At 42.5% G+C, this 47,163-nt stretch carries 33 protein-coding genes and 1 pseudogene; 21 read left to right on the top strand and 13 right to left on the bottom strand.

Annotation, left to right across the window (positions count from 1 at the left end; all coding sequences use genetic code 11):
* The 3 genes from QZ735_RS11845 to QZ735_RS11835 all read right to left on the bottom strand — a co-directional run.
* A partial coding sequence (locus tag QZ735_RS11845) for an esterase (protein WP_294248591.1) occupies positions 1-681 on the bottom strand: 681 nt, incomplete at its 3' end.
* A 242-nt stretch (positions 682-923) separates the two neighbouring features.
* Complete coding sequence (locus QZ735_RS11840; protein WP_294248588.1) at positions 924-3,215, bottom strand: glycoside hydrolase family 3 N-terminal domain-containing protein; 2,292 nt, start codon at positions 3,213-3,215, stop codon at positions 924-926.
* Between the two features lie 11 nt (positions 3,216-3,226).
* Complete coding sequence (locus QZ735_RS11835) at positions 3,227-5,494, bottom strand: TonB-dependent receptor (RefSeq protein WP_294248587.1); 2,268 nt, start codon at positions 5,492-5,494, stop codon at positions 3,227-3,229.
* Between the two features lie 580 nt (positions 5,495-6,074).
* Here QZ735_RS11835 and QZ735_RS11830 point away from each other — a divergent pair.
* Entirely contained in the window at positions 6,075-6,827 is a 753-nt protein-coding gene (locus QZ735_RS11830; RefSeq protein WP_294248585.1) for an NUDIX domain-containing protein, read from the top strand.
* Positions 6,828-6,993: 166 nt separating this feature from the next.
* A complete protein-coding gene (nhaA, locus tag QZ735_RS11825; protein ID WP_294248582.1) occupies positions 6,994-8,319 on the top strand; it encodes a Na+/H+ antiporter NhaA in 1,326 nt (441 codons plus the stop codon).
* A 68-nt stretch (positions 8,320-8,387) separates the two neighbouring features.
* Here the strand turns inward: nhaA and QZ735_RS11820 are convergent, their stop codons facing one another.
* Together QZ735_RS11820 and QZ735_RS11815 are read right to left on the bottom strand one after the other, a co-directional pair.
* Entirely contained in the window at positions 8,388-9,548 is a 1,161-nt protein-coding gene (locus tag QZ735_RS11820) for an NAD(P)/FAD-dependent oxidoreductase (RefSeq protein WP_294248580.1), read from the bottom strand.
* 26 nt (positions 9,549-9,574) lie between these two features.
* Positions 9,575-10,333 (bottom strand): AraC family transcriptional regulator, encoded by a 759-nt coding sequence (locus QZ735_RS11815; protein WP_294248578.1) that lies wholly within the window; start codon positions 10,331-10,333, stop codon positions 9,575-9,577.
* A gap of 423 nt (positions 10,334-10,756) precedes the next feature.
* Between QZ735_RS11815 and QZ735_RS11810 the strand changes: the two genes are divergently transcribed.
* Positions 10,757-11,071, top strand: coding sequence for a hypothetical protein (locus QZ735_RS11810; protein ID WP_294248577.1), 315 nt, complete (start codon positions 10,757-10,759; stop codon positions 11,069-11,071).
* Between the two features lie 199 nt (positions 11,072-11,270).
* Positions 11,271-11,720, top strand: a complete 450-nt coding sequence (locus QZ735_RS11805; protein WP_294248574.1) for a DUF305 domain-containing protein — start codon at positions 11,271-11,273, stop codon at positions 11,718-11,720.
* A gap of 35 nt (positions 11,721-11,755) precedes the next feature.
* On the opposite strand, the gene QZ735_RS11800 is transcribed toward QZ735_RS11805, so the two are convergent.
* A complete protein-coding gene (locus tag QZ735_RS11800) occupies positions 11,756-12,808 on the bottom strand; it encodes a hypothetical protein (protein ID WP_294248571.1) in 1,053 nt (350 codons plus the stop codon).
* A gap of 57 nt (positions 12,809-12,865) precedes the next feature.
* Entirely contained in the window at positions 12,866-14,869 is a 2,004-nt protein-coding gene (locus QZ735_RS11795; protein ID WP_294248569.1) for a BCCT family transporter, read from the bottom strand.
* Between the two features lie 902 nt (positions 14,870-15,771).
* On the opposite strand from QZ735_RS11795, the gene QZ735_RS11790 reads away from it, so the two are divergent.
* The gene (locus tag QZ735_RS11790) at positions 15,772-16,257 is read left to right on the top strand and encodes a hypothetical protein (protein ID WP_294248566.1); all 486 of its coding nucleotides are present in this window, start codon (positions 15,772-15,774) and stop codon (positions 16,255-16,257) included.
* Between the two features lie 154 nt (positions 16,258-16,411).
* On the opposite strand, the gene QZ735_RS11785 is transcribed toward QZ735_RS11790, so the two are convergent.
* Entirely contained in the window at positions 16,412-16,951 is a 540-nt protein-coding gene (locus QZ735_RS11785; RefSeq protein ID WP_294248565.1) for a hypothetical protein, read from the bottom strand.
* Between the two features lie 399 nt (positions 16,952-17,350).
* Between QZ735_RS11785 and QZ735_RS11780 the strand changes: the two genes are divergently transcribed.
* From QZ735_RS11780 to QZ735_RS11755, 6 genes are all read left to right on the top strand, one after another.
* Entirely contained in the window at positions 17,351-17,638 is a 288-nt protein-coding gene (locus tag QZ735_RS11780) for a helix-turn-helix transcriptional regulator (protein ID WP_294248562.1), read from the top strand.
* A gap of 66 nt (positions 17,639-17,704) precedes the next feature.
* Positions 17,705-19,438, top strand: coding sequence for a DNA phosphorothioation-dependent restriction protein DptF (dptF, locus tag QZ735_RS11775; RefSeq protein WP_294248559.1), 1,734 nt, complete (start codon positions 17,705-17,707; stop codon positions 19,436-19,438).
* Entirely contained in the window at positions 19,435-20,895 is a 1,461-nt protein-coding gene (dptG, locus tag QZ735_RS11770) for a DNA phosphorothioation-dependent restriction protein DptG (protein ID WP_294248557.1), read from the top strand. The genes dptF and dptG overlap by 4 nt, the downstream gene beginning before the upstream one ends.
* A complete protein-coding gene (gene dptH / locus QZ735_RS11765) occupies positions 20,867-26,038 on the top strand; it encodes a DNA phosphorothioation-dependent restriction protein DptH (RefSeq protein WP_294248554.1) in 5,172 nt (1,723 codons plus the stop codon). The genes dptG and dptH overlap by 29 nt, the downstream gene beginning before the upstream one ends.
* 6 nt (positions 26,039-26,044) lie before the next feature.
* Positions 26,045-26,470, top strand: a complete 426-nt coding sequence (locus QZ735_RS11760; protein ID WP_294248551.1) for a hypothetical protein — start codon at positions 26,045-26,047, stop codon at positions 26,468-26,470.
* A 10-nt stretch (positions 26,471-26,480) separates the two neighbouring features.
* A complete protein-coding gene (locus QZ735_RS11755; protein ID WP_294248548.1) occupies positions 26,481-27,683 on the top strand; it encodes a DGQHR domain-containing protein in 1,203 nt (400 codons plus the stop codon).
* A gap of 374 nt (positions 27,684-28,057) precedes the next feature.
* Here the strand turns inward: QZ735_RS11755 and QZ735_RS11750 are convergent, their stop codons facing one another.
* Genes QZ735_RS11750 through dndC form a run of 3 tightly spaced genes read right to left on the bottom strand, consistent with a single transcriptional unit; the run spans position 28,058 to position 31,930 of the window.
* Positions 28,058-28,447 carry a DndE family protein gene (locus QZ735_RS11750; RefSeq protein WP_294248545.1) on the bottom strand — a complete coding sequence of 130 codons (390 nt, stop codon included), beginning with the start codon at positions 28,445-28,447 and terminating at the stop codon, positions 28,058-28,060.
* Positions 28,431-30,524 (bottom strand): AAA family ATPase, encoded by a 2,094-nt coding sequence (locus QZ735_RS11745; protein WP_294248543.1) that lies wholly within the window; start codon positions 30,522-30,524, stop codon positions 28,431-28,433. Before QZ735_RS11745 ends, QZ735_RS11750 begins: the two co-directional genes overlap by 17 nt.
* Positions 30,524-31,930 (bottom strand): DNA phosphorothioation system sulfurtransferase DndC, encoded by a 1,407-nt coding sequence (gene dndC, locus QZ735_RS11740; protein ID WP_294248540.1) that lies wholly within the window; start codon positions 31,928-31,930, stop codon positions 30,524-30,526. The genes QZ735_RS11745 and dndC overlap by 1 nt, the downstream gene beginning before the upstream one ends.
* 205 nt (positions 31,931-32,135) lie before the next feature.
* Here dndC and QZ735_RS11735 point away from each other — a divergent pair, with 205 nt between their 5' ends.
* From QZ735_RS11735 to QZ735_RS11720, 4 genes are all read left to right on the top strand, one after another.
* A complete protein-coding gene (locus QZ735_RS11735) occupies positions 32,136-33,107 on the top strand; it encodes an aldo/keto reductase (protein ID WP_294248538.1) in 972 nt (323 codons plus the stop codon).
* Between the two features lie 45 nt (positions 33,108-33,152).
* The gene (locus QZ735_RS11730; RefSeq protein ID WP_294248536.1) at positions 33,153-33,971 is read left to right on the top strand and encodes an AraC family transcriptional regulator; all 819 of its coding nucleotides are present in this window, start codon (positions 33,153-33,155) and stop codon (positions 33,969-33,971) included.
* A 2,140-nt stretch (positions 33,972-36,111) separates the two neighbouring features.
* Positions 36,112-36,285 carry a hypothetical protein gene (locus QZ735_RS11725; protein ID WP_294248533.1) on the top strand — a complete coding sequence of 58 codons (174 nt, stop codon included), beginning with the start codon at positions 36,112-36,114 and terminating at the stop codon, positions 36,283-36,285.
* Positions 36,286-36,354: 69 nt separating this feature from the next.
* Complete coding sequence (locus QZ735_RS11720) at positions 36,355-36,579, top strand: hypothetical protein (protein ID WP_294248529.1); 225 nt, start codon at positions 36,355-36,357, stop codon at positions 36,577-36,579.
* Here QZ735_RS11720 and QZ735_RS11715 read toward each other — a convergent pair.
* Positions 36,538-39,576 carry a hypothetical protein gene (locus tag QZ735_RS11715; RefSeq protein WP_294248526.1) on the bottom strand — a complete coding sequence of 1,013 codons (3,039 nt, stop codon included), beginning with the start codon at positions 39,574-39,576 and terminating at the stop codon, positions 36,538-36,540. The genes QZ735_RS11720 and QZ735_RS11715 overlap by 42 nt on opposite strands.
* A 708-nt stretch (positions 39,577-40,284) precedes the next feature.
* Here QZ735_RS11715 and QZ735_RS11710 point away from each other — a divergent pair.
* The 6 genes from QZ735_RS11710 to QZ735_RS11685 all read left to right on the top strand — a co-directional run bounded on the left by QZ735_RS11710 (position 40,285) and on the right by QZ735_RS11685 (position 46,572).
* Positions 40,285-40,662 (top strand): DUF202 domain-containing protein, encoded by a 378-nt coding sequence (locus QZ735_RS11710; protein ID WP_294248525.1) that lies wholly within the window; start codon positions 40,285-40,287, stop codon positions 40,660-40,662.
* Positions 40,663-40,759: 97 nt separating this feature from the next.
* Entirely contained in the window at positions 40,760-41,653 is an 894-nt protein-coding gene (locus QZ735_RS11705) for a cation diffusion facilitator family transporter (protein WP_294248522.1), read from the top strand.
* 84 nt (positions 41,654-41,737) lie between these two features.
* The gene (locus tag QZ735_RS11700; RefSeq protein WP_294248520.1) at positions 41,738-42,991 is read left to right on the top strand and encodes a hypothetical protein; all 1,254 of its coding nucleotides are present in this window, start codon (positions 41,738-41,740) and stop codon (positions 42,989-42,991) included.
* 252 nt (positions 42,992-43,243) lie between these two features.
* Positions 43,244-44,110: a hypothetical protein gene (locus QZ735_RS11695; RefSeq protein ID WP_294248516.1), complete on the top strand. Its 867-nt coding sequence runs from the start codon at positions 43,244-43,246 to the stop codon at positions 44,108-44,110.
* Positions 44,111-44,176: 66 nt separating this feature from the next.
* Complete coding sequence (locus QZ735_RS11690) at positions 44,177-45,166, top strand: ferritin-like domain-containing protein (RefSeq protein WP_294248513.1); 990 nt, start codon at positions 44,177-44,179, stop codon at positions 45,164-45,166.
* A gap of 1,046 nt (positions 45,167-46,212) precedes the next feature.
* Complete coding sequence (locus QZ735_RS11685) at positions 46,213-46,572, top strand: prevent-host-death protein (RefSeq protein WP_294248510.1); 360 nt, start codon at positions 46,213-46,215, stop codon at positions 46,570-46,572.
* Positions 46,573-46,918: 346 nt separating this feature from the next.
* Here the strand turns inward: QZ735_RS11685 and QZ735_RS11680 are convergent.
* Positions 46,919-47,163: pseudogene (locus tag QZ735_RS11680) on the bottom strand (hypothetical protein); the annotation flags it as partial.

Here is a 47,163-nt window from a genome sequence, read left to right as displayed (position 1 = left end):
TTCACCGGGCGCGGCGGCATTGCTGGTGTGGCCGTTCGGCATTACGACAATCATCGGTCTGGCTTTTCCCTGAGCAATCAGGTTGTCCAGAATCTGCGATGCCCGTCCCAGGGTCACCCATGCCTCTTCGTCACCGCCCATTCCGTGCAGCAGGTACAGGACAGGATATTTTTCCTTTGAATTCTCGTATCCCGGAGGTGTATACACCGTCAGTCTCCGGTCTTCTTTCATGCCGTCCGAGTGATACCAGCGCCTGGAAACGGTTCCGTGCGGAACGTTCCGGACTTTGTAGTTTTCAGATTCTTTCCCGTCAATGAAAATCATGCCCATCACCGAGGAAACGTCACGGACCTGGTAAGGATTGTTCGGGTCGTTGGCCTTCACGCCGTCAACCACAAAAGAATAGGTGTAGATATCGGGAGTAAAATCACTTTTTGTAAACGACCAGATGCCGTCTTTATCTTTCTGCAGATCGACGGAGCCCGGCTCCATTCCCTTTGAAGGCAGCCAGTTTCCCTGCAGCTGTACCTTGTTCGCATCAGGGGCAAGCAGGCGGAACGTTGCATTCCTGCCGCTGACTTCCGGGGAAACCAGCCTTTTCTTCCCGCTGAAATCGAGGTTTTCCTGGGCAGACAACAAGGAGCCCAGCAGTAATGAATAGAGGGTGTATCTGATTTTCATATGATATTCCATTTTATATTTTTGCCGCAAACCGAAGGTTTGACGAAGTCAAAAGCGGTCTCAGCACATCCTGATCCGCCTTAAGACCGTCTACCGACCGCAAGGTGGTTTCTCCGATCTGTAGCCTGATTGATTTGATTTAATTTGACTTGATTTGATTTGATCAATTGACTTAAAGGTAGGAAAAACCGGGCCGTAAATGCCCGGTTTCAGACATCAATTATAATCAAAAGGATCGTAACTTATTTTTTGTATTTCTCCGTCCTTGCGTCTTTAATGACACCGGACCAGTTCATTCCGTATCCGAAATCGTAACGGTGACCTTCGGAATCCAGGTGGGTTTCCATATCGTAAGGAACATCTTCCTTCTGCTTTTCCACCGTTGCCATGTCCGCCGGCATCTGTAGCGGCAGCAGGCCTGACGGCTCGTACTTTCCGGTGATGATGTCCACGACGGCCTGGTTGGATACGTTAAAGTTCATGATAATCGCGTCGGCATGCCTTTCAAACTCACTGAACACCATCGGTTTTGAAGCGGTTACCGAGACAATCACCGGTTTTCCGTTCATCGCTTTATAGGTATTTTCAATAGTCAGCAAATCTGTAAAATTGGCTGCCGTTGAAGTCTTATTCTTATAGGTCCTGTCATGCACCTGCGGTGCCACCACCGGATCTCCTGCTGCAATGCTTTTTTCCCGGGCCTCCGCAGCAGTATAGGTTTTGTACTGAAGAGAAATCGGGAGGTATCCGTTTCCGCCTTCTGCCGCATCGGTGTCGCTGTAACCGCCTTCCTCACTGTGCGGGCTTTTTACGAAAACCAACGCAAAATCTGCCTTTGAAGGATCTTCGGTTACATGATAATGCTTTTTGATTTTCTCAATATCCACAGGATAGTCCAGAGACGGGGCGGTATAGATTCCCCACCAGTTGAACGTGGCCGGAGCATATCGTTTCGGGATGTAAACCGTTTTTCTTTCCGTAACAGGAAGAACATGGGCCTTGTTTTTGAGCATGACGATGGATTTCACCTGAGCTTCGTAACCCGCTTTCATAAATTCCGGGTTGCCCACGATTTTCCGGGTTTTCTCAACATTGACATAAGGATTTTCAAAAAGCCCTGTCCTGAAGAAGTTCCTGAGCAGACGGACGGCAGACTGCTCGAATTTGGCGCGGTAGGCTTTTTCGCCGTGTTCTTTCACCCCCATGCGGTAGGCTTCCAGAACGGGTCCTTTATCGTTGTTTCCACCGAACTGGTCGACACCTGCTTCCAGCACTTTGTAGTGGCGTTCCGCTACCGATAATTTTTCGGCCCCCCAGGGTTTTCCGGCAAAGCCGCCCGGTGTTTTGGGTTCATCTGCCGTAATCAGCCAGTCGGTGCAGACTACGCCGTCATATTTGTAGGTCCCGCGGAGCAGATCGGTGATTAAATATTTGCTGTAACCGTTCCCTACATTTTCGCCGTTTTTCGTGTCCTGATTGAAACTGATGGTATAATAAGGCATCACAGCAGAAGCTTCTTTGGTTCCTCCATTGAGCTTAAAGGCTCCTTCGGTAAAAGGCTTCACATGGTTCCGGAAATTATTGCCCGGATATACCGCGAATTTCCCCATCGCCCAGTGACCGTCCCGGCCGCCTTCTTCGGGCCCGCCTCCCGGCCAGTGTTTTACCATGGCGTTTACGCTTTTGTTTCCCCAGCCGTTTTTGCTTCCGGGAGTGGTCTGGAAACCGTCAATGTACCCTCTTCCCAGATCAGCCGTCAACTCAGGACTTTCGGAGAAAACATAGGCGATCCTGTACCAGCGGGGTTCCGTTCCCAGGTCGATCTGCGGAGATAAAGCGGTTGAAATCCCCAACGCCCTGTATTCCTGCGCTGCGATATTCCCGAATTTTTTCACCAGCTCCGGATCGAAGGTAGCCCCCATTGCCAGGCCGTCCGGCCAGAGGGAGATCTGTCCGCCCGCTCCTTCATTGAACTCTGCGGTTACCGTGGCAGAGTGCCGCGGATCGGTACTGTTGTTGGCAGGAATTCCCAATCCCAACCCTTCGATATAAGCCTGGATGTTGTTGCTCCATTGGGCGGCAATAGCCGGGGATTCAACGGTGGTCACCAAAACATGGCGCAGGTTGTCCTCTTTCAGGAACTTCTTCTGCTGATCCGTGAGATCAGAAGCTTTTGCGCCGCTTTCCTTATAGAATTTACCGTTGTATTTCCCTGCCCGTATGCCGTCTGCCGGCGCCGGAACCGACTGATGGCCGCTGTACAGCATCAGGCCTGCAATCTGCTCGATGCTCATTTTTGAAGCCAGGTCTCTGGCTCTCTTATCCACCGGAAGCCTCCAGTCTTCATAAGGATCGAGTTTCCCGTTTCTGTTGAGATCTTTGAATTTATGGCCGCCGGCTGTCAGGATTGTAACGCCCGAATCTGCGGAATACCCTAACACAGGGCCTTTGGAATTGGTAACTGTCTGTATATTCTGTGAAAATGCTGTTATTCCCAAACACAAGGCAGCCACATTTAAAACCGTTCTTTTCATTGTTTTACATTTTAGAAATTAAAGCTTACTGATAATTGTCCCGTTAAAGGCATGATATAGGTTCCGGTGAGCAGTTTTCCGTAATACGGGCTTGCATCGGTAATCAGTTCGGCACCGTTGATGGTTCCGCTGGCTCCTCTCTGGTTGAGGAAGTTAATTACGGTAGCGCCGATGTTGATGTTCTTGTTGACCGTATAGCTTACCCCGCCGAAAGTTTCCCATCTCGGTGCAAAGTAGAGCGCGTTGGTCAGGTTGGCATACTGCTTTGAGAAATACCTGAAGCTGGCCCAGAACCTCCATTTGTCCACGGTATAGCTCGGGTCTATTTCCATCAGTACTTTGGCAACGCCTAACACGTTGTTGTCATTATAATCATAATCTTTGCCGAAAGCATTGAAATTGAATTTCTTATAAACAGGGTTCTGGAAGGTCACCAGGTAATGCAGGCTGAATCCTTTGAAAGGTTTTACCACAAAATCGGTGGTCCAGCCCAGGGTCTGGATATCGTAATATACCGTGGTCGTCTGTGCTTCCGCGCTGTTGGCAGGGTTTACCAGGTTATACCGGTTCAGGTTGTTGTTTTTCTTGAGATAAGTCGCCTGAGAAATCAGCTGGATCCAGTCTGTATTCCAGAAAACCCCGATAGCTCCCAGCGGGCTTTTGATTTTATTGGTGTTGGGTTCGAAAGCCTGGGAATAACTTTCCAGTCTCCTGTTTTCTTCCGTGTACAGGAAATTGGCCAGCACCCCGAAATTTTTGGTCACATTGTAAGTGGCGTTCAGGCTTCCTGCAATCTGGAAGAAATTCTGGCTGATCGGGGTAAACTGCCCCGGATTTGTAAAGCTGAAGCCGATGGTCCTGGGCGTAAGAGAATATTCGCCGTCCAGGATATGGTTCCTCAGGTGCAGGCCGTAGCTTACATTGAAGTTATCGGTCACTTTCCATTCATCGGTTCCGTAGACGGAAAGCTTGTTTTCGGTTCCGCTATGGTATTCTCCGCCGGCGTTGTAGTTGTAGAATCCGTCCGCATCGGTATTGGGTCCGATCAGCCGTTGCGGCTGCGGTTCAATGGTCTGGAAGAAGAAAGACCGGTTGGAGGTGAACTGATCGATGTGGTAGAACTGTTCCAGGACGCCGAACGTTACATTATGGTTTCCGATCTGCCGGTTCAGCGAGAAACGGCCGGCGATATTTGTAACCGGCGTTTCCGGCGTATGCATTGCCAGGATGGTCCCTACCGGTCCGGCATAAGCCTGCCCGTTGGAGGCCAGCGTATATCCTGCAGACGGATTGGCGCTGAAGATACTCAAAGGAATCATATTGGCCATTTTCACTTTGGCAAAATGCCCTCTTGCGGAGAACCTGAAGTTCCAGCCGCTGTCCAGCAGGTAATTCCCGACCACATCAATGTTGTGGGATACCGACCTGTTGTCTTCGCCGCTCATCGAGGCCCTGTAGAACTGTCCCGTCAGGATGTCTTTGATCTTCATCTGCCCGTCCCTTGCCACATAAGAATCCCGGCCGATTTTGAAATTGTCTAGCTCGGTGACCTTGCCTTCAGGCCCGTACTGGAATACGGCATAATTGGTGATGCTGTAAGAATCCGCATATTTGTACAGGACCGAGATTTTCCCTTTGTCATTTGCAAAATACTTGGTGATGCCGGCACGGAAGATCTTTGTTTCATCCGCATTTCTGGCAAAGCCTAATTTGTAGGTGCTCGGATCGAAATTGGCGAAAGCACCCACGGTGTAGGTCCAGCCGTTTTTGGAAACCGGCCCTGACGCATTCACATCGCCCTGCAGCCAGCCGAAAGTACTGGTGGTGAGTTTTCCTTTCAGTTTAAAATCTTTGGTTCCGGTCTGGGAATAGGAATTCACGGCAAAGCCGAGGTCGCCCATCGTGTTGGCCAGCTGGTCCATTTTCAGCAGGCCGGTTTTCTCCAGGCCTACGCTCTGTCTCCAGGTCTTGTTGGGCAGTTCCGGCCAGAAGAAGTAAACGGCAGGCAGATCGTTTTCAAGGATGGTAATCCCGCCCACGGTAGACGGCAGGCCGATGTTCACGTCTCTCGGGCTTGTGTTGTTGGCGGCATTCAGCATCACGTTCCGGTTGTTATCTTCCTTTGAGGAAGTGGCTACGGTTTTTACGCCTTCTTCGTTTTTGGCAGCAGCATGCACGGCGCTTTTTACGGCGAGGCTGTCTGTTTTTTCCTGGCCCGAAGCGGTGGCAAAGGAAATCATCATTCCCAATGCTGAAATGTGTAAAGTTAGTTTTCTCATCGTACAGTCAGTATAGTTTCTTCTTTATTTATGAGGTATAGTCTGTCAGTTTTCTATTGTATCCATCATGGTGAAAAAGACAAAGCACATCCTGCATCCCCCGAAAACAGGGATGAAACTTTGTTTCATTGCCGGAATGAGTGGTTACAGCCGGCTTACCATCAGCATTATATTGTATCGTTGCTGCCGGGAGGGATATCTCCGTTCCGTGCTGTCCGATAGTCCGGCGGAAGATCCTTTTTTCCCCAACCGTTTGCGGTTCTTAGAAAAGAACCTTTTTTCAGAAATAATTTTAATCAGAAGTGCTTCCGATTTCATTGCTTCAATACGAAGCATTACAATACTACATTCTTTCTCTTGAATTACCAAGAAATACGTTAATAAAATGTGAAATTGATGATAATTAATTGTTAATCAATGCCATATTTTTCAATTTACCACCTGAAACTCATTGATTCTTATTGAAACAATGATAAAAATCAGTTCTCAGCTTCCCCAAAAAGTCAGCCGGGAAACCTTTTTTTGGCGTCTTTGAGAATTTATCGTTAAATTTGCAGACATAAGATTTTCTCTTTCTGCAATGGATTCAAAACAACAGTTACTTAACAAATCGGCTGAAGCAAAAGAAGTTTTCCTGCCCCACCTTTCTGCAGATCCCGTTATCTTCGGTTTTGACCAGAATGAGCTGAAGGTTCTTCTGGTTAAGATGAACTACCGGAAGATGTGGTTCCTGCCGGGAGGCTATGTGAGAAAGGACGAAGATCTCGATGAAGCGGTCATCAGGATCCTGAAAGACCGTGCGGGCGTTATTGCCGACGTCTACCTGCAGGAGTTCGGGGTTTTCGGTAAAAAGAACCGGAGCGAATTCTATTTTGAGGATTTCGATGAAACGCTTTTCCACAAACAGCGATTTGTCTCCGTAGGCTATTATGCCCTGTACAATCCCGAGCGTTTCCATCTCGTGACCGACGAATTCAGTGAGGCCTGCGAATGGATTTATCTGAGCCAACTGCCGGATATTGAACTGGCGATGGACCACCGGGACATGATTGAGAAAGCATTGCAGACCCTTCGGGAAACCCTTTCCTACAAACCCATCGGCTATAACCTGCTGCCGGAAAAGTTCACTTTATCAGAACTGCAGAAACTCTATGAGGCCATCCTCGGAAAAGAACTTAACCGGGGGAATTTTTACCGCAGGATAAAAAACCTCGGCATCCTTGAAAAACTGGATGAACAGAGACGCGGAGGCGCCCATAAGTCGCCGGATCTGTACCGTTTTAATGAGGAAAATTACAACAAAGCCCTGGAAAACGGCCTGAGCAGCTGGTAAAAGCAGGCGGTTTCATCTGGTAACTTTTACTATGGAACAGAGCAGAATATATTTCGCCAAAACAAAAAAATATATCTTTTATCCCTTACAACAGAAAGCATAATGCAATGCATGGTAGGAACATTTTCGGGTATTTCGTATATTTGGTATTTACGAAAAGGATATCATGACAAACAACTACCCCCCGAAACCCATTGATAAAATTGTACAGCCTGTCCAGCGGTTCATCCGGCAGGAAAAATCGGGAGGGTTGCTTCTTGGGATCAGTGTACTGATTGCGTTGGTCCTGGCCAACACTTCATTGTCGCACGGCTATCATCATTTCCTGGAACAGACCTTCGGGTTCAGCTGGAATAATGAAACCTATTTTACCTATTCCGTCCATCACTGGATCAATGACGGCCTGATGTCCGTTTTCTTCTTCGTTGTCGGACTGGAACTGAAGCGTGAGATTGTCGGCGGTGAGCTTTCGCAGCCCCGGAAAGCATTGCTTCCTATTGTAGCCGCAGTCGGGGGAATGCTAATGCCGGCGGTCATTTACCTCATCTTCAATCCGTCCGGGGAAGCGCACAAAGGCTGGGGCATTCCCATGGCTACCGATATTGCCTTTGCCTTGGGCGTGCTCTTCTTATTGGGAAAGAAAATCCCGATGGCCCTGAAGGTATTCCTTACGGCGCTGGCCATTGTAGACGACCTGGGTGCCGTGCTGGTGATTGCCTTCTTTTACACCTCACAGATCGAGGTAGCCTATCTGCTGGCCGGCCTGTCGCTGCTCGCCGTTATGTATGCCGGCAACAGGCTGGGCATAAGATCCATCCTGTTTTATGCCATACTGGGAATAGCCGGTGTGTGGACTTCTTTTCTCCTGTCGGGCGTGCATGCAACGATTGCCGCTGTACTGGCAGCGTTTACGATTCCAGCCGATGTGGTCATCAAGGAGAATGTCTTTATCTCTAAAATAAATACATACCTTCAGACTTTCAGAAACATAGACCCTTCGGAAAATACGCCGACCCTGACCAATGAACAGCTCCACGTCCTTGAACAGATGAATGAAGCTACGCTAGCCGCCACCCCGCCATTACAGAGGCTGGAACATGCCCTGCATCCGGCCGTTTCTTTTCTCATCATTCCCGTTTTTGCCATTGCCAACGCCGGTGTTTCCCTGGATATCGACTTCAATACGCTCTTCAACAACAATATTGCGGTGGGCACAGCACTCGGGCTTCTGGCCGGAAAAGTAACCGGAGTCGTAGGGTTCAGCTATCTTTTCATCAGGCTGAAAATCGTGCAGGTTCCGGAAGGCATGACGCTGAAAAGCCTGTTCGGCCTCGGCTTCCTGGCAGCAATAGGTTTCACCATGTCGCTGTTCATCACTTCCCTCGCCTTTTCGCATGAAGAATACCAGACGCAGGCAAAAATCGGAATTTTTGCGGCTTCCATCATCGGCGGAATTGTCGGGTATACCATTCTTACTAAAAACAGCAGATAAACCCCGTTTGCATTTCTGATCACTTGGCTGATTCCTGAATTTCATAGCTGCCTGGCCCCGGAAACGATTCAGAAGGAGCTGAACATCTGCACCATCGTCTGCAAAGCATTCCCGGCATGCATCTTCTCCCCGTTTTCCAGCGACTCTGCGGCGATTACCGATGCCCGTTTCCGCATGGATTCCTCATAACATCTGATGGCCCGATGCAGATCCGTATGATCATCCGGCAGCAGCACCCGGCTCAGTTCCAGCGCGTCCAGCATGGCCATATTCACTCCTTCTCCTGCGAACGGCGGCATCAGATGGGCGGCATCCCCCAGCATCGTAAGGTTGGGCTGTGCTTCCCAGTGCTGATCCAGCGGCATACAATACACCGGCCTGGGGATAAGCGGTAAGTCAGCTGACGTAAAAAGTTCTTCCCAAATGCTGCTCCAGCCGGGGTAAGCGGTTCTGAACCACTCCAATACATGCGCAGGATCAGGATGGGTCATTCCGGTTGCGGTTTTCCAGTCTTCAGGTGCACGGAAGCTTGCATAAAACCCGATTTCGCCGTTTCCTTTCTGGCCGATCAGGATATTCCGGTTGTCGCCGAAAGCCATGATTTTCCCGCCGCCCAGCAGTTCACTGATCTGCGGAGCCGATTGTGCCGCATCAGGGATATTGCCTTCCAGCATGGTGATTCCCGTATAAAAAGGGCGGATATCCGTCAGGTGCGGACGGATTTTGCTGTTGGCACCGTCGGCACCGATCACCAGGTCGGCATAAACCGGCGGACGGTTTTTGAAATGCAGCAGCCAGCCGGTTTCCTGAGATTCCATCGACAGGAAATGGCTGTTCCAGACCACGGTGTCCGGTTCCAGGGACGCCAGCAGGATCTTCCGCAGCACCCCGCGGTCGATTTCCGGACGGAAATGTTCATGGCTGAAATTCTCCTCTTCTTTGGAATGATGGTCACTGAACAGGACTTCGGCCTTTTCATTCATGATCTTTTCACGGTCGGCCCCCGGCATGAAGCTCTTTTTGAATTCCTCCATCAGTCCGGCCTCCTTCAGCGCAGCCAGGCCGGAATCCTGGTGCAGGTCGAGGGGCGAACCCTGGACGCGGGCATGCTGATCCGCATCACGCTCATAGACTTGTACATGAATCTTCTTCTGTTGCAGCAGCCTGGCTAAGGTCAGTCCGCCCGGGCCTCCGCCCACAATGGCTACGGTTTTATTCTCTGGCAGCATAATCGGTTGTTTTTGATGAGGCAAAGCTATTCCTTTCCGTAGACGAGAAATTGTAAAAATCGGCTGTTTTCGTTTTTACTGAGCTCTTTCGGGGAGACACCAGACAGCTTCTTCACTTCTTTGATGAAATGCGACTGGTCGGTATAATTCAGCTGCGGATACAGTTTTCCCTGCCTGATATGCTGCAGCGAAGCCTGGAAACGTAAAATGGTGCAGTACGACTTCAGGGAAACCCCCAGCTGCCGGCTGAAGTACTGGTTGATCTGCCGGGCGCTCCAGCCGATCTTCTCCGAAAGTTCACCCACCTTCACATCGCCGTCTGCCGCTAGGATCTTACGGAACAGCTCCTGTTTGCGCGGATCCACCTTTTCCGGAATCAGGCTGAGGATCCGGCCGGTCGCTTTTTGGATAAATGCCGTAAAATCATTCATGTCCCCGGCGCCGAACCCCCAGAAACCGCCGGGCAGGATCCGGCCGCTGTTCAGGAAGCCGGCTACCGGCATCCTCAGGATGTATTCCACGGCCAAAGGCTGGAAGCTGATGGAAAAGAACCTGATGATATCCAGTTCGGGTGCCGTTTTCGGTTGCGTTTCCAGCCCCAGCAGGCTGATGTTGAAGGCACCGTTCTCATGCAGTGAAAAAACCAGATCGATTTTCCCGTTGGGAATAATGATGCCGCCGCCGATGGAGGACGGGTGATCAAAAGCGGAGAAACAATAGACGAAATCAGAAATACCCTGATCCGGTTCCGCCAGCCGGAACTGTAAGGTTGTAGGGTCTGCCATCAGCAAGCGTTTTATGGATCTGCTAATATAGCAACAATTGTCCCGATACCGGGTACCGGCGGAAGGACAAAGCAAAAAACAGGAAAATAAAATGATCTGATGAAGCGCATGATTACTTTATGCAAAGAATCTCACGCAGATCATGGTGATCATGCAGATAACAATGCAAAAAAGAATCTGCTGATCTGCGATAGAATGTATAAAGGTTGAACGGCAAAATAACACGTCCGCTTCGCGCAGCAGATTTTATCTGCCTTTGCTTCCTTGAAATAAAGCATTCAGCAACTTCATCTTTGCGTTTATTATTTTATGACTTTTAAACAAATGCTGATCATACAATACATGCAATTTTTTTAACGCAAAGTTTTTATGTATCCGGATGAATAGATAAAGGAAGCAAAGAAGGATCAGCAGGCTGATCTGATGAAGCGCATGATTACTTTATGCAAAGATAATCTCCCTCAGATTGGGGTGATCACGCAGATAAAAGCACAAAAAAAATCTGCTCAATCTGCCGATCTGCGAGAACCTGCCCAAAAGTTGGTTGGCAAAATAAAACGTCAGCTTCGCGCAGCAGATTTTATCTGCCTTTGCTTTCTTGAAATAAAGCATTCAGCAACTTCATCTTTGCGTTTATTATTTTATGACTTTTTAAAAGAACTAATGAGTAAGAGGGACCGCAATTTTTTTCGGAAAATTTCATTAACCCTGATCAACGATGGTTATCTCAGGAGTTAGTCCTTTTGAAATGATAATCACTCACTTTCCTGCTGACACCAGTTTGCCTCCTTACCAGCGGCCTTTTATCCACACCAATTGATTAATTATCACGGATCATCCAGTGGTTTCCGGAAACGGGTGTAAAAAAGATCAGGCAGCAGGATCCTGTGGAAGCATTTTTGCACGGCTGTAATCATACCAAAATACCCTTTCCGTTATGAGCTATAAAAAATTTTTCCTGATGATGCTTATCTCATGGATCATCATGTACCTGATGATGTTCATCAATATGGACAGCATTTCCCATTACCACACCAGTCTAACCAGAATTTACATGGCTCTGCTGATGATCATGCCCATGGCCGTGCTGATGATCGCCATGATGGGGAAAATGTATCCCAGCCAAAAAATAAACCGGACGATTGTTGCTGCAAGCATCATTTTATTTTCGGTGGTACTGATGGCTTTACAGAAACAGGAACCGGTGACTGATGTACAGTATATGAAAGCCATGATTCCGCACCATTCCTCAGCCATCATGACGAGTAAAAATGCACACCTTAAAGATCCTGAGGTCAGAAGACTGGCAGACAGCATCATTGCCGCCCAGAAACGTGAGATCAGGCAGATGGAAGAAATGATCTCCCGGCTTGAGCAGAGCCGGTAATCTTCATAGCACTAAGTTGCGTTTATGTCCTCTTTTTATGTTGGCATAAAAAACAGACCGGCAATGCTCAGCAGGTAAACCGATAAAACGATCAGCGAATCCAGTCCCATCCCGAGGTATTGTTTCCGGGACCTGAAAATCAGGCCGGTGCAGTAGATCAGTGTCAGGACAGTGGCGATGCCCGTCAGGTAAATATCCGCACCTTTTGCTTCAGGAAGTGCCGGTTTGCCGGCAATGGCGGAGGCCAGCAGGAACAAGATCGGAAGAAACGCATTGCCGCCCAGGATATCGCTCATGGCCAGCTTATAATCGCCGAGTCTGATGGCTGCCATTCCGGTTGAAATTTCGGGTAATGAGGTCGCCAGTGCGAGGACCGTCGCACCGAAGATCAGCCCGTTCATATTGAAATGTTCCGCAAGGGCATCTCCGCTGCCTTCCAGGACGACACCGGCTGCCAGCGTCAGGAAAGCACAGAGGATGAAGATACCGATTATCCTGGCGGTACTTTTCTGCGGAGCCTTTTTCCGGGAAGATCCCGTTTTCTTTTCAGGTACGGTTTCCGGCGGATCCTGCTTTTTCCAGGGCAGTCCCTTGCCTGCTTTATCCACCAGCAGAAGACTCACGATCCATACCCCAAGAATGGCATAGGCGGCCGGAGAGATATGAAATAGCGACAACGATGCCGGCAGTTGATGCCCGATGACCACCAGGCTGAGGATCATCACCAGTACGATAGATTCCAGAATAAGGGGCATGGAAGATGCCAGGGAAGTCAGGCTTCCTTTTTTACCCAATCCGAAAACATCCAGCACCACCAGCACCACCGTCTGCAGGGCAATTCCGCCCAGGATGTTGCCGACCGCCAGTTCAAGGTTCCCCTTCAGGGCGGCGCTCACGGTAATGGCAATTTCCGGCAGGTTGGTGACGACCGCCAGCAATATGACACCGCCCAGGGCCTGCCCCAGGTGAAACCTCCCGGATAAAGCATCTACTGATTTTGAAAGATGGATGCCGGCTACCCAGATTACGGCAGCTGCTGCGGTGAAGGCTGCAAAAAGCAGGGATAAAGGCAGGGTACTGAATTCCATAGTTGTTTTTTAAAGACCTGATAAAATAATAAACTGTTCAAAAGATCAATACAAAGGCTATCTGAAACGGTGATTGGCATCGCTGCTGACAAACATTCCGTTTTTATCTTCGGAAATAATGCCGATGAAGCGTTCATAGTGTTTCAGCACATCGGAAATAAGCTCGTTCCGGGTAAACAGCTTTACGTCATACCCCGGCCTGCCGTCGCCGAAATAGGATTTTGGGAAATACACCATTTCCTTTTCCGATCCGGGCAGGTTTTCCTCACTCAGCAGGTATTCTGCTACGGGTTTGGATTCACAGGTAACTCCATAGATAAAGTTATTGATCCGGTCATACCTGATTTCGATTTCCAGGCTGTGGCTTTCTTTCCCTTCCTTGATTCCGGCATTGATCTCATTGGCTGAAAACTCCTTCACCAGTTCCTCAAACGCTTCTTTTACAGTGGTACCGATATAAGCTTCGGTCGAGGCCCTGTCATTGAAGGAAGCCATCCGTTTCAGCCGTTCTTTCCAGTGCTCGCCGGACCATGGGATGGTGGTGGAAGAAAAGTCCTTTTCATAATAATCCCGGTCAATCATCAGGGCTTTTGTGAGGCTGACCAGGAACAGGAGCATGATGACAGAGAATGGGAGCGCCGTGATCAGGGTCATGCTCTGTAAGGCCGCCAGCCCGCCGGCATTCAGCAACAGCAGGGCAAGAACGGCCAGCAAGACTCCCCAGCCGATGGTCTGCCATTTGGGAGAGACCTTCGCATTTTTGGTGGCAATGCTGTTCATGACAAAGATACCGCTGTCTGCAGAGGTGACAAAGAAAATAAGGATGATGGCCACCACGAAAAAGCTGATGAACTCCGTCAGGGGAAGGTATCCCAGGAACTCGAACATCAGCCCGTCCGGATCATTTGCCATTTTGCTCAGGTAACCCCGGGCTTCATGCATATCGAACCAGATGGCACTGTTGCCGAATACAGACATCCAGATAAAATTGAAAAGCGTAGGCAAAACGAGTACGGCGGCTACAAATTCCCTGATGGTGCGCCCCTTTGAGATCCGGGCAATAAACAGCCCCACGTACGGCGACCAGGAGATCCACCACGCCCAGTACAGGATGGTCCAGTCATAAAACCAGCTCTGGGCATTCTCCTCATAGACATGTGTATTGAAAGTCAGCGTAAAAAAGCTGTTGATGTAAGTCCCGATGCCTTCCGTAAAACTGCCGATGAGGTAAACCGTAGGCCCCGCAAATAAGACAAACAGCAGCAGTATAACAACCGCAATGATATTAACATTGCTCAGCACCCTCACACCTTTATCCAGCCCTGAAACGGCAGAAAGGATAGCCAGCGAAACCAGTACCCCTACGATGATTACCTGGTACAGGAAGCTGCTTTCCGGCAGGACATGCAGCATGACCAGCCCCGAAGTAATCTGCACCACCCCGAAACCCAAGGTCGTGGTAATGCCGAAAAAGGTACTGCACAACGCAAAAATATCGATCACATCACCCCACTTTCCTTTGATTTTATCTTTCAGCAGCGGGTAAAAACAGCTCCTGAGCGACAGCGGCAGCCGGTAGCGGTAGGAAAAATAAGCCAACGCCAGCCCTACGACTCCGTAAATGGCCCAGGCATGGATACCCCAATGAAAGAAAGTGTACAGTTGGGCACTCTGGGCCCGGCCAACCGGCGACTTGCCCGCAAAAATACCGCCGGAATAATGCTGCATGGGCTCTGCCACACTGAAATACATCAGCCCGATTCCCATTCCTGCTGCAAACAGCATGGAAAGCCATGAAAAAAATGAGTATTCCGGCCTGCTGTCATTGCTGCCCAGCCGGATATTGCCGTATTTGCCCGCCATGATGTACACCAGGAAGATCACGAAAATCGTTACCGACCATACATAAACCCAGTTCAGGTTGACAAAAATAAAATTCTTCACCGTATTCAGCGTGTCATTGGCCAGCTGCGGAAATACGGCCGACAGCAGGCAGACCCCGATGATAAATAGCAGGCTGGGAACCGTGATTCCCTTTTTTAAAGTAGTGCGGACTTTCATAAGCGATGTAAAACGGATTGCATAGAATGGATTCTGACTAGATGTAACAGAAAACATACCACAAACCGGCCTGTTGATATTATTAATTATATCCGATGTTTTTTTTGCCTTACTTATCAGGGAAAAAGATAAGTTCAGGGCAGCATACCATAAGAAGAGAATAACTGAGCAGGTCAAATTCCCACATCGCCGAAAACCACCGCATTTCAGCGGTTCAACATTTTATCTCTGATAAAATCCCCGCGCCTTATACCCCATGAAGCATGCAAAAACTTTCGCGCCCTTGCGTTTTTCCAATACCGCATCATCATACTTACGTTGCATCTGAAAATGACTGTTGGAAATCGCAAAGTCGCGAAGATAAATCCCTCATAGCGTGGTATAAGGCGCAAAGAATTTGACAAAGTCAAATTTTAAGAACGCTGAAAACCACCGCATTTCAGCGGTTCAATATTTTATCTCTGATAAAATCCCCGCGCCTTATACCCTATGAAGCATGCAAAAACTTTCGCGCCCTTGCGTTTTTCCAATACCGCATCATCATACTTACGTTGCATCTGAAAACAAGACTGTTGGAAATCGCAAAGTCGCAAAGATAAATCCTTCATAGTGTGGTATAAGGCGCAAAGAATTTGACAAAGTCAAATTTTCAGAACGCTGAAACCCACTGCATTTTAGCGGTTCAACATTTTATCTCTGATAAAATCCCCGCGCCTTATACCCCATGAAGCATGCAAAAACTTTCGCGCCCTTGCGTGTTTCCAATACCCCTGCATTTTTCCAATATCCAATCAACCCATAAGGTCAAATATCCCTGCAGATTAAAGATTAGTCAAAAACAGAGCTTAACGAGCACTTTACAACTCCATTTTTTTACCTATTTTTACCCTTTACAATCATCTATGAAACTTATTTTGTGGGCGGGACTTGCCCTTTTCGGAAACTTGGTAACGGCCCGGGCCCAGTGTACCACCGTGAACGCCATCAGTGAAAATTTCGATACCTGGAAAGACATCGACAAATGCTGGACCGCCCGCCAGGGAAAGGCCATGCTGTATGCCAATGACAAGAAGATCACCTTCTACTCCATGACGAGCCCCGGGGAGCCGATGGTGCTGGTGACCCCGAAAATCAAGGCCGGCACCTACACCCTGACGCTGGATTCCTCGGACAACGGCGGCGATACCACGCTGGAACTGTTCTCCGTCAATACGCCTTCCGATCCGAAGACCTATACGTCGATGGCCAGGCCTTCGGAGATCACCGGCGATAAAAAGACGTTTACCGTGGCCCTGAAAAAAGACGCCCACCTCGGATTGAAAGTGATGCTGAACGGCATCCACCAGGCGGTTTACCTCGATAACCTTTCCCTGAAACCGAAAAAATAACCTTCAGGAAACGACTGCCGGTTCCGGCCGGATTTCCCGGATGTCAGCCACCACTGATCTTCAGGAAACACCGGAACCGGCGGTCATGATATCCTATTCTGAATGCGGAACGGTGAGGCAAAACATCAGCGGGCAGGGAATGACTTCCCGGTTTTTACGTCCGGGCGTTCTGTTTCGTCAGTCCCCTTTCGGTAAGGAGGCTGGCGGCATCGAGCATTTTTGTGAGCTGGATGTAAGGAACGGTGATCTTTTCCTCCCTGCACCGGACTTTCCCGAGCGAGAAATACGTCACGGTGGCCAGGAAGTCCTCCAGCTCTTCCCTGCTGCAGGCTTTGAAAACGCTCCGGAATACCGGTACCGGGTTCCGGTACTCTTCCTCCGACAGCGAGGTCATGAGGTACTTTGAAGCACCGGCCTCCGGCGGCGGCGAAGCGGTCCATTTCGCGGAGGCCTTCCCGATCACATGGCCGGCCCGCACCAGCGACCACAGCGACTGGTACAGGTGGAAGACTTCGGCAGGATGATCCGTGATCCGGGCTTTCTTCCGGACCGAACACTGCACCATGGTGCTCAGGGCTTCCTTTACCATGGCCAGGTCGTTGAACTGGAAGAACGTCTCCAGCAGCTCCGGTACGGAATGTTTCTTGGTGCCGGACCAGAATTGGGCGTCGAAATTTCTTTTTTTCTTTTTCATACGAAAAGGGGTTTTGTGTTTTGTTTTTTATTTCATCAGGTCCCGTTGCCGGAACCGTTTTTTTCTATTGCCGGCCCTACCCTTCCTGCCACAGACCCGTTACCAGCCTCCGGCTCCGGAACAGCGCGGCCCGCCCCATTTTCATCATGGGTTCTTCTACAGCCTCTTTCTCCATTGTTTTATTGCCAGCATGGTGATGACAGGGCAAACGGGAGTTGATCTTCTTTATTTTTTGAGTAGCAGCTAAGAAAGGCAGCAGCATACCGGGCGGCGTAAATAAACGGTATGGAAATCTGCGTGATCCGATCTTGTTGACTTGTTTTGCAAAGATATAAATTTTTACAAATACAGGACTATAGTCCTTAGTTTTTTAATGTGAATTTGCATCAATTTGTATTTATGCATGATTCCTTAGACCAGATCGAACAGTATATTATCAAAAGAATTAAAGATATCAGAGAAGAAAAAGGCATCAGCCAAACTTCTTTATCACTGGCCATTGGAAAAAGCACCAGTTATATTTCAGACATAGAAGCACAATCAAAAACTGCCAAATACAATATCAAAAGCCTAAATTTAATCGCCATCGCACTTGGTTGTTCTATCAAGGATTTTTTTCCTAATGACCCTATCCGTGAAAACAAATATGATTTTATAAAAGAGATTGAGGGAAAGAAAAAATTTTAATAAAGTGACTGAATCCAGAAAGTTAGACACTTCAAAAAACTAAACTATGAACTATTTAAAGAAACTATGAGAAATCATATATTAATTACTGAATTACAAAAACTTAAGGAATCTTCTAGGTATGCTATCGCACAAGGTAATAGCTATGATATTGATGATTTTAAGAAATTTCTACATATTGAAAGAGAGGTTGAGAATAAATTAAGGCAGATCATTATTTCAAGCAGCAAGCTTAACACTTCACAGCTTGTACTCGTCTGCGGAAATGTGGGAGACGGAAAATCGCACATTTTATCTTACTTGCATAATGAAATTCCGGACGAGATCGGTAAATTCCATATCCATAATGACGCTACAGAATCACATAATCCAAATGAATCTTCAAACGATACCTTACTCCGAACTCTAGATAGTTTTACAGATAAAAATATTAGTCAATCTGATGTAAAGCTGATTCTTGCCATTAATTTGGGAACTTTGAGCAAGTTTATGGAGGAATATGGTTCCAAATTTCAGAAATTAGGAACATTTATCCAGAAAGAATCTATTTTGGACAATACATTGGTAAGTTCTCAAGATTTTAATCCTGACAGCCATTTTCATCAAATAAATTTTACGGATTACCATTTATATTCGCTGACAGAAAATGGTCCTGTATCGAATATGATCAAAGAATTATTATATAAAATTATTACTCCTTCTGAAAGTAATATTATATACAAAGCATATAAAAAGGTTAAAGATGAGGCTGAGCTATCCAGATGCCCTGTTATGTATAATTATGAATTCCTGTTTCGTTCTGAAAACAGAGAATTGATTGAGCTTTTACTAATTCAATCGATTGCTCAAAATAAAGAGATCGTCTCATTGCGATCCTTACTCAATTTTATTTATGATTTAATTGTTCCTGTTCAATTGTCTTCGCTTGCTGATATAGATCAACTAAATGCTATTCGTAATTTGTCCGATTCTGAGCTTATAAATTGTCTAATTCCGAATTATATTTTTGAACATGCAGATTTATCGAATTTGTTTGTAAGACTCGCTGAATTGGATCCCTGCAATATGAGAAGTGATGAGACAGACGAAAAATTACTGAAATTACAAAGTATTGACAGCCCATCAGAATTATTTGCTACTGAACTTCAGCCAGATTTATATGGCGAAATGCTTAAAACTATTAAAATGGATGAGGTCGATAGAAATCTTGTTTCAAGATTTTTTATAAGGCTCAACTTCTTTCAATACGGAAAAGTTTCCGAGAATATTAACTTCAATGAATATATTACATGGCTCTATCACTTTAATAAAGGTAATCCAACGTATCTAAACAAAATCTACAGCTTAGTAGAAAATTCCGTTAAAAAATGGTATGGTGATCCAAAGAAAGGTGATAAAGTTGTTGTAAGACTAGGAAGAAGACAAACTAAATATCGGGTGTTTCAAGACTTCTCCTTAACTCCGAAACCTTACATTCCAAATAATTTCGAAAATAAAGTTTTACATCAGTTCTTACAAGAATTTACTGTATGTTATGCATCTCCAATTCCAAACGAACAGGATATTAAAATTGCAATAGACTACAGTTTATTTAAAACGCTGAAAATGATCAATAAGGGGTATCGTCCTAACAAGAAAGACAATAATAATTTTATATACTTTGTCTTTTTTATAAATGAAGTAATTCAAGGGAATCAATATAGCACTTTATATATTGATGAAGTAAATGTAGGAAAACCAATTGATTACAAACTGAGTAAAAATCCTTTTGGAGGTTATAAATTTGAATTGGTATCATGAGAAAAATAGAATTGTTAAAAGCTGGAAAATCTGGCTTAGAAGGAAGACTTTTAAAAGCAAATACGTTTCAGCACCATACCGGTTATCAGATCAACATATTTCCATTTAAAACACAGCCTGGAGGACATGTGTTTAAAAATGACTTTTTATCTTTTCAGGGAATTATGGGTGAAGTTATCCGCTTGTCCAATAATACCGAATTGAACAAATTTAAGGACACTGCGAACTATAAAACTGAATTAAAACAAACCATTCTCAAAAATGTTCTCGAAAAAGTTGAGACTAGCGAAAAAAAACAGCTGGAAGATATTATCAATAAAATGTATTTTGAACCTGATAATTCACTATTTAAGTATGACTTCCATGTAATCTCTTACAAAAATTTCATTAACAACAATAATGCGATAAAAGATGTTCCATTGTTTGTTTCTGATGTTTTTATTCAAAACAATGACCGGTTTAAATCTCTCTTTTCAGAAAACGAAAGTAAAAATATTTTACATCAGCTTATTTCGGAATGCTTACCAAATCACATTAACAAAAAAGATAGCAAACGCGACAAGCAGGTTTTCAGAAATATGATTCCTGCTGTTACTGAAATATTTCAAAAAGATTTTGATTTTTTAATGAGTGATAGAGATTATTTTTTGGAGAATTTTGAATTATTCTTCAAATATTACTATTTCTTTTATTTTACACAGTTAACATTTAAATTAGACAATTTTGGACAAAAGGATTATAATATAAAACCGATTTATTTTTCAATGGATTGGGAAAATTTATCCGAATCTAGATTACAGCTCCATAAAATTGGATGGAAAGAGATTTCTAAACATTACGAACGTGTTTTTGCACACGCTAACGCTTTAGAATTAATAAATTACATCCTAGTAGACGATAATCTGATTGGCGACTACGAGGAAATAACAAACTTATTTAACTCATTTGAAGAACCAGAAAGAGAAGAATTTAAAATTTGTTTACAACAATTGCTCGAATTTTACAAAAATGAAGTAAAGACACTAAATCCTCCAGCTAATTGGGAAGAATGTGAGAATAATCTTAATTTAAAGAGTTTTGATCAAGAGATCACATCACTGATCTATTCATTATGGTATACAATACGTTACCAATTTGAGAACGGAAAACGTAATAAGCCCTACAAGGATTACGCTTTGTGGCTAAGCAGTTTCAGTAAAGAAAACTTTACAAAATCAGGAGGACGTCTGGGAAGCAAATTAGTATTATCTCAAGAGATTTTACTGTTTCTAACCAAATTATGTGTGGGAAACAGAGAAAAAATTCGTTTAAAATTATTTTGGGAAAAACTTCAGGAACGAGGAATCACATTTGATGAAACTTCTAAATTGGAAGTTATTAAGTTATTTGAACGAATTAATCTAATCGAGAAAAAAAGCGACAGCGGTGATGCACAATACATTAAATCCTCTTTATAAATATATTTCACAATTAATCGTTGAATTTTTTGTTAATCAACAGATTAAACCTGGAGACAGATATAATTTATATCTTGAAGAAAAATCCTACGTACAACAATTGTTCGATGCTCTTAGGTCGACTAATGCTTTGAGTATAGAGCCATTCTCTTATAAACATCCATCAGGCAGTGTCCTTTTTGAATCATTTACCATTGAAATTAACAATACAAAAGTTTTAGTTGTTTCAAGTGAAAATGCTACCGAAGACTACTTCACAATGTTAAGAAACAATGTTTCTCAACAAGCTTCAGGTTTTGAAAACACTGCAATGTTAATCATTTACAGTCAAAAACTAGAAAGTATATCCGGCGGAAGCGAAAATTTGGAAAAAGATGGCCTGCCTCTACATTATCTAAGTTTTCGAAAACGAGTTAAGAAAGATATTAATGACAATAAAACTTTAAAATACCACGAAAAAGAAATTCTAAAAGCGGTTCTAAGTTACAAAACAAAAAATATATTAGAAGATAATAATTCAGTTTTCGACTATGAATCTGTTATAAAAGTTTTGCAAAAAGGAACAATTGACAAGGTTGATTTTCAAACTCTTGGTTTATTCCCTCACGAAGAATTAGCTACAAAAGGGACAAAGGTAGACGTTGATATTCAGGAAAATTATAAATTATTTGGAAGAATAGAGGCAATTTTTCAAGATGACGAACCGGAAATAGAGCTTAAGGAGATATTGCCTGAAAATACTTATACAAAGTTTATTAAAGAAGATTGGAAGACGACTGATTATGGAGAATTATCTAAGTGGCTGGAAGCTGAAAAAAATAAATCGATTCCAGAAATTGCATCTGTCTCTTGTGACTCAAAAGATATTACCCTTTGGAAACGTACAGATGGTCTCACGGCTTCGAAGAAAAGAAATTACAATCTGCTTGTATTCAATCAAAACCAGCAGGAAGATATTGTAGTAGAAATTAAATTTAATCAACGTACTAAAAAAGATGGCATAAACTACAAAGGAAGAGATTTAACAGTTCAAAGCAGTGGATACAATCTTTTGGTAACTTTACCTAAATGTGAGAACACTAATAATTTTCACCTCATCGAATACAGAGACCCTAATTCCGGAAAAAAATTTCTGTTTAAGTTGTTGCATGTTCCTTTCGAATCTAATTATTTAGTTCAATTCGAATCTAATTTCCTTATCAAAGTAGGATCTCTGGGAAATTATCTTTCTGTAAAAGATGACAACATCATCATTTTTAATGCAGGTGAACAGCATATAGTAGAGGGCGAACTCGAATATAGTAAGAATTACATTATTCCTGAATCTACATCTTTGAAATTGAACTGCGATTATGCAAATATAGATGCGGAAGAAATTTACTTTCAAATCACAATTAAAGAGACTCTGATTTCCATCCATATTAAACCCGATTTTGATCCTCCAAGATTAATAACCGGATTAGAAGTCTGGAAAGCAAAAAGAATCAATAAATCTGATTTTCGCTATAAGCAAGAGAACGAAATTATAAAAATTCAACTCAAAACAGAACAACAGGAAAGAACTGTAAGCGGTGAATTTAGAAAAAACCTTATACTTGAACAAAAATTAACAAATTCTGATGGATATAGTTGGGAGGATAGTGTTAATGAGGAGATTTCGGAGATTTCACTTGATTTGGATCAATCAATCAAGGATGCATTCGATCAGTTTCGTGCGGTTTTTAGAACTAAAAAACTGCAACCCAGCTTAGCTTACTTAGAAGATTCGGAAAAAGAAATTGCATCAAAATATGTAAAGGCAGTTTTAGATTATATTACAGCATTTTCAGACAACCAAATATTAACATTAAAGCAAAAAAATGTCTTCTTATTGGGCTTAATCAAAGAAAATTCAGGGACAAAAAAAATAAAACTGAGTCCTTATCATCCATTGAATGTTGCATACCAATTACAGATTAATCAAACTTTAGATGACGACACACAATCCTATAATGCCATTTTAAAACGATTAAACCCAAACAATCTATTACCGTATATAGAAGGAAAATTCAGGGAAATTTATATTCCAAGTGAATCCATTCATTCTCCTGAATGGATGTATTATTCGATGTACTCAGACACAAAGCAGGGAATTTCCAAAAGTTATGTATCTAATTTGATTTCTTCAAAATTAAAAGATTTCAAAAGCAATTACAGTATTTTATTTGATCAATCGAAGCAAGCTCCGATTAGAATGAATGTAATCAATCAAGGAGACTGTAAAGAAGTACTTCATGGACTCTTTGAGTTTTACAGGATAGATTTGAACACCCACAAAAATAAAAGGCTGAATGATCTGATTCCGATCGAAGTATTCATCTATGGATCTGAAAATCTTGTCAATAAATTTGAAGAATTAACTTTTTACTCTTCGATCAATGAAATTGAAGAGCAACTTGAAGTTAATTTGAAAACCAATGACTTTGATAAGGATGACTTGCTTAACACCTTTTTTGAAAAAGTGAAGTTCTATTCTCGCTCGTTTCCGAGAGAGAATGAACTCTATGAGTATGCACACATTACATTTTACCAATTTGATACCGAAACATCTGCGTTTTCTTTTAACGAAATGAAAGATGTTAAAACGGGCTTATCTTTGGACGGTTTACTTTCTGATGTATCCTTTGTACCACATCAAAATACCTATCGAACAGGTTTCGGAACACGCTTTTTACCAACAGAGAAATCTGATCTAATTGAATTGACTACTCGTTACAATGCACTAGCGAAAGTAGCATCTAATGATGACCCCTTTGACTCAAGCAAAGCTTTGTGTACAACTATTAATAACGCTATTCGTAGTCAATTAGAAAAATTATATGCAAGTTCACATTGGGTAACATACATTGATCCTAGGGTCGATTTAGATTTTTTCAAAGATCAGTCAGACTTAGTAATTGTGCATTATAGCGATCAATACACCAATTCAAGTGGCTACGATGCAATTACGGTAAGCAGAAAAACGGAGCAATATGCATTTGTTGTTCAGGAATTTCTTGAAAAGCACAAAGTTTCGTTTACCCCACAAACAGACACCATACCTATTATCAACTTTTTCAACGCAATTAATGGAGACTGGTTATTAGGGTTGGTACGCCAAAAAAGTCATTTTCCAAAAGAGAAATTGAGTTTATTATCAGGTGCTAAAACGGCATTAACCTTTTTACATAATCCATGTATAATCTGGGTTCCAATTTCATTGGAGGAGATTTTACGAGTTTCAGGAAATGCCGGTCTTACAAAAGAAGAAGGTCTTTTTTCTACAAAAAATTTAGGTGCAGGTGGATCATACAGTGATGATCTCCTGTTGATTGGTCTTGAGAAAAAACAGGAGAAATTAGAAATGTATTTTTATCCTGTTGAATTGAAAATCGGAGGTTTGAATATTGTTAATAAAGGAAGGATACAGGGAAAGAAAACGGCTGAACTAATTTACGATCATTTATCTAAAGACGGTTTTATTGCTGAATTTTACAAAAATTTCTTTGCTAAATTGGTGTTGGCCAGTGCTGAAAAAATGAAATTATTTCAAATATGGGAAAATCAAAAATGGGATGTTATTCTGAATGATTATAGAACAGAATTATTGAATAATCAATTCACCATTTCTAGGTCACTAAAGCCAATTATCGGAGATTTCGGCTTAATTTATTTTGGGAACGATACCATTACACGTAAATTGAATACTTCTGAAAACTGTATGGAAGTTAATCTTATGGAACAAGATGGTTACAATTTCCTTGTTAAATCAGTTGACGAGCTTATTGAATTATTTCATCATACAACCACTACTATTGATACTTCTAAATTATTGATTTCGAGATACATTTGTAATACTAATTTAGAAACATCAATAGAGTCAGATGAAATAGCACCCGAAATCGAAAACAATGAGCCGGATGAACATTTTGTTTCTGAGGAAATAATTTTGGAAAAACCAAAAGAAAGATTTTCAGGTACCGGAATGAAAATAGTTTTTGGAACCGATTTGAATACACAGCGACCTGTCATTTGGGAACCGAATAATTCTGACAAGGTTATGCATACCAATACAGGAATTATTGGAACCATGGGAACTGGTAAGACGCAATTTACAAAGTCATTAATTGCACAAATTTATCATAATACTGCTCAAAATCCTGGGGATGACAAACTGGGTATTCTGATTTTCGATTACAAAGGGGATTACATCAAAGATGATTTTGTGAAAGCGACCGATGCAAAAGTTTTTGAACCACATCAATTACCATACAATCCTTTAGCTCTTGACACTACACCCCAGTCCAAACCAATGCTACCATTGCATACGGCAAATGATATTAAAGAAACGATTGCTAATGCATTTAATCTCGGAACTATACAGAGACAAAAGTTGAGGGATATTATAGTCAATGCTTATGAAAACAAAGGTATAGAAAGAGGAAAAAGAGAAACATGGTCAAAAACTCCACCTACTTTAGGTGATGTATGTAATATTTATCTCGAGAATCCGGAAGCTTCCCAAGATAGTTTATATGCTGCTATTTCAAATTTGTCTGATTTTGAAATTTTCGAATCAGACCCTGCCAAAACACAATCGCTCTATTCTCTTATTGATGGTGTTGTTGTTATTAATCTATCTGGATATGATGAATCTATTCAAAACTTAATTGTAGCCATTACATTAGATGCCTTTTATACACAAATGCAACGGCACGGACACAGCGTAATTGATCAAAATCTACGACAATTACGCAAAATTATTTTAGTAGATGAAGCGGATAATTTTTTAAGTAAGAATTTTCAATCACTAAAAAAAATATTGAAAGAAGGACGTGAATTCGGAGTAGGTACGGTTCTCTCAACCCAATTCTTGAATCATTTTGCTACTGGAGAAAATGAATACTCTAATTACATATTAACCTGGGTGATTCACAGAGTAAATGAAATTAAGATTAAAGAAGTTGAATCACTATTTGCTTTAGACAATAAAGTAAAAAAAGAAAATTTAATCAATCTAATAAAAGGTCTTGAAAAACATCAAAGCATTGTAAATCTTGCCGGGTCTGATCCGATGGTGATAAGAGACAAAGCTTTTTGGGAGTTGTTAAACACAAAAAATTAAATTTTAATGAATAACACAATAAAAAATAAATATTTCTTCTGGGCAATAATTTTCTTCGGAATGTTAGGGATCTATATGCCGATAATTGTTAGAATATTTCAGAAAAGTAATAACATTCTCATTTTAGAGGAAACTGTATTTAATATTGTAACTTATTCGATTTCCATACTCATTACATCTATATACACAATAATAATACATTCATCTGACGGCTCTGAAAGTTTTAAAAGCAAACTATTTGACCATATCGGTTTCATAATTGGGTCAATAGTTTTTGTACTAGTTATAAATTATATAATAACACTTGAATCAAAATTTTGTAGCTATTGGCTTCCAATTTTTTTAAGTTGCATTGGATGTCTGATTTCATGGAGAATGTGGTTTATTGCAAACAAAGATGAAAACTTTGGTACTGGTTCATTAGGTAATTAAATTTGATAAAATGGAAAAAATAAGATTAAGAGCTTTAAAAATTTCTCAACCACTTGGAGATTTTTTTGTGATCAGTTTAAAAGCAAGTATTTTAAAGAAAATATCGTTCTCAGAACCTTTAACATATTTATCTGAAGATGGAACTTTAAAAGGCAATCAAAGACCAATAAATGAAAAGAGACTTAGTGAAATTGGAAAATATATTGATACTGCTGAGATGACTTTTCCAAACAGTATAATTCTCTCAGTTAACAATAATGAGGATGGTACTATAATTCAAGAAACTGATAATCGTTGGGAGTTAAAGAAGGATGATGATGAATATTTTGTAGAATTTCCTAAAAATATAAAATCTGCCTCAATTATTGATGGACAACATAGACTTAATGGATTTGACTATATTAAAAATAAGTCAAGATTAGATATGGAATTATTATGTTCAATATTTTTTGATTTACCAAATCCCTACCAGGCTTATCTTTTTGCAACTATAAATGGGAACCAAAAGAAAGTTGATAAAAGCTTAGCCTTAGAACAGTTTGGCTATTTTATTGAGAAAGAAGAAAAAGAATCCTGGACTCCGGAAAAACTTGCTGCCAATATAGCACGAAAATTAAATTTTGATATAACATCTCCTCTATATTCATTGATAAAATTAGCTCCAATTTATGACAATGAAGATTTTGTACAAATAAATAAATCAAATTGGCTAATTTCTACATCAGCTATGATTGAGGGAATATTAAGTTTATTTACTTCAAATTACAAACGAGATAGGATCGAAATGATGAATAAAAAAATTTTTTATGGAAGAGATAGAAAGATGCTTAAGAATTTAAAAGATACTAGTCCATTAAGAAATGAATTTTTAAATTATAAAGATGATTATATTGAAAAGGTTATCTCAAATTTCTTTAGAATTATTAGCGATAAAATTTGGCTGAAAACGAATAATAATTCTTATTTAAAAAAAACTATAGGAATCCAAGTATTATTCGATCTTTTGAGGGAATCTCTGAAACAAAATAAAGAGTTAAACGCAGATATTATTGATTCAATATCTGAAGTTGATTTTGCAAATAACTACTTTCAGGCTTCAGGTATAGGTAAAACTAGAATGCGAAATGTTATTTTCATTTTAACTAAACTAAAATCAATAGAGCAGATTGAAAATGAAAATGACAAAAGAGAAATTTTAAGATTAATAGAGTAATTTTTTAGTAAAATCAAGACGTAAATGAATTTAATAAAAAAAGTGTGATTCCCTTTTTTATTAAATTCATTTCTATTAAAAATATTATTAATTATCTTTCTTCATCAGACACATATTATTGTTAATTATCACACACACAGTTCTTTATTTTCAACTTTTAATTCCTCTTGATAGCTGTAAGAATTTTGTCTTCTTTCACTTTGTTACTAATAGCTTACATAAAAACATTGCATTTAATAAATCTTCCATCACAAATTTTACGTATGGAGAATATTTATCTTTATAACCTATTACAGCTCGACTCAACAAAAAAATTATGAAAGCCCTAAATAGATCGCTGAATTTGTTTCGTCAATCATATTTAAACAATAATATTAATTGCCAAGATTATAAGAAATTAATTCAACTAAAAAATCAAAACCATCAATATTATTTACTTTATGCAATTCCTCATTAATCAGTTGTAAGCCATCATCAATATGTAATTTAATATACCTACCCAAGTCCTTATCAGTCTTATAAATACTATAATGCGTACATAATAATCCAATATATATATCATCATAATCTCCGAACAGAACTGATCTAGAGTACTCTTTACCTCCAGAATCTAATTGATCGTTCAAATTCAATTTCCTATCTTGAGATATAGAATATGAAAAAGCCATACGTGCAATAATATTTTCAGTACCCAGATTCAATTTTCTAGTAAGCTGAGCTACAATTTCCTTATTTTCTCTGCTGGTTCTAATTTGATTGAACATGGCTTATATCTTTTTTGAATTCATTAAATAATTGATCTATCTTATAAGATTTCAATGATGAAGCTCCTTGAGAATTTCCTATCATGTACACTTTATTCAATGATGGCTTAAGATGTTCATATTCAATCTCAGACAATTCTTTTTCCAACAATGGGAAAAGCACAACTTGTTCTGAAATGGAAGGATAAAATTCTTTAATAATATTTTCTGAATGGAATTTGTCAAATTTCTGCAATGGACTATCAATAAAAACAGGAAATTGAATACCTGATTCATCAACTAAAGCCTTAAGAAGTGCAGTCGCATATAACTGCTGCTCTCCTTTGGAAAGAGATTCTTTATCAATTATATTGTTACTCATATCCAATAGATCAATATCCATAATATCATCATGAACATTTACCCTAACGTTTTTGATAAAGTTATTTTTATGCATCAGCTTCTGTAAACCTAAAAGCACTGATTTTTGTAAAGAATATTTTTTATCTTCTTTAATTTTTGTGATGATCTTATTTATTTTCTCTAATAAATTTTCAGTTACTTTGCTTTTTGCCAAATCAGTTTCAATCAGTCTGAAGTTTTTCTCAAGTTGTGAAAGCTGCTTACGGTTATTTGTTAGCCTTAACTCCAAATCATTCAATTCTTGTGTTAAAACTCCTTTCTCTTCAGAAAGAACCAGTATTCTCTGATCGATTTTTGCTTTTTCTTCTCGTAGCTTTTCAGCAACAGCATTATCTTTTCTAGCCTCGGACTGCTTAATTTTTTGTACTATTCTTGAGATTGAAAGACGATTCGTTTTCTCTTCTCTGACAATATTCTGAAATTGTAAATTAAAGCCGCCTCTAATATTATCAATAACAGCTTTTATTTCTCTAATTTGTTCCGGTAAAAAATCTAACAGAACTTTATGTTGATTATCAGAATAAGAAATATTAAAAGTATTAACTGTATTTTGAATGGTCTCTAAAATTTTTTTTCCCTTATCACTTTGTATACCTAGTTCTTCCAATCTTATTATAATTGATTGGTAAAGTTTTATATCTGATGTCAAATCTACCTGGGCCTTATTATTTATGGACTGTTCAAAATCAATTTGTCTATCTAATTCAATGAGCTTTTTTCCCGCAATTACGATAGGCACAATATCCAGCATTTTTTTTAATCGACCTTTTATTTCATCAGACTGTATTTTTAGAATTTTTTGCTCATCTTTTAGTGCGTTTAGTTCTTCAACAGTAATCCCATTACCTTCTCTCACTAACTTTTCCTGCAGACTCTCACTTTGTTGAATATTTGATAAAATATCTTTTTCTATCTGCAGTTTTTTATCCTCAGATATTTTTATAAGCTGTTCTAATTCAGATTCTATGTTTATATATTGCTGTAATTTTTCCTGCTCATTCGGATTGGCTCCGTTTCTACGGAGCTTTGCTAATAAAGTTTCTAAATTCTTTCTTAAGTCTTCATACTTCTTTATTCCCAGAACTTCTGAATATGCTTTACTCAAATTTTTTAGTTCTGATCTGGATTTAGCTTCAGCAAGTGTAACAATTTTTTCTGCATCAAAGAAAAAGAATTTAGCAATTTCTCTAGGTAATATAAAGTCATTAATAAAAACTTCATATCCAACCTCTTTTGTCAGTTCATTTTCAATACCATCAATCAATACTTTAATTTCTTCATTTTTATATTTGACATTAAATGACCGTTTGATTACAACGGATTCACAAGGCATTGAAGGAATTTTGAGATCTCTTAATTCGATCTCGACCGACATGAGTGGATTGATCTGCTGGTTTATTTCATAATCTACTTTTACATCTCGGTTAATTAAAGTCAATAGAAAATCTTCATATCCTCCCACTGTTCGTACATCCCTTTTATATTTTTCTTCGACCTCAACCATCATTTTACCGTAAAAACACCAAATTAATGATGTTAAAAAAGTAGTTTTTCCAAAACCATTTTTACCGGCAATAATATTAATGTTTTTTAAAGAATTAATAGATGAAAGATCAATTTCATTTTCACCCTTATATATTCTAAAATTATTAAACTTTATTCTACTAATTTTCATTATAAATTCTTTTCTAACACTGCAAATTTTTCAATTCTCCTTTCAATATCATTATGCAATCCATATTTTGATATTAATAAAGTTTTTGTTTCCTGTAATGAAATTAAATTATCTATCAGATCATAATACTTCATATCATCTTCACAAACTTCCCGAATAATTCTTTTTTCAGTATGATCTAGTGTTTTTATATTATTGGTACTAATTTCTCTACCATATATTTCCTTGTAGATATTCCCAACAGTATGATCAAAAAACAGATCTCTGTTCCAGATAACCTGAATGGCAATTAATTCTTGATTGTTAATAAGTGTGATATCAGGTCTTTCTTTTTGTATTTCTTTTTGTACTTTCAATAAATCTCTTAAGATTTCCTTTCGATACATGATGTTATAGGTCCCATTATTACCACCATCTTCATTTATTGCAATTTGCCCATTTCTTCTTGTATCCATTCTATTTTCAGAAAGATTACGGTTTTCTACTAACCTGTTTCTAAAATCTAATAATGGCTGCATCCAGTTTCTCCCATTATTTACCAAAGCATTCATGGATTTATCATTTTTAACAACAGTACAGGTCCAACATCCAAATCGACTTTGACCGCATGATGTATGCTGTTTATCTGTAACTACTGTAGGACATTCATAATCATCAGCACTTGCATCCGAATAAATTTGAAAAAGAATAGAATTATCAAATCCCCAAGGAGACGGAACAGTATTGATAACATACCAAACTTCTTCCATTCTCATCTCCTTGATAGGAGCATAAGTATAAGTATTGGGTGAAGTGGTATGTTTTGAAAGTCTTCTTCCTGTTACTTCATGCTTTCTGATTGACCTTTCTCTGGTCGCACTTTCATCGTAACGTGTTCCTAAAAGTACAATTGCCTCTCCCATTTCATCAACCTGATCCAACAGAAAACTGGAAGTAGGTCTGATCTTTAATTTATCAGTACACCATCTAAAAGAATTGTTTGGTACAGGATATCCCTTGCCAATTACATTAATCCAAAAAGTTTCTTCCAATTTTGGAGTTGTTCTTTTGACAAAAATAGGCAAATCTTGATTTCTTGCTTCTTCGTCTATTTTTTTAAGTACGTTTTGAACGTAATCTGCAAGTATAGGATTTTCAACCATAGTATCATTGCAAACTACATAAACCTTTCTTTTCAACTGAAAAGGATAAGGTAATTGTTCTCTAACCCTTTGTAAAGCAATCCATACTAACATTAATAAAACTGTTGAATCTTTTCCACCACTGAATCCAATTACCCATGGTCTTTCTGATCTGTCTGCATATGCATATTGATCAATAATCTGATCAATAATTCCTTCTATTTTTTTGCTTTTAATTTGCTGCATTTTCTTCAATTTGGCAATACTTTTCCAAGTAAATTTCATGTCAAATTTAGGGAAATATATCGAGAGAATCGACTTAAAATTCACTTATAAACACAATCTATTACAATTCAACGTACTATAAATTAACTTCTTGAAATACTTCTATATAAAGGTTTATAGTCTCATAAATACTATGGCCCACCCACCAAAAAAACCTGGGCCACTCACGAAACCAACTTTCTTCAAAACCCCTTACCTTTGGGGGATGAACAAGATCACAAAAATACAATTGGGACAGGAGGGTCCGTGGGTAGCGGGGCTTGGGCTGGGCTGCATGCGGATGTCTTCGATCTGGGGCGGACCGGTGCCGGATGAGGCGGAAGGTATAGCCACGATACAACAGGCACTAGACAACGGCATCCGTTTTCTGAACACCGGCGACTTTTACGGGGCCGGGCATAATGAGCTGCTGATCGGGAAAGCCATCAAGGGCAGAAGGGACGAAGCGTTTATCAGCGTGAAATTCGGAGCGGTCTTCCACAACGGGCAGCCGCTCGGGATGGACCTCCGGCCACTTTCCATTAAGAATTTCATCAATTATTCCCTCACCCGGCTCGGAACCGATACGATCGACCTTTACCAGCCGAGCCGGATGGACGGCAGTGTCCCCATCGAAGATATCATCGGTACCGTGGCCGATCTCGTACAGGAAGGAAAAGTAAAATACATCGGCGTTTCGGAAATTACCGCTGATCAGCTCCGTAAGGCCAATGACATCCACCCGATCAGCGCTTTGGAAATCGCCTATTCCCTGGCCGACCGCCAGATCGAGAAAGACCTGCTGCCTGTAGCGGAAGAACTGGGCATCGGTGTAGTCGCCTTCGCTAACACCGCCGAAGGACTGCTGACCGGCACCCTAAAGGCTCCGCTGCCGTCAGATGATTACCGCAACGCCTTTTCCCGGTTCCGGGGCGAGAACCTGGTCCACAACCTGGAAAAAGCGGAACTCCTGAAACAGCTGGCAGAACAGAAAGACTGCACCGCAGCACAGCTGGCCATTGCCTGGGTGAAAAACCAGAGTCCTAACATCATGCCGCTGGTGAGCATGAGCCGGCCGTCGAGGCTGCCGGAGAATATCGCAGCGGTTCAGATGACCTTCACCCCCGAGGAACTGGCACTGCTGGACCAGGCATTTGCCATCGGTGAGATCCGGGGCGACACCTATCTGCAACGGTAAATGACAGGACACGATATACTACCATATAATATAACATCACATGCTATGACGGACAGTCCGGAAGAGATATGGCCAGGCGTTATTTTCTATTCCTACCTTTCGGCGGTGCGGCGGGAGAAGGTTTCCCTGTGGAACCACCCTACCCTGATCTACCAGGTTTCAGGACAGTTCACGCTGGAAACTCCCGGCCAGACCATTACCATCAACGGCGGGCAGCTGCTGCTGATCGGGAAAAACCAGGTGGGCACCATGACCAAGGTTCCGCCGCCGGGCGCACCCTATGAAACCATCGTCATTTCCCTGCAGGAAGACCTGCTGCGCACCATCGCGCTGGAAGAAGGCCTGGAACCCGATGGTCCCTGTCCGGGTCCGCGCAACCGGGAAATCCCCGTCAATGATTACCTGAAAGGCTATTTCCGGTCGGTGGTTCCGTACGCCCGCCATGCCGGAACTGAAACCACCGATGCGCTGGGCCTTCTGAAAGTGAAAGAAGCGATCCTCCTGCTCCTCCGGGCCATGCCGGAACTTCGGAACTTCCTGTTCGACTTTTCAGCACCGCATAAAATCGACCTCGAAAAGTTTATGCTGAACCATTTCCAATTCAATATTCCCGTGGAACAGTTCGCACAGCTGACCGGCCGCAGCCTGTCGGCCTTCAAAAGGGATTTCCGGCAGGTCTTCGGCTCGGCACCCCGGCAGTGGCTGCAGGAAAAAAGGCTGGACCAGGCCCGCTACCTCATCAGTACCAAAAACCGGAAAGCCTCGGAGGTGTATCTTGAAGTGGGCTTCCGGAGCCTGTCGCATTTTTCGTATGCCTTTAAACAGAAATTCGGGTATCCGCCTTCGGGAAGGGGTGCTTCGTAACGGCAGAGGATTAACGCATGAGTCACATGAGATTGTAGAGGTTTGTGTTGCGTATATTTCAGAACACATCAGATTAAAAATCGAAGATTTTTCAGGTGGTTGGCTTAGCTCAACTGAGGGGGCTGAAATACCCGAAACACTGGCCTGCTGAGGATTAACACATGAGTCACATAAGATTGTAGAGGTTTGTGCTGCGTATATTTCAGAACACATCAGATTAAAAATCGAAGATTTTTCAGGTGGTTGGCTTAGCTCAACTGAGGGGGCTGAAATACCCGAAAAACTGGCCTGCTGAGGATTAACACATGAGTCACATAAGATTGTAGAGGTTTGTGCTGCGTATATCTTAGAACACATCAGATTAAAAATCGAAGATTTTTCAGGTGCTTGGCTTAGCTCAACTGAGGGCACTAAATACCCGAAACACTGGCCTGCTGAGGATTAACACATAAGTCACATAAGATTTTAGAGGTTTGTGTTGCGTTTATCTTAGAACACATCAGATTAAAAATCGAAGATTTTTATTGCTGAACTTACTCAATCCGGTGGCGGAGAGTAGCCGAAACCACAGCCACAACCTATTTAGTGTTAACCACAAAAGTCACAAAAGATATGCGTACTGCAGAAAAGCTTACTCGCTATGTGAAAAAGAGCACACAGAAGTTTTAAAAATCTAAGATTTTTTTTGCTCAGCTTAATCCAATCCGGTGACGGAGCGGAGCCGGAGTTACAACGTGCAGAAGAGTAACACATGAGTCACATGAGATTTCAGAGGTTTGTGGTGCGTATATTTCAGAACACATCAGATGAAAAATCAAAGATTTTTCAGGGTGTTGACTTAACTCAACTGAGGTGGCTGAGGCACTCGAAGCCCCGGCCTAATGAGGGTTAACCACAAAAGTCACAAAAGACATGTATACTGCAGAAAAAGCTTACTCGCTATATGAAAAAGAGCGCACAGAAGTTTTAAAAATCAAAGATTTTTACTGCTCAGCTTAATCCAATCCGGTGGCGGAGCGGAGCCGGAATTACAACGTGCAGAAGAGTAACACATGAGTAACATGAGATTTTAGAGGTTTGTGGTGCGTATATTTCAGAACACATCAGATGAAAAATCAAAGATTTTTCAGGTAGTTAGTTAGCTCAACTTAGGTGGCTGAGGCACTCGAAGCCTGGCCTTCTGAGGGTTAACCACAAAAGTCACAAAAGACATGCATATTGCAGAAAAAGCTTACTGGCTATGTGAAAAAGAGCGCACAGAAGTTTTAAAAATCTAAGATTTTTTTTTGCTTAACTTAATCCAATCCGGTGGCGGAGCGGAGCCGGAGTCACAAAGTGAAGAAGAGTAACACATGAGTCACATGAGATTGTAGAGGTTTGTGCTGCGTGTATTTCAGAACACATCAGATGAAAAATCAAAGATTTTTCAGGTGGTTGGCTTAACTCAACTGAGGTTAGCTGAAATATCCGAAGCCCCGGACTGCTGAGGATTAACACATAAGTCACATAAGATTGTAGAGGTTTGTGCTGCGTATATTTCAGAACACATCAGATTAAAAATCAAAGATTTTTATTGATGAACTTACTCAATCCGGTGGCGGAGAGTAGCCGAAACCACAGCCACAACCTACTTAGTGTTAACCACAAAAGTCACAAAAGATATGCATACTGCAGAAAAGCTTACTCGCTATGTGAAGAAGAGCGCACAGAAGTTTTAAAAATCTACGATTTTTTTTGCTCAGCTTAATCCAATCCGGTGGCGGAGCGGAGCCGGAGTTACAACGTGCAGAAGAGTAACACATGAGTCACATGAGATTTTAGAGGTTTGTGGTGCGTATATTTCAGAACACATCAGATGAAAAATCAAAGATTTTTCAGGTAGTTAGTTAGCTCAACTGAGGTGGCTGAGGCACTCGAAGCCCCGGCCTGCTGAAGGGTAACCACAAACCGGAGGTTCGACGCAGTCAAAAGTCACAAAAGACATGCATACTGCAGAAAAGCTTACTCGCTATGTGAAGAAGAGCATACAGAAGTTTTAAAAATCTACGATTTTTTTTGCTCAGCTTAATCCAATCCGGTGGCGGAGCGGAGCCGGAGTTACACTATAAATGATAAATGGACTGAAGTCCGTTTGTATTGAATGGGAATCAATAGGAACGGGTTTCAACCCGTTCCCACCGATGCAACAGAGAGACCGGCTTCAGCCGAAATGGATGCGGATTCCAAGAACTGTCACTCCTATATTGTAAACGCAAAGTTTATTTCTCCTGATGCCCAGCATAAGAAAGCAAGCTGGATCAGCAGGCTGATCTGATGAAGAGTCCTCATAAGCCGTGCGCATTATCACCGGCTCTGCCGCTTTGCTTCCTTAAAAACAGGCGCAATGACCATTCAACTTTGCATTAAAAAAATCATCGTATCAAAAACACCAGAGGGATCTGAATACCCTCAGGATGATGAAAACCAGCCTCATGAAAACACCCTCTCCAAAAATGCCAAGATGAAGGCCTTCCTCTTGAAAACCGAAAAGCTGTCTTTCCGGACAGCTTTTGGTTTTGGGGAATACTTATGGTTTAAGATCTTCCATTCTAAGAAACAGTCGGGATAACCTGAACAGCGGTTGCTTCGGACCGCCGTTTCGATATAGCGACAGGTCCATTATCAGGGTGGCATTTTCCTGATCCGGAATATGGGTCTGTAACCATGTATTGACAGATGCCGCCAGCGATACGGCAATTTCGGGATCTGCAGCATTCCGGTTGGCGGGATCAGTTAATACGGTATCAGGAACCAGCAATACCGGGAGCTGCAAAGGTATTCCGGTACCGGCCAGTGTATACTCATAGTTGACAGCCATGCTGAAATTCAGTTCCGCCTCCTTATTTTTCTGCAGGAGCCAGCTGAACAGGAAGCTCAGGTACTGCTGCAGCGGATAGGTACGGTGACCGGCAGGAGCAAAGGAGGTGATATCAACAGCGTCGTGATGCATAACCTCCATAAAAAAAGCAGGCAGGATATGTGTTGGACTCTTCATGACAAACCCCTGATTTACGGGTTTACCGGGAAGCAGTTCCTCATTTCTTTTGATGAACGCTGACACGGACACCGTATTCCTGTCTATGATATTCATTCCCTTTAATGCAATGGTCCGGGACCGGATCCCATTGTTTCCGGCTTCTGTAGAGGATAACGGCCGGCCGTTCCGGGTAAAATAATAAGCCTCGGTTTCCGGCAGGGTTTCCGGGTTGTTGAAACACCTGGTTTCATATCCCTCGATCTGTATTTCGGGACGTCCGTACAGGGCAGCTGCTTTATCTGACATTCCGATCAGCATGATCAGGGCATCATCCGTATGGTCTATCCGGGCCACATCCTCTTTAATCGTAAAGGAAAACAGGCCTTCCGGATCTTCATGCTTCCTGCCGTCCGGATGGCCTCCCTGCCATTCGTCAACGGAAATGCGGCTGATGAACCGGTCCGTCATTCCGGTATAGGTTTTCAGCAATGTTTGTGCCCCGGGAATGGCAGCAGGCGTACTGCCGGGCGTGGTGAGGGTAAGTTTTTGAAAGGCTTCCTGAAACTGAGGAAGAAGGTATAGTAACTGAGCCAGTTCATCAAAGGCACTGAAGTTCTGCTGCCCGGCCTCACTTTCAACGGATTCATGCTGATGGTCATAAACAGTGAAGTACACCTTGTCTTGCAGGTTCTGGTGATCATAAGAAAACCGGAAGTCCCATTGCAGGAGACCGGACGGGAAGTTGTCTCCGGGATCCGTCAGATTCCCTGCCGGTGAAAAAATTACCGGGGTTACCGGATTTTGATGTAAGGGAAGCGGTACCTGTGTGGGCGCACCGGTAAGTTTCCGCACCGAAAATAACGGATGGTCCCCTGTAAAGAATCCAAACGATACCGGCGGTGTTTCCGTAGTTCCCTGCCTGATCCTGCAGTCCTCCACCGAAACGGCCTGATAGGAAAGTTCCGGAGAAACCGGAAGCCGGAGGCTGTTTTCCGGTGTTTCCGCCGGGGCATACAGCATCATATACAGATTGGCAGATCCGCCCTTGTGCAGCGGAAGATCCGTAACAGCCGTTCTGATGGCAGGGATTCCGTTGCCTTCCCAGGAATCCGGAATAAGCTGACCCGAAAGATGCCCTGTGGCAAGATTGTTCGGATTGACTGCTGATTTAAGCGGTACAACTGATTTCAGCTCATAGAAAAGGGAAAGCTTTCCGGATACCCATTTGCTGAAATGCTCCTGAATTTCTCCGGCAGCGGCCGTTTCGCCCTCAGAAACCGTGACCAGCAGGGTTTTAAGAAGCCCTGCCAGCCTTAGCCGCTGACTTTCCAGCTTTTCCCCGAATGTCATTCCCTGATCCGTACCGTCCTCTTTCAGTTTCAGCCATTCCTCGTAGGCAGGATCCGCAAGGGAATCGAAATGTTTAAAGAATTCCCTGAACCACAGGTTCAGATCGACATCTTTATACACCATTGTGCGCCCGTCGCTGAAATCCAGCCCGGTGGCAGGATGAAAGACGGGAGCCGGAATATTCTCTTTGCTGAGCAGGCTCGTAAAGACCGGTCTGGGCGCAAACAGAACGGCCGTATCCTGATCTTCCATCCGGTAGGCAACGGCAGATGCGGAAGCTTCCTTTGCGGCAAGACGCACCGCCCAGGCAGGCACATTTTCAATATCCGGTTTTTCACCACTGCCCTTTTCAAAAGCCACCCTCACTTCCTCTTCAGGCGGAAATATGCTCTCGAGCTGTTCCACAAATTCGGTATAGCCGGGATCTCCCTCCGGAGAACCTGGTAAGAGCGGAATACCCATCGCTCTATCTGCTAAATCAGGCGTCCGCCCGCCTTCCGGATAAGGGATCAGGAAAAGCCCGGAAACCGCATCTTTGCATACGGCAGCGGGATCTACCGTAAAGCGGAGCTGATGCATCCCTACAGGCATATCTGCCACGGAATTCTCCTCTGATAAGGCTTCCAGAAAAGCGAAAATATTTTTAAGCCAAAGATCAAAATCTTTATCATTCAGCATAAAAGCAGTCTCCGGAAACAGCCCCGATTTTAGCATAAGCTTTGCCTTTTGCTCAGGATCAGTAATTTTTAAAACTTTTCCGTACAGATCCTTGCCGGCGGTTGCTTTAATGCTCATTGAAGAATCCCCTTTGTATTCCGCATTTGTGGAAAAGGCCGCCGAACCGGAATACCCTTCCTCTGTTCCGGGAAATTTCATTTCATTGACCGACAGGGTAACAGGGGCATTCTGCGGTATATTGCCAACCGCAATATCAACCGACCTGTTATCGTCATTCAGCGTAATGCCGAGGATGCTGATGTTTGCATCAAAAGAATAACAGGCTTTGTCGACCGCAGCATCAGGATCCGGTGGCAAGGTATAGACAGCGGTCAGTATCCTGTTTTCAAGGTCTTGCACCTTAACTTTCAGGAGGCCGAAGTACTCAACCGTGTTAAAAAGAAAACGGACTTCCAGGGTGGGCTTGCCATCCGGGAAGATGATGTGCCAGCCGGTTTTCATCGCGGGCCAGCTGTTAAGATCCGCAACGGGATCGGTAAAGTTGATTTCTGTTTCAGGCATAGGGTATGAATTGAGCAGGTTATTTTATTTTTATTAAAGACTTTTGCAGCGGGCTCACCATCTGCCGATCAGCCTTAAAACTCCTGTATGACAGCAATTCCGATACGGGAACTGTTGCCGGGATCCGTTGCGCTTCCGGAATACGGAACCCTGAAGTCCATGGCATGAAATTAAGCAAAGATATCTGCCTGCACAATACATTTTTACCGGCTCCCCCATGATCATGCGCTGCATTGGTTCAGGATGAGAAGGAAAAGACGGATCAACAGGCTGATCTGATGAAATGATAAAATGGGCTGAAGCCCATTTCTATTGAATGAAAGCCATTTCAAAATCGGACTATGAAAATTTTATCTATTTTATCTAGAATTTAGATTATTATATGTATCAATAGGAATGGATTGAAACCCATTCTCACCAATGCAATCCGGAAAACGGCTTTAGCCAAAATTTATCCGGATTTCCGATATTTTACTGATCCGCCGGAATCTTGCCTGCCTGTATTTTTTAATAGGTTCTGGCTGAAGCCAACCATGAAATATTATATAATGGAAGGAATGTAGACCATTTCTTTAAATGGGCATCAACAGGAACGGATTTTCTATTCCCATTGGTCTGAAAATAAAATTTGGGGTAGAGAATTACATTGTTGGATTGCAGTTTGCATTGCACCTGATCATCAACCGCTGAACAAATTAAAATCATGCAATGACGAATGAAAGTAACAAAACCAGCGACCATCTGGCTAACGAACGGACTTTCCTGGCCTGGCTAAGGACTTCCGTGGCCTTGATGGGTTTTGGGTTTATTCTGGTGAAATTTTCCCTTTTCCTGAAACAGATCGTTTTGCTGAACACGGAGCAGCCGCTGGTACATTACCGGAAAGAATATTCCGGCATAACAGGACTGGTGCTTGTGGCGGCCGGCGTCGTGATCCTACTCCTTTCCTACCTGAACTACAGGAAAACCCGGAAAAGGATTATGGAGAATACTTTTACGGGGAATAATTCACTGATCCTGATTGTCACGGTCCTGATTATGTCCATCAGTATTTTTCTGATCGGCTACCTGTTCAGCAGCCTTTGATCCTATTCGCTGCAATGGTTTATATCCCAGTGAATATGGATGATGAGAATACAATGTTTACCCTTTAACCTGAAGATTTCCTATTTTATCAATACCCATGGCCAATAACCGCAAATCCATTTACAGTGCCCTAGCTGCTAACCTGCTGATCGCCGTCACCAAGTTCATCGCAGGAACGTTCACGAACAGTTCTTCCATGATTTCGGAAGGGATCCACTCCACCGTTGATACGACCAACCAGCTCCTGCTGCTGTACGGAATCAGGAGGAGTAAAAAAGCCCCGGATGAATCGCATCCTTTCGGATATGGTAAAGAGCTGTATTTCTGGTCTTTCGTGGTTTCCATCCTGATCTTCGGTCTGGGCGGTGCCCTGTCCGTTTACCAGGGTATCCTGCATATAATGGAACCCGAGGCCATGAAAGATCCGTTCTGGAACTATATTGTCCTGATCCTTTCGCTGATTTTTGAAGGAACGTCTCTGATTATTTCCATTAAGGAATTCAACAAAACCCGCAATGGCATACGTTGGTGGGATGCGATTATCAAAAGTAAAGACCCGTCCAGCTTCCTGGTCGTTTTTGAAGACGGCGCAGCAGTGGCCGGCCTTACGGTCGTGATGATCCTGATGGGAATCAGCCATGCATACGGGATTCCGGAACTGGATGGCGTGGCGTCGATTATTGTGGGGATGATCCTTGTTTTTGTATCATTGATCCTCGCCAGGGAAAGCCGGAGCCTGCTGATGGGTGAAGGGATCGCGCCGGAAACCAGGAAAAAAATCAGCCTGCTGGCGGAAGAAGATGATGCGGTGGTGAAGACAAAAAACATCCTGTCCACATACCAGTCGCCGGAAGAGATCGTACTGGTGCTGATCATCGACTTCAGAGACCATCTGGATACGGAGGAAATCACAGAGGCGGTCCAGCGCATCCGCAATACGGTAAAGACCGCATTTCCACTGGTACGGTATGTCATTATCCAGCCGGAATAAAAATTACCTGATCCGGCTATACAGAGAGTGCAGGATACGCGGTTGAGATGTTCATGCTAATTTAGCCGTAAACCGAAATCCCGCATGTCCCTGAAATTACATTTGCTTTTATTATGGTCCCTGTTTTATGGCATCCCGGCCTTTGCACAACAAACGGCTTTTCCCGGCGCGGAAGGCTTCGGACGTTTTGCTTCCGGCGGACGCGGCGGTACCGTATACCATGTGACCCACCTGAACGACAGCGGCCCGGGATCATTGAGGGACGCGGTAAGCCAGCCCGGCAGGACGGTAGTCTTTGATGTGGCCGGCGTCATCAGGATCAGGGAAAAAATCGTGGCTGCACCCAAGATTACGATTGCAGGACAAACTGCGCCGGGAACCGGCATTACAGTGTACGGCAACAGCATATCATTCAGCAGCAATACCATTATCAGGTACATCAGGTTCAGGGGCAGCACCGGCATGCCCAGAGGAGGCTGTACCGTAATTGCAGATGACCTGCAGGATATCATTTTCGACCATGTATCCATCGAATGGGGCCGCTGGGATAATCTCCATATCAAAAACAGCAGGAGGATTACCCTTCAGTACTGCCTTATCGGTGAGGGAATAGACCCGCAGCGGTTTGGGGCGCTGCTGGAAAACCCGGTGGATATCACCGTGCATCACTGTTTATGGACAGGCAACCAGAGCCGGAGCCCGAAAGCAAAAGCCCGGATCGAATACCTCAACAACGTGGTCTATAACTGGGGGAAAAGCGCTTTTGTCGGGGGACATTCTGCAACAAACCATTACCAGGACCTTATAGGCAATTATTTTATAGCCGGCCCGAGTTCTTCGGAGGAGTTCCTGAGTATGTTTACCGCTACCGACCACGTTTACCACAGGGACAATTATGCAGACCTCAACAGGGATGGCAAAGTCAACGGCCGCCTGGTTACCAATGCCGATTTTAACAGGCAGAACGCAACATTGGTCAGCCGGCCGTCGGTCATACCGGGAAGCAATGTTGCCATTACACCTGCCGGTGAAGCCTGGAAGAAAGTCATGTCGGAGGCGGGATGCTCCTTACGGCGGGATGCCGTAGACCGGAGGATCATCGGTTATTTCAAAAGTCTCGGCAGGAAAGGCCGTATTTTCAGGACGGAGGCCGAAGCCGGCGGTCAACCGGAAGTCCGGGAGAGGCTTTCAAAACGCAGGGACCGGGACGGAGACGGCATCCCAGACCGCCGGGAAACTGCAAACCAGCTGAATCCCGATGATGCAACAGACGCTGCAGCAATAAGTCCGACAGGATATACACATCTTGAACATTACATCAACAGTCTGGTAAGATAAGGAACACGAACATCCTGTCTTCCCCATCAGCTGCGCTTACCCTGTTTACAGCAACGGTACCTTATCTCCGGAAATACAGCAGGACAAAGAGGCCTGGAAAACACTTGCTGCAACAAAAAGCGGCAAATCTATATTATTTCACGGAACGGGATCTCCTGATTTTTAACATAATTTTAAATCATTGCCGGTTGATTTTTCAGAATCACGGCTTAATTGTTGTTGAAGCTTTGGGACACCAATAAAAATATTATTATGTCAACGAGAAGAAATTCAGGTTATGGAAGATCAGGTTCTTCCAACGGAACTTCAGGCAGAAGTTCAGATTCCAACAACTCAAGAGGCGGTTCTTATGACCGTGAAGACGATCTTTATGATGATGAAGACCGTTATTATGAAGATGAAGAGTATGATGACGATGATTACGATGATGATGACTATGATGATGAGTACAGCAATTCTTATGACGATGACGACTACGACGACTACGACGATGACGACGATGATGATTATGACGACGATGATTATGATGACGAAGAAGATGATGACGATGATTACGATCACAGGCATGACAATCCGGGAAGACCGAGAGGAAGCAGAAACGGCGACGGCAGAAGCTCCAACTCCGGCAGCTCTTCTTCAAGACGTTCGTCCAATTCAAACAACGATAATTACGACAGAAGACATGATAACCCGGGAAGACCAAGGGGAAGTAGAAACGGCGACGGCAGAAGCTCCAACTCCAATTCCAATAGCTCATCTTCAAGACGTTCATCCAACTCAAACAGCGATAATTACGACAGAAGGCATGACAATCCGGGAAGACCGAGAGGAAGCAGAAACGGTGATGGCAGAAGCTCAAACTCCAACAGCTCATCTTCTTCAAGACGTTCATCCGGCAACGATAACTACGACAGAAGACATGATAATCCGGGAAGACCGAAAGGAAGCAGAAACGGTGATGGCAGAAGTTCCAGCTCCAGCAGTTCTTCTTCGAGATCCGGCTCCGGAAGAAATTCGGGAGGAAACGGAAACCAGCAGAGGGATGAGAATGGAAGATTCACTTCTCAGAAGAGAGGCGGATTCGGAAGCAGAAGCAACGGCAGAGGCCGTAATTCCTAGCCACAGACCATACAGGCCGGCTGTCTGAGCCGGCTTTTCTTACTTAACCTTACACATTATATTATCATGGACACCAATAATTTAACAAATACAACAAAAGCTGACGACAATACAGAGAAAATGGTTACCGATCTTCTGAATGCCGGCCCTGAACCGGGAGAAGAACAGCCACCGCTTCCGAAAAAAAGAGCAACGGCCAAAACCGCTGCTGCAACACCCAAAGGAACCGTAGCCAAAAAATCGCCTACTGCCAAAGCGAAGCCGGGGCCTAAAGCAGCTGCTAAAAAGACAGATCAGGATAAAAAAGCAGAACAGGATAAAAAAGAGGAAAACAAGCCTGAAGAGCAACAGGAATCCCGGCCAACTGAAAAAGCAGCTGTCCTGGAAACAGCCAAAGAAGGGCCTTTGTATAAATTTTTCCTGGATGCCCTGAAGGATATCTATTTCGCCGAAAAACACATCCTGGAAGCATTGCCTAAAATGCAGAAAGCAGCGACTACCGAAGAACTGCAGGAAGCCTTTGAAGACCACCACCTGATGACCCAGAAACAAGTTTCAAGACTGGAAAAGGTTTTTAAATCCATCGATGAAAAGGCGGAAGGAAAAAAATGCGACGCCATTATCGGTATTGTAAAAGAAGGGGAAAATATCATCAAGGAAACCGAAGAAGGTACAATGACAAGGGATGCTGCCCTGATTATCGCTGCCCAGAAAGTCGAACATTATGAAATCGCTTCCTACGGCGGACTGGTAGCACTGGCTGAAACGCTGGAACTTTACAAGGCGGCAGATCTTCTTCAGACGACCCTGGACGAAGAAGAGCAGACCGACCGCGATCTAACTGACATTGCCGAAACTTCCATCAATTTCAATGCTTCGGAAGAAGATGATGACGATAGCAGTAATGACAACGAAGATTATGATGATGACGATGATGACGATGAATGGGACGACGAAGACTACGATGATGAAGAGGAGGATGAAGACTACGACGATGATGAAGATGAAGATGAAGATGAAGATGAAGATGATAATAAAACTTATCGCAGCAGATAAACAAAGCAGGCCGTCAAGCGGCCTGTTTTTTTATGAAAAGACAGCCGGACTTTTCCTTATCTGATAATTTTCAATGCACATCTGTAAGTACAGACTGCTCTTATAACGCCTATTGATTATGACTTACCCCGCCTATGGGTTGTTATGTAAAAATAAATATTACATCAATAGATAAATCATATTGTGAAAGTAGAGTTATTTATGTATATTTGCACCTGATTCTCATGTTTAATTTGAGTTTTCATGGTTATTAGTTTTTATCCTCAGGCAACACCTGAGGATTTTTTTATGCTGTTATTGTAACTTTAATGATCTGACATTCTTTTTGTTGCCGTAAATTAATATTTAATTTATTCAGATAGATCAGACGGTAAATATCTCTTCTCACTAAAAAATTAAGAGTACTTTTCTATATTCCGGAGGCTATATTACACAGTCACAGCACTCTATTACTCTCCATGAAATGAAATACGACAGAAGATCCGGAACTGCAGATTTTCTTTTCAGCCATAAAAAGACCTACCACCCTATCATTCTGATAGACTAAAAGATATGTTATCTTACAAAACGATAGATAAATTGTATTAGAAAAGTGGAGTTATTTGTGTATATTTGCAACCGATTCTCATGTTTAATTTGAGTTTTCATGGTTATTAGTTTTTATCCTCGGGCAACACCCGGGGATTTTTGTTTTTAATCTTTGTAACAAAGAATAACACTAGGCTACAAGCAGTTGCACGGCTTGTTTATTTCATCTCATCTTAACTAAACCCTTCATTTCATCATATACACCCTCTTATCTTCAGAAATTTTTATTGTCTCTTACAGGGAACCATGCCCCATGGGAAAAACTTTTATTATTCCCTAAATAAAGAAATAAAACATTCTGTTTTCCTTTCAATAGCTGTTTCTATCGTCAGTTTTAAATCGTTCTCCCCCTGTTTTGCCACAAAAAATCAGATTTTATTGCAATCGGGTGAATGATATGGGTGTTTTTATTTTGATGTTCCTTATGTTCTGATTAAATTTGTAGAAAATTACAGTCAATGAATTATAAACTTGAGCTCAATATGCAGGAGCGCGGCTCTAATATTGTTTTCAATGCCATTATATTTGATTCTTTCAAGGTAAACATCGTCGAAAGATATATGGGCAAAATGAACTTTAATCCGAAATTATGTGAAGCGTTATTTAAAGTCCGTACGCTGGACGACCAGCTGATCAATACGAGGACCGGAAACCTAAGGGTAAAAATAAAGGGTGATCAGTTCGAGACCTATCAGAAAGTATCCAAAACCCTACAGTCGTATGATTACAAGAATAAGCTGATCAACAGAAAGGAAGCCGACCAGGAATATGTTCATTTCATCCTGAGCATGGTGATTGCGAATTATGAACTTAACTAATCTGATCTGATCCGACCTGATTTGGTCTGAAGATTTACGGAAAAGCCGGAATGTAACCTGCCACGCATGCAGGTTCGATCTTCCGGAAAAAAATAGCGGTTATCCGGCCCTGCTGACTTTATCGAATCTGCACGTCCGTAACCAATGGTATGTAAGATCATCCCTGCTTGACCGGTACTTCCGGATAAGCAGGGAATTTTATATGGATATACACCGGCTTTGGCCATTCTCATGTTCAGAAAAAGAGCTGAAAGGGAAAGCAAATACCCATACAGAAGGTCTGAATATTCTAGCCAATCATACCGGATGGATACTGCTGATGGATGTTGGAATTTCGCAAAGATTTCTATGTTAATGTGCAAGTGTTTTCAAGGTTTTTTATTGATAAAAATTCTTCTTTTTTTAAATATGGTTGTCTTCGTATGATCACAGCCATTATTCTATGCACCAATTTATTTCTTACAGCATTCAAAACACTCATTTTATTTTTCCCTTCTTCCACTTTTCTTTTGAAATAAGCTTTTATTTCCTGATCGCATCTTATGCTTGCCATTGCAGACATATGCAGCAGCCTCTTGAGTTTCTGATTGG

Origin of the sequence: uncultured Chryseobacterium sp. (genome assembly GCF_913776365.1) — a bacterium.
Lineage (GTDB): Bacteria > Bacteroidota > Bacteroidia > Flavobacteriales > Weeksellaceae > Chryseobacterium.
Note: the sequence above shows the minus strand (reverse complement) of the source record. Positions and strands in the feature narration are given on the sequence as shown.

Bases quoted from the DNA above. Each gene is read 5' to 3' on its own strand.
- QZ735_RS11840 (WP_294248588.1), bottom strand. From the start codon at position 3,215: ATGAAAAGAACGGTTTTAAATGTGGCTGCCTTGTGTTTGGGAATAACA.
- QZ735_RS11835 (WP_294248587.1), bottom strand. From the start codon at position 5,494: ATGAGAAAACTAACTTTACACATTTCAGCATTGGGAATGATGATTTCC.
- QZ735_RS11830 (WP_294248585.1), top strand. From the start codon at position 6,075: ATGGATTCAAAACAACAGTTACTTAACAAATCGGCTGAAGCAAAAGAA.
- nhaA (WP_294248582.1), top strand. From the start codon at position 6,994: ATGACAAACAACTACCCCCCGAAACCCATTGATAAAATTGTACAGCCT.
- QZ735_RS11820 (WP_294248580.1), bottom strand. From the start codon at position 9,548: ATGCTGCCAGAGAATAAAACCGTAGCCATTGTGGGCGGAGGCCCGGGC.
- QZ735_RS11815 (WP_294248578.1), bottom strand. From the start codon at position 10,333: ATGGCAGACCCTACAACCTTACAGTTCCGGCTGGCGGAACCGGATCAG.
- QZ735_RS11810 (WP_294248577.1), top strand. From the start codon at position 10,757: ATGAAGCGCATGATTACTTTATGCAAAGATAATCTCCCTCAGATTGGG.
- QZ735_RS11805 (WP_294248574.1), top strand. From the start codon at position 11,271: ATGAGCTATAAAAAATTTTTCCTGATGATGCTTATCTCATGGATCATC.
- QZ735_RS11800 (WP_294248571.1), bottom strand. From the start codon at position 12,808: ATGGAATTCAGTACCCTGCCTTTATCCCTGCTTTTTGCAGCCTTCACC.
- QZ735_RS11795 (WP_294248569.1), bottom strand. From the start codon at position 14,869: ATGAAAGTCCGCACTACTTTAAAAAAGGGAATCACGGTTCCCAGCCTG.
- QZ735_RS11790 (WP_294248566.1), top strand. From the start codon at position 15,772: ATGAAACTTATTTTGTGGGCGGGACTTGCCCTTTTCGGAAACTTGGTA.
- QZ735_RS11785 (WP_294248565.1), bottom strand. From the start codon at position 16,951: ATGAAAAAGAAAAAAAGAAATTTCGACGCCCAATTCTGGTCCGGCACC.
- QZ735_RS11780 (WP_294248562.1), top strand. From the start codon at position 17,351: ATGCATGATTCCTTAGACCAGATCGAACAGTATATTATCAAAAGAATT.
- dptF (WP_294248559.1), top strand. From the start codon at position 17,705: ATGAGAAATCATATATTAATTACTGAATTACAAAAACTTAAGGAATCT.
- dptG (WP_294248557.1), top strand. From the start codon at position 19,435: ATGAGAAAAATAGAATTGTTAAAAGCTGGAAAATCTGGCTTAGAAGGA.
- dptH (WP_294248554.1), top strand. From the start codon at position 20,867: ATGCACAATACATTAAATCCTCTTTATAAATATATTTCACAATTAATC.
- QZ735_RS11760 (WP_294248551.1), top strand. From the start codon at position 26,045: ATGAATAACACAATAAAAAATAAATATTTCTTCTGGGCAATAATTTTC.
- QZ735_RS11755 (WP_294248548.1), top strand. From the start codon at position 26,481: ATGGAAAAAATAAGATTAAGAGCTTTAAAAATTTCTCAACCACTTGGA.
- QZ735_RS11750 (WP_294248545.1), bottom strand. From the start codon at position 28,447: ATGTTCAATCAAATTAGAACCAGCAGAGAAAATAAGGAAATTGTAGCT.
- QZ735_RS11745 (WP_294248543.1), bottom strand. From the start codon at position 30,524: ATGAAAATTAGTAGAATAAAGTTTAATAATTTTAGAATATATAAGGGT.
- dndC (WP_294248540.1), bottom strand. From the start codon at position 31,930: ATGAAATTTACTTGGAAAAGTATTGCCAAATTGAAGAAAATGCAGCAA.
- QZ735_RS11735 (WP_294248538.1), top strand. From the start codon at position 32,136: ATGAACAAGATCACAAAAATACAATTGGGACAGGAGGGTCCGTGGGTA.
- QZ735_RS11730 (WP_294248536.1), top strand. From the start codon at position 33,153: ATGACGGACAGTCCGGAAGAGATATGGCCAGGCGTTATTTTCTATTCC.
- QZ735_RS11725 (WP_294248533.1), top strand. From the start codon at position 36,112: ATGGGAATCAATAGGAACGGGTTTCAACCCGTTCCCACCGATGCAACA.
- QZ735_RS11720 (WP_294248529.1), top strand. From the start codon at position 36,355: ATGACCATTCAACTTTGCATTAAAAAAATCATCGTATCAAAAACACCA.
- QZ735_RS11715 (WP_294248526.1), bottom strand. From the start codon at position 39,576: ATGCCTGAAACAGAAATCAACTTTACCGATCCCGTTGCGGATCTTAAC.
- QZ735_RS11710 (WP_294248525.1), top strand. From the start codon at position 40,285: ATGACGAATGAAAGTAACAAAACCAGCGACCATCTGGCTAACGAACGG.
- QZ735_RS11705 (WP_294248522.1), top strand. From the start codon at position 40,760: ATGGCCAATAACCGCAAATCCATTTACAGTGCCCTAGCTGCTAACCTG.
- QZ735_RS11700 (WP_294248520.1), top strand. From the start codon at position 41,738: ATGTCCCTGAAATTACATTTGCTTTTATTATGGTCCCTGTTTTATGGC.
- QZ735_RS11695 (WP_294248516.1), top strand. From the start codon at position 43,244: ATGTCAACGAGAAGAAATTCAGGTTATGGAAGATCAGGTTCTTCCAAC.
- QZ735_RS11690 (WP_294248513.1), top strand. From the start codon at position 44,177: ATGGACACCAATAATTTAACAAATACAACAAAAGCTGACGACAATACA.
- QZ735_RS11685 (WP_294248510.1), top strand. From the start codon at position 46,213: ATGAATTATAAACTTGAGCTCAATATGCAGGAGCGCGGCTCTAATATT.